We start from the raw sequence: 57,421 nt of genomic DNA, 5'->3' as shown, positions 1-57,421 counted from the left end.
ACGGTCAGCGGAAACTCACCAGTGTCTCAGAGGTCACTGGGATGGAGGGTGACATCATCCAGATGCAGGAGATTTTTAAATACCAGCGAGAGGGCTACGACGCTGACGGCAGGATCGTGGGCTCGTTCCGAGCAACCGGTGTGCGCCCGAAATTGCTGACTGATCTGAAAGCGCACGGGTACGATATTCCAGCCTCTTATTTCGATCCGAACGTGGTGCTGTGATGAGCATCGAGTCTTGGGTTCTCTATTCTCTTGTTTTCGCAGCCGTCTTCCTGGTCGCGCAGTTCGGTTACCTCTATTTTTTTCGGGAACTGAAGCCGAGGCGGCGCATCAACAAACGGCTTGCAGCCATTGAGAGTGGTGCTTACCGCACCAATGAGGTCGTCGACGTCCTCAAGCACGATTTGGCCGGCCTTCCGGACTTCCTCAGGCCGTTTGGCAGGCTCATTATCCAAGCCGGGCATGGAAGCTCCCTTCGGAAGCTGGCATTCGGATATGCCGGAACGTTCGCTGTTCTATTGCTCATCCTGTCGTTCAAGCTGCAATTCGTGCTGGCCATTCCCGCAGCGGCGGGCTCGTCTGCGCTCCTCTTGTATCTCTTTCTGAAGCGGGCGCGTGGAAAGAGACTCCAGAAGTTCGCGGAGCAGCTCCCGGATGTGATCGACGTGATCGTGCGCAGCCTGAAGGCCGGCCATCCGTTTACCGTTTCCTTAGGGCTGGTTGCGCGCGAGATGCCTGATCCTTCCGGCACCGAGTTCGGCCTGGTGAGTGACGAAATCGCATACGGACGGGACATCCAGACCGCGTTGTCCAATCTGTACGACCGCGTGGGGCTAGAAGATCTTCGCTTCCTGACGACCTCGGTGACAGTCCAGAGTCAAACCGGTGGCAATCTGGCGGAAATTCTCGCTCGGCTGTCCAAACTGATGCGTGACCGCTTCAAGATGCGCCGCAGGGTGCGTGCGCTAACGGCAGAAGGGCGTTTTTCTGCTCTTGCGCTTACTGCGCTTCCGGCTGTCATATTGGGCATGATGAATGTGATCGCGCCTGCGGTCTACGGATCAGTCTGGGGCAATCAAACCTGGACCTACATGCTTGTGGTTGCGGGCGGCCTTATAGCCCTCGGCAACGTGGTCATGTGGAAGATGGTGAACTTCAAGGTTTGATTCTCATGCTTGCGCAATCGCCAGAAACGACTTTGTTGCTGATATCCGCTGCAATTTTCACGTCGGTTGCCGGCGTTGTCTATTATTTAGGTGCTGTGTTCTCTCAGCGGGCGACGGCGCGCCAGCGCCTAAGCGCCGGTAGTGACGCTGCCGTGGCGGGAGGTCCGCCGGGCTTCATCGATACCCTCAAGGACAAGATCAACATCGACTTCCTGGCCGACCAGCAGACACGGAGCAGGCAGCGTTTTGAATTGCTCCAGGCGGGCTTTTTCGGCAGAGACGCAGTCCGGACTTACAACCTTGTTCGGTTTGGTCTTGTTCTCCTCGTGCCGGTCCTTGCTTATATCATCATCATGACCAGGCTGCACACGTTGTCGAACCCGGCGAAAATCGCCGTGGTGATCGTATCGATGGTGCTCGCCTATTACCTGCCCGGGTATTACATCAAGCGTAGAATAGGTCATCTGCAGACTGAGTATCGATATGCCTTCCCGGACTTTCTCGACCTGCTGATGGTCTGTGTTGAGGCTGGTCTAAGTCTCGAGGCCGCTCTCGAGCGGGTCGCTCGGGACATCGGGGCGGCAAATCGCGAGATCGCAATCAACCTGGCCATCATGGGAGCCGAGATTCGGGCTGGGAGGAGCACCGTCGATGGGTTCAGGGGCTTCGCCGAACGGCTTGGGCTCGACGAAGCGAGATCTCTCGCGGTTTTGCTGAAGCAATCTTTGGAATTGGGAACTGATATCAGCCAAGCTCTGAGAACGTTCAGCGACGAAATGCGGGACAAGAGACTGACACGGGCGGAAGAAAAGGCGAACCAGTTGCCGGTAAAGTTAACTTTTCCCATGATGCTCTTTATTTTTCCGACAATTCTCATGGTGGCTGTTGGGCCGGCCTTAATCAGTTTGCTAGGCTCGTTGAGCGGGATCTTGGGAAAATAAGGTCCACGATGCGTCGAACTCTCGTTAAAGCCCGTGCTGCGCCCGAGAATCCGTTGACGTAACATTCCTCTCGATACTGCCTTGGCAACTCCGGTTCCTTCGGCAGCTAGCCAGCTTAGCGGAGCCGTGGCCCGAAGCAAGGATGTCCGACGTCCGCGCCGATGACTGGAGCGGCGGACGATTGCGCGCTACCACTGGGTAGATAAATCCGTGATCGGGAAAACCGGTCCTGTGTCACGTTTTTGCAACATGTGCTCGAACTTGGCACCGGCGCGCCGTTGTCGCTCTCGACTTCAGAGACGAAACGCAGGAGAAACAGGAGCCATATGCTGAGAAGGCGTCCAAGCTGCCGTCGAGATCCTGCTACGCCGGCGCTTGGGTCGTCGGTATGACTCAGCTGTGGTTCGATACCAGCCGAATTTTCCTGGCGGATATGACTTTGTCGATTCGGAGTGTAACCTTGTGAGTTGGCAGCTTGTTCTCGCGCTTCCACTTGTTGCTGTTCTGGCCGGCTGCCAGTCCCTCGCGGAGACGAGCGTGCCCTCGGCAGAGGCTTTCGTTGCCACCAACGAGCCGCGCGATCTCGGCCGCGCACACTTCGAGCGCGCCGATTACGCACTCGCCGAGAGGAATTTCCGGACTGCGGTCGAGCGGAACCCGGCTGACCTGACATCCTGGATCGGCCTCGCGGCGAGCTACGACCACTTAGGGCGATTTGATCTCGCGGATCGTGCATATGAGCAAGCCATTAAGCTTTCGGGTGAGTCGTTCGAGATTCTGAACAATCGCGGCTTCTCCTACATGCTGCGCGGAGATGTTCGAAGAGCGGCAGTCATGTTGCGACGCGCGAAGGCGTTGAACCCAGCCGATCCGATTGTGGCCAATAACCTTACACTCCTGTCGCAAAGCCGCACCTGAGCTGCGAGCCGGGGAGACAATCTGCGCGTACGCAAGGGGTTGCACGCTCCAAGCTTCGTTATACACTGTGTAGAGTTGCGCATTGTCTGGTGGGATTCAGACGGACGCACTGCGTGCGCAAACAGCAGCGTGGTTCTAATGCGTTGCTGAGCCGAGCGGTGCCGAGGGGCGTGGTTGGTGAGACTTTCGGCAGTTCCCTGTTGTGTCTGGTTGGCGGCGCTTTCCCTGGCCGCCGAAACCCAACCCGTTCACGCAAGTGACAGGGTCGGGCTTACGCCCTACATCGGCGAGACGATCCAGCAGTTCGAAGCGCGAAAGCGACGGCTTCAAGGCGGGCTCGCGGCTGAGAGTAGTGGCGTGCTCACCATTGCGGGTGACGACCGGGGGCACTTCTATGTGGAGCCTACGATCGGCCGGCAAAGCCTACGGATGCTTGTCGATACCGGAGCGAGCATCGTTGCCCTGTCTCATGAGGACGCCGAACGCATTTCGCTTCCAGCCACAAGCCGCGAGTATACCCAGAAAATCATGACGGCGAACGGGGTGGTGCAGGCCGCTCCTGTTACGATTCCCGAAATTCGACTTGGCAATATGATTGTACGCGATGTCGACGCGGTGATCTTTCCACCGGGCCGCCTGACGACCAGCCTTCTGGGCATGACGTTCCTGGGGCGCCTCAATACGTTCGAAATGTCGAGTGGCCGCCTCGTCTTGGGCCAGTAAGAGCGGCTCCCGACGTCTGACCGAACGGGCAAGGCCGTGCCGATCTTGGCATGTTAACTTCTCTCTGCTGAATCTCTGCCAGGATGCTTTAAGCGAGCCAGACGTCCTATCTCTCCCGCAACAGTAGCTGATATGTTCTCTCTTTCGGCCTTTGGCATCGAGGCGCTCATCCTCGCTACCCTCATCGCCGTACTAGCCTACATCATCGTCGATGACATGCGGAACTTTCGAATCCGCAATGATGTCGTGCTTGTATTACTCGCTCTCTTTGCCGTATTCGCGCTCGTGCGCGGTGATTGGGCCTGGCTCGGCGGGCACCTCGCCTTTGGCGCCGTGATGTTCGCGTTGCTCCTGGGGATGTATGCGCTCGGATGGATGGGGGGCGGAGACGTGAAGCTCCTCGCCGTAGCCTTCCTCTGGCTCGGAATGGACCATTCGAGCGGCTTCGCGATGTTCCTGGCGCTGTTTACAATGCTCTACGTCGTTGCGGTGAAGTTCCTGCCTTTGCCGATCCCCAAGAAGAGTGTCTCGGGCAAGACGAGGATCCCGTACGGGCCCGCCATTGCCTGCGCATGGATCACCACCCTGGCGGTGTCTTGAGGAAGAAGGCGCACCGATTGGAACAGACTTTGCGGTTCATGAATTGACCGCGAGCAATCCTCGGAGGCCTCGGTGATGAGACAATCCCAGTTTGATGCGCTTCTGGGCGCTGCAGCTTTCTCTGCCGCGGCAGCGGGCGCGGCCCTGGCGCAGAGCGAGAGCCCGGATGAGGCCCGGCCCGGTGTGCAGCGTCTGGATTACTCACCGACGGTCGTGGTGACAGAGGATCCGGCAACGACGGGCAGCGTCACAAGTCGGGCACCCGCGGTTGTGGTGCCTGTGCCAAGGGCCGCTCCGGAGGCGGATGCGCGGCGTGGATGCGACACGGAGAGATAAGATTTCGGACAGTCAGAGGCGCGGGTTCATCGGTGCTGAGGGCTTCTTGGCCGAGAGGCAGGAGAGGGTTGTCGCGTGCTAGGCGTGGGGCGTGATGCTAGCGCGGTCTTGTAAAACGCACCGCCGACACCCCTCACCCGGCTGCTGCGCAGCCGACCTCTCCCACAAGGGGAGAGGTGATGTTGGCGCTGCCGCTGCGAAAGTCGAAGAACTGACTCTCTGCCTTGGTCAGGCGAACGGCGCGGGATCATCCGGAATTGGTGAGCCATCAGGCAACAGGAGATCGCGCTTGCTGTTTCATCCACGCTGAGGCTCGCGGCCTGGAGGGTGGACTCTCACCTCCCAGATCTCCGGCGTCTCTGTTAGAGGATCCCCGATGTGCTGGGCTCTCGTGTTGCGAGGGTAGGACTCACACCTGAGACTTTTCTCGCGTACTCTTCCAAGCAGAGCGAAACTTGATGGTGACGAGCAAGCGACTGTCCCTGCCCCCGTTATAAATCCTGCAGAGGCTCGAAGCTCCGACAGAGGCAGTGTACTGCTCCGTGTGATCAAGGAGATCACACGGAGCAGTACCGAAGTATCCTAAGGATTGGGGTAGAGCTGCACAATAGCGTGAAGCTTCCCGCTTCCGTCGTTTGCCTTGATGAGTCCCAGGAATTCGCCAAACACGGTTTTCTTATCGACTGGGTCGTCTGGCTTGGTTACGGGCTCAGTCATGAAAAACTTTACGTAGCGATTGGACCGTCTTGGCGGTGTCGCGTTGCCTGTGTTCCCATCGCAGTTCACCACCGCTGCGTAGAATATGCGGCGGCTGGGTTTGTAGCTGGCGAACTTAGAAACTGGTTTGCCCTGCACTTTGTCTGTGAGGGGAGAGCACATAGGACTGTCGGCGGGATTATCCAACGGGTAAGGGAACTCTCCGGTGACTCTCTTAACCATTCCTGGAGCATTGCGGATCTGAGCAGAGGTCATTGGCACCTCCTCGGCCGCACTGGTAATGCCTAGCTCGGCTAGGTACACGTCATATCGGGTTTTCGCCTTCGTTAGGGCCGCATAGAGGGTCGGCTTAGTGCTGCTGAGCGTCGCTTCGTAGTTCGCTCCGTAGTTTGCCTTCAGGTATCCGTCCTTGTCCCAAATGCCATTTCCCTGAAAACCATTCGGATCGCCAATCAGGTTTGAGTCTCGAGGAAAGCCGCCGGGAGGGCCGTGAACTACATGCGGGAGCTCACATTGGTTTGAAGTGTTCCCCTTAGTAATATTGGGCGCGGGAGGAAATTGGTGCAAATCCTTGTTACTGTTCGAGTAAATGGAAAATCTGACGTTCAGGCCGTCGTATACTGCGCTGGTCGACTGACCAGGATCGACTTTGACGTTGTTGGTAAAACAGAAATTGGGCGTCTCGGAAGCGAGAAACCTCGCGGTATCGCTCCCGTTCGGATTCGGCAGGTTGGGATCATCCACAACTGCGAAGTCACCGTTCACGCCAGGTCGACTTTTCAGCTTAAACTGCGTCCCGATAGCGACCTCGTCCCAACGGGTCGGCTGACTGTCGCAGATGCGGAGGGGTGTCACTTCGCAGGCAACATATCCCGTTCCGGCGGTGGCCCGAGCGCGAGTCTGCATGGCAGTGTCACCGCCAACGACACCTATCAAGAAGGCTCTGCTCGTTCCTACGTTCGTAATCGCTTGGACCCACCCGGCCTTTGCAGCTTCTGGACCCTCCCCTTCGGGCAAGTAGGGGCCTGCTTTCAGTTCGGCATAGTTCTCGGTGTAGACGAGATCGAAAAGGGAGCCGCCGGAATTCGCGAATTTTGAACTGTTGACGACCTTAGCTGCTTCCGCATTTGCTCGCACAATGGAATCGGCTTTGCCGTCCAATTGTGCAGCTGCTGCGAGAGCAGCCGCGTCGGCCATGTCCTGCAGCTCGGTATGCATCCCCCCAAGCCTTCCGAGGTCCGTTGAGAGGGCATAGATGCCAAGGATCACTGGGACAGTCAGAGTGGCCCAAATGAGGACCGCTCCGCCGTCGTCCTTCAGAAACTTACGAGCACGCGAGAATGGCCCTGGAAATTCAGGCATTTTTACACCCCCCGCAGGCGTTTCGGCCAGATGTAGCGTCTACCTCAGCGCCGAGCAATTAGACAAGTGCCCAATTGTTGTTAAACGTACCCTATTGCTGTATAAGCGCGAGTATGCTTCGCTATGCCGAAAACTGCAAGTCGCCGCTCCAGAGTGGATGTGCCAAACTCAAAGTTGATGTGACACATAATCTTCCCTCTTTTGCCGCCATGCTCGAAGACGCCGGTCGCGCCTAAGGTATAGCATGAGAAACCGTTCGTTTTGGCGTAGATTTCGTAGGGACTCGTCGGGCGCATTGCTGGTCGAGATCTCCGTTGTCTTTCCTATGATCCTGCTGCTTACATTTGGAACTGTTGAGGCTGGACTATTTTTATTCCAATCAAATGCCGCATCGAAGGCGACACAACTTGGTGCCCGCTGGGCCGTGGTCAACTCGCCGATTTCGACCACTGTTGCCGCTGCCATGAACAGCACGGGCGCTTGGAATGGCGGCACTCTCGGGAAAAATTGCGTTGATCTGAACGGTGGCTGCCCACAGGTCTTTACCCGTGTGACCTGTACGAGCGGCGGATCGGGCTGCACCGACGCCCTTATGAACCTCATGTTGACCGAAATGACGCGGGCGCTGCCTGATCTCAAGGCGGGAGAGGTCAAGATCACTTATGAGTCTTACCCTGTTGGGCGACAGTTAGGATTTGCGGGTCGTCCCGGTGGACTTCCAGTCGACGTCATCGTCGAAATCCGGTGCAGGACGTACCGATTCCCCGTCCTTTCGAGCTGGTTCCAGTGGGCGCTGCCACCGATCGAGGCCGGCTGCCCAACCACCGACAAGGACAACAAGCCGATTCCAAGAGGGATTCCGATCCCGCCCTCTAGGACAAGGCTATCGAGTGAGTCACTTGGTCCTCCCTCCTAGGACAAGGCTGTCGAGTGAATCACCGGACCCCACCCTAATGCGGTGGTTTTCCCTTACCCGCGCCTTCGGGGTGACTTCTGCCACAAGGGGCGGCGATGTGTGACTGCCGTTGCGGAATGTGAAGAACTGCGCATAACGCTTGGCCGTTTCAAACGTTTCTGCCTCTCCGGTGAACAGCCGCCTTTTACGGCGATGTTAAATGTGCTTTAACCACCGGTGAAGAATGGGGTGGGGAACACAACGTTCTTCGAACAGAGGGGAGCGCTCCTCGGCCCGCCACTTGTACCCCGGTGGCGGGCCTTCCTGTTTTGAGCCATTCGCATTGGCCCCTCTGCGTGGTTGCCGTAAACCGGGCCGGAGGCTTGGCACGGAAGGCAGGATTCAGCGCGCATGGAGCAGGGGCTTTGGGTGCTAATACGCGTCGGCGCGCGGCGCCTGGCGCCTCTCGCTGCGGCGCTCCTCTTCGCACCGGCCGCGCCGGCGCAGGATTACGAGGTGGGGCGCGGCGGGTGGCAGCTCGAGCGGCTCGGCGACGAGTTCGTGCTCCTGCGGGCCGAGATCCTGAAGGTCGAGACTCCGGAGAAGCGGCGCCGGCAGGGGCTTGTGATTCTCACCTGCGAGGGCGGAAGCCGCCGCATCCGGTTTCAGCTCAGCGAGAATCCGCGCGCGCCCAGCACCCAGGCCTCCGCGGAGGGCCGCGCGCTCCTGCGCGCCTGGCGGAACGGGGCGGTCTCGGGCGCGCTCCATGCCCGCGCCCGCTTCTTCGAGGATGGCAGCTTCGAGCTGCAGGAGAGCGCGCCCTTCGGGGATGCGGTGGTGCGCGGCTTCGTCGATCTCCTCGAGCGCCTGCCCGGCGAGCTCGAGGTGGTGCTCTTCCAGGGGCCGGAGACCGGCCGCTTCGTGCGCGGCCAGGGGCTGCGCTTCCGCCTGGAGGAGGTCGATCCGAGCCTCGCGCAGATCTACGGCTTCGAGGGGCTCTGCACCCGCGCGCCGCCGTAAAACGCGCGGGAACGGAGCGGGGCGCTTGCGTTTTACTTCAGCAGAGCCTTCTCCGGAGACGCCCGCATGACGCGCATCCTTCTCCTCGCCGGATTCGCGGCCCTCGCGGGCCCGGCCTTCGCGCGCGGCCCCTGGACGGATCCGCCGGCCGCGCCGCCGGTGCTCGAGGCGCCGCCGCTGCCGGCGGAGCCGGAGGAAACGGGCACCGTGAGCCCCTGGCGGGAGGAGCGGCCGGTTCTCGCGCAGCCGATCGAATTGCCGCTGCGCCCGGGCTGCACGGTGTCGTCCTATGTGGTGGGTGAGGGCGCCGTGGTGCGGGTGCACCGCTGCTGAAGGTTTCGCCGCCTATCCTTCGCGCTCGGGCGGGCGGGCGAGGTCCTGCGCGAGGTTGAGCTTGAAGAGCCGCCACAGAGGCCCGGCCCAGCGGGCGGCGACGGGGCCGGCGAGCGGGCCGGGCGGCCAGCTCTCGAGCCGGGCGCGCACGAATTCCGCCACTTGGGCCGACACTTGGGCCGACGGCGCCTGCGCGCGCAGGGCCATGACCGCGGCGATCGTATCCTCCAGCCGGCCGCTGTTGACCGTGAGCAGCACCCAGCGCTCCGGCGCGCCCGGCACGTGCACAGCGATCTCGCCGGGGCCGGCGGCAAAGGCCGGATAGGGCGCGCCGTCGGGCGCGAATCGCTCGCAGGCGAGCGCCTCGCCTGCCGCGCTGGTTGCCGATTCGGGGGTGATGTCTCGGGCCGGATTTGCCATGGGGCCTCGCAAAAGGGGCGAGGCGCATTCTCCCTCAGGACGCAATATCGAAGCTTAACATCCCTTGTGCGCTACTTTGCCACACGAATTCCTAACTTGCGTCAACAACCTTTTGGTAATTTTAGGCTAGATAGATACGGCGTTCGGCTAGGCCAGAAGGCCGAGCTTTGCCTCACATACGTCGATTTTTACGGAGAGAACGGCCGAGACGTTCAAGGCCGACACAACAGGAACAAACTTTAGGCATCCTGTTGAATGATCGTTTTCAGCCATCCTCTAGGAGCGGGGACATCGCGCCATGCTGCCGGGACATTTGAGCACCGTGACTGACAGAACTTCCATCAAGGCGGATTTCGCCGATCGCCTCAAAGCCGCCATCGAGCGCAAGGGCTGGACGATGAGCCAGACCGCCCGCCGGACCTCGGCCTATCTCGACGAATCCGAGAAGTTCGGCCGGGCCCATGTCTGGCACTACGTGCAGGGCCGCTCGCTGCCGAAATCCCGCTATCTCGAGGCCATGAGCCGCGCGCTCGAGGTGGAGCCGAGCGAGCTCCTGCCCGGCGAGGCCGGCGAGGCGCTCTCCCAGGCCCGCCAGGCCGCCGAGCACGCCACCGCCGCGGAAGGGCCGGTGAGCCTCCAGAAAGAGAGCGTGCTGCACGTGCGCGATTACGGCGACGGCACGGCGCTGCTCGAGATCTCCGAGCGCGTGCCGTGGGCCACCGCCATCGCCGTGCTGCAGCTCCTGAAGAACGGGCCGGGCGGCGAGTGACGCTCCCCGGCGTGACCGGCGGGGCTTCTCGGGCGTGCGGAATGGTCAGGCATGCCGCCTCCCTCGATCTTTCGCTCCTGCTTGATCGGCACGCCTCGCGCGGAGGCCTCCACAGGCTGGGACCGACCGTCCGTCGGCAAAATCCTGCGCCGCCCAATGCTGGCGGCCCAACGCGAGGATGTTCCTCGCGGCGTTGACGTCCGCGTGCGCAGTGTAGCCGCACAGCGGGCACGCGAAGCGGTCGCGGCTGACGCGTCCATGCTCCAGGTGTTTGGTCGATGCGTCATCCTTCGGGTGCTTCCCGCACTCCGAGCATCTCTGGGACGTGTAGCCGGCCGGAACCTCGATGCACTCTCCGCCGAGCCAGACCGCCTTATACTTCGTGAACCGCCGGATCATGCCGGGCGAGACGTCGAGGATGGCGCGGTTGAGCCCGGCTTTCTGCGCGACGTTCGTCCCGGGACTCTCGAGGGTGCCCCGCGCCGAGGCGGTCATGTTGGTGACGTTCAGCTTCTCGAAGGCAATGTGGGTGTGAGCATTGGCCAGTCGGCGCGAGATCTGATGCGCCGCGTTCCGGCGCCGGCGGGCGAGCCTGGCCTCGAAGCGGGCGAGTGTCCGCCGGGCTTTCAGCCGGTTGCGCGAGCCCTTCTGCTTGCGCGCCAGGCTCTTGTGCAGCCTCGCGCGACGGCGCATCTCCTCGGGTGAGAGGCGTGGCATGGGCAGGATCAGCCCCTCGGACGTGACCGCGCCGGTGGCGACGTTGAGGTCGACCCCGCCCTCGCGCCTCGGACGGACCACGGGAGCGGCGACCTCAAGCTCGCAGGCGATGGAGGCGTACCAGTGATCGCCCTCGCGCGAGACTGTCAGGGATTTCGGCGTGCCTTTCACCGTGCGGTGGGCTGCCATCCTGACGTTGCCGAGCTTTGGCAGCTTGATCCTATGGCGCGAGACGGTGAATCCTTGCGGGAAGCGGCAGGAATCGTTCTCGAACTTCTTGCGGGGCTTGGGATATTTGGCGATGCCTTTGAAGAAATTCTCGAAGGCCTGGTTGAGGTCGATCAGCGCCTGCTGGAGGCACTGGCTTGGCGCTTCCGTGACGAACGGGAACTCGGTCTTGAGAGCCTTCAGGTCGTGGGCGGCGGCGTGGTAGCCGACGGGGCGGCCTCGGCGCGAGAAGGTGCGGCGCTGCTCGAGGGCGAGATTGTAGACGAGCCGGCACAGGCCGACCGTCTTCGCGAGCAGGACCCACTGCTGATCGGTCGGGTAGAGGCGAAACTTGTACGCCTTGTGCACCAGCATCACGCGAACGTAACAAGAACACCTAAACTTGCCAATACAATGGGCGCGCCTTGTATCCCCGACCTCAAGGTCGGAGTCTTACGGCGCAATCTGATAAGCCCCCAACGTCTTGGTGCAGGGACGCGGCCGCGCTAGAGAGGCCTGACTCGACAGCGCGAGATTCGAGATGCCCACAGCGCCGGGCGCCCGCCGCGGCGCCTTTTGTTTGGCCGCGCTCCTGAGCGTCGCCCCGGCGGCCGCGCAGGACGCGCCGCTGCCGCTTGTGTCTCCGCCCGAACCGCGCGCGCCGGAAGGGCCGGCGCCGCTGCCGCCCCGGCGCCCGGCGGCGGAGCGCGCGACGCCCGCTGCGGTGGTCGTGAGGGCCAAGGCGGCAGGTGCGGCGGAAGCGGCGGCTGCGCGGGACGGCGATTCCCTCTTTGCGAAAAGCGCCATGGCGTGGCGGCCGGTCCTCGCGGATGCGCCGGCGGCGGATGCACGGCGGCGGAAGAGCGCGCGCTTCGGCCGGGTGCCGGCGGTGGATCTGCTTTTCGAGACCGGGCGCTTCGCGCCGGCGGTGATGCTTCATCCGTTCACATTGTGGCGCGGCCTGAAGGCGGCAGAGCCTGGGGGCGAGGCCGGGGAGGACCCGGATCCGTTCGCGGTGGCGCTGCCGCCCCTGCGCTCGGGCGCCCTGCGGGCCGGGCTGATCCAGGAAACCCCGACGGAGCCGGGCTTCCCGCGCATCGCGCAAGGGAGCGTGCACTGGGCGCTCGAGCCCCCGGAGGCCCTGCGCCCCGGTGCGGCGCCCGCCGTGCGGGTGTCGCTCGCGATCCCCGAGGCGGGGCTGACGGGAGAGCTGCGGATCGGGCGGAGTTTGAGCGGAGAGGGCGGCGTCACGGTTGCCCTGACGCTCGCCGGGCCGGGCGCCGCGGCGCTGCAGATGCAGGACGCCCCGCGCCTGCGCCGGAGCGGTGCCCGGGAAGGCGAGCCGCTCCTCGGGCGGCTGGTGCAAACCACCGACCGGCATTTCGTGTTCGAGCTCTCGGGGGAGCCGGTGGACCGGGAGAACAACCGGCGGCGGCTGCTGGGGCCGCCTTGGATCGACATTATTCTGAAGGCGGAAGCGCAGGGCGCCGCGCCAGAGCAGGTGCTGTCGATCGAGAAGGGCGCCTTGGGCAACGCGCTGCTGGCGCGGGTTCTGGGGATGTAGCTCGTCACCTCTCTCCTTGTGGGGGAAGTCGCGCGCATTAGCGCGCGGGTGAGGGGTATTGGCGCTCCACTTTATACGTTAGCGCTGCCACTCTTTGCTTGGGGGCTTGGCGCGGCCACCCTCACCCGGCTGCCCCGCAGCCGACCTCTCCCATCGAGGGAGAGGTGAGAACGCCGTAGAACAATCTTCCTGCGAACCTGGAAAAGCTCAAGCTTGCCAAGCCTTTGACGCGCGCTTGACGCATCGTCCCACCGCGCTTGCTGTTAACCACCACCGTCGCATTCTAACGAAACGCGTCAATCACGGCATATTCCTATATGCACCCACCGCTAACACCTCGTTGACCATCACCAGCCCAGCTGTCTAAAGGATTTGCCAAAGCGTTATTTCATTGACACTAAGGCAAAGGAGCTGGGCCATGGAACGCATCGAGGGAGTTCTCCCGGCCGTCGAGATCGAGCGGGTTCCGACTGACGCCGCCGAGGCGATCGTTGTCGCACAGGCCGCGCCCGCGCCGGCTCCGCGCGCCGGCCAGGCCCAGGCGCCCGCCGTCGTCCCGAATGCCGAGCCGGCCGCCGGCCAGCCGCAGGGCGAGCCGGTCTTCGTCGTCAACGCGCGCACGAACCGCGCGGTGCGCCTGCCCGAAGGCGCCTCCCTCGAGGACATCCGCTTCGAGGGCGACGACATCGTCCTCGTCCAGCCGAACGGCTTCCGCATCGTCCTCGACGGCGGCGTCGATTTCGTGCCCGAGCTCTGGCTCGGCGACATCAAGGTTCCGCAGCAGACGCTGCTCGCCGCCTTCGACGCCGCCGGCATCCAGCCCGGCGCCGGCCCCTCTGGCGCCCAGATGCCCGGCTCCGGCGGCAACTTCACCGTCCCGCCCGGCGGCATCGGCGACCCCTTCGACATCACGGACCTGCTGCCGCCGACGGCGCTGAGCTTCCCGGAACTCGAGCGGCGGGAGCTGCTAGAAGGCGGACGGCGTGCGCTGGCGCCGGAGGTGCAGGCGGAGCCGGCACCGCAGCCGCAGCCGCGGCCCGATAATCCTGTCGAAATCCGGGATTTGACGCCGCAGCTCAGCGGCGGCGAGGCGACGGTGCGCGAGGCCAACCTGGCGGACGGCTCGGCGCCGGACGCGGCGGCGCTGACGCAGACGGGCTTCTTCACGATCTCGACGCCGGACGGGCTTGCCGACCTGACGGTCGGCGGCAAGGCGGTGATCAGCGGCGGCGTGTTCACGCCGACGTCGGTCGACACGCAATACGGCCGCCTGACGTTCACGGGCTTCGACGCGGCGACCGGGCGCGTGAGCTATTCGTACGAGCTCGTCAGCCCCGCGAATGTCGACGCCAGCGAGGTGTTCGACAATATCGCGGTGACGCTCACGGACATCGACGGCGACACCGCGACGGATGTGCTGTCGATCCGCGTGATCGACGATGCGCCGGATGCGCGGGATGACGTTGACGAGGTTGCAGCGGGCGACCTCGGGCCGGCGACCGGTAACGTGATCACCGGCATGGATGGCGCCGCGGGAGATGCGAACACCACGGATGGCGTCAAGGACGCGCAGGGCGCGGATGGCGCGAGCGTCACGCTGATCCAGGCGATCGGCGGTGCTGCCATTCCGGTTTCAGCCGTGGGTGCGACGGTGATCGACGGCCAGTACGGCCGGCTGACCATCTCCGCAAACGGCGAGTACAGCTACACCCGCAATCCGGGCACGCCGGGCGGGGTGAGCGATGTCTTTACATACACACTCACGGACGGCGATGGCGATTCAGACACCGCGACGCTGACGATCTCGATCGGCGACGGGGCGCCGACCGTTCAGGTCCCGCAGGCGGGGGCGCCCGGGACGCAAGTGCACGAGGCGGGCCTGCCGGCGCGTGAGATCGACGGGGTGAGCGAGCCCGCGGGGTCGAACGCAGCCGCGGACTCGGAGACGACCGCCGGGACGATCACGCTGACCTCGCCGGACGGCTTGAAGTCGGTGACGATCGGCGGCGTGGTGATCACGGCGGCGCAGCTTCAGGCCGCGACGGCCGCCGCGCCGATCACGGTGGCGGGGCTCTATGGGACGCTGCTGGTCACGGGCTTTGCCGCCGAGACGGGTCAGATCCGCTACACCTACACGCTGACCGACAACACCAACGAGACGCTCGGGCAGACCTCCGAGAGCTTCGCGGTCGTGGTAACGGATCTCGACGGCGACAGCACGACGCCCGCGAACCTGGTGATCACGATCGTCGACGACGTGCCGAGGGCGGGGAACGACACGGACTCCGTTGCGGCGGGTCAGTTCGGCCCCGAGACCGGCAACGTGATCACCGGCGTGGGGACGACGAGCGGCGATGCCGGCCGGGACACGCTGGGCGCGGACGGGGCCACGGTGGTCGGGGTTGCCAAGGGCAACACTGGCACGACGTCCGACACGGACGTCGGGGTGGCGATCGACGGCCAATACGGCAAGCTGACGCTCAATGCGGACGGCTCCTACAGCTACACCCGCAATCCGGGCACGCCGGGCAACGTGCAGGACGTCTTCACCTACACGCTGCAGGATGGGGACGGCGACGCGCGGACCGCGACGCTGACGATCTCGATCGGCAATGACGTGCCCAAGATCGAGCTGCCGAAGCCGAACTCGGCGGATGCCGGGACGCAGGTCTTCGAAGCCGGCCTGCCGGCGCGCACGGGCGAGAGCGCAGGCTCGGACGCGGCCTCAAACAGCGAGGTGACGAGCGGCACGATCGGGTTCACCTCGCAGGATGGGTTGAGCGGGATCACGGTTGGGGGGCAGCAGCTCGTCGGGGCGACGTTCCCCGTAGTGCTGACGGATGCCACGGGCACGCTGACAATCACGGGGTACACCTACGACCCGACGACACGGGCGGGCGTGATCAACTACACCTACACGCTGCTCGACAACACGGATGCCAATCTCAAGCCGTCGGTGTCCTTTGCCGTGGTGGTGACGGACGCGGACAACCAAGCGACCAGCGCCGACCTGGTGATCGCGATCGTCGACGATGCACCGGATGCGAAGGATGACGTGGATTCCGTCGCGGCCGGGAAGTTCGGGGCCGACTTTGCGGCGACCGGCAACGTGATCACCGGCGTGGATGGCGCAACCGGGGATGCGAACACCACGGACGGCGTCAGGGACACGCAGGGCGCCGACTCGGCGAGTGTGACGGCGATCCGCAGCGACAAGGTAGCGGGTCAGCCGACGGCGTCGGTGACGGCTGCGGGTGTGACGGTCGACGGCCAATATGGCCAGCTCACGATCCATGCGGACGGCTCCTACAGCTACGTGCGCAAGGAGGGCACGCCGGGCGGGGTGAGCGATGACTTCACCTACACGCTGACGGACGGCGACGGTGACTCAGACACCGCGACGCTGACGATCGAGATCGGCAACGACGTGCCGACCATCGAGCTTCCCAAGCCGAATGCTGCGGAGTCCGGGACTCAAGTCTCCGAGGCCGGCCTGCCGGCGCGCGGTGGTGAGAGTGAAGGCTCCGACGCGCCGTCCGACGCGGAAATCACGAGCGGGACGATCACGTTCACGTCGCTCGACGGCGTGAGCGCGGTCAAAGTGGCGGGCGTGACGGTGTCGACGGGCGGTCTTCCGCTGACGGTCTCCACCGATGCGACGGGCACCCTGGTGGTGACGGGCTACAGCTTCGACGCGGTCACCGGCGCCGGCTCGATCAGCTACACCTACACCTTGAAGGACAACACTTCCGGCGACGCGACCTCGGTGACGTTCCCGGTCGAGGTGACGGATGCCGATGGGCAGCCGGCCAACGCCAATCTGGTGATCTCCATCGTCGACGACGTGCCGACGGCACGGGACGACGCGGCCAAGACGGTTGCCGAGGATGGGGTTGCGATCGACGGCAATGTGCTGGCGAACGATACCCAGGGGGCGGACGGCGCGACGCTGACGCATGTCAACATCGGCGCCGGCTTCGTCGCGATCACGACAGGCGTGGCGCTCGGCGGCGGCGTCTATCAGCACGCGAATGCGGCCGGCACCTACACGTTCAAGGCGGACGGAAGCTGGACATTCGACCCGAACCCGAACCTGAACAACGCCACCGGCCTCGATGCGAGCTTCCGGTATCGGATCACGGACGGCGACGACGACTTCTCGGAGGCGAGGCAGCCGATCACAGTGTCGGACGGAGCGGCGCCGCAGAATCCCGCGCCGGTGACGCTCGAGGTCAACGAGGCGGCCCTGCCGATCGGTTCGGATCCGGATTCGACCGCGGAGGTCGATGACGCCCCGGGCCTGTCGTTCACGGCCGGTTCCGACGACCTGGTGTCGTTCCGCTTCGCGGGCCTGACAGGTCTGGTGACGGATCTGAACGGTGACGGCAACCAGGACATCTGGTGGGTGCGGGTCTCCGACACGCAGATCAACGGCTATCTCGATGTGGGCCACACGCAGCTGGCGGTGACGCTCGATCTGACTGCGCCTGCGAGGATTGCCGCGGGGGCGACCGACATCGCGACGGTGACGGTGACGCTGTCCGACAGCCTGCCACATGCTACTGCACAGCAGGCTCAAATCAGCACGATCGGCAGCGTGGTGGTCGAGGCCACCGATACCGACGGCGACATCGCGCGCGGCACCGTGACGGTGAACGTGCAGGACGACGTGCCGACCGTGACGGGTGTGGCGGTGTCGGGGAATGTGGCTCTCGACGAGACCGATGCGGTGCCCGCGGGCTTCCCGATCAGCGTGACGAGCACGGCGGCGGTGCTGACCTACACGGGTGCGTTCGGCGCCGACGGGGCGGCGGCCACGAATGCGACGACTTGGACGCTATCGCTGACGGGCGACGGCACGACAACGCTCAAGACGGCGATCGGCGACTTCGCGATCAGGCTGGTGGCGACGGACGCGACGACCATCACCGGCCAGTATAATGACGGCACGGGTGCCAAGACGGCGTTCACGGTGACGATCGGGGCGGACGGCAAGCTGACGGTGACGCAGCATGTGCCGCTCGAGCACAACGTCGACGGCCGCACGCCGGCCGAACACGACGACACGCTCGACCTCGCCGGCCTGATCACCGCGACGGTGACGCTGACGGACGCCGACGGCGACACCGCCACGGGCCGCGCCGAGATCGGCGGCCAGGTGGTGTTCCATGACGACGGTCCGTCGGTGACGGCGAAGGCGGGTGCCGTGGTGTCGGTCGTTCACGACGAGACGGCGGGCATTCAGGGCGTCGAGGCCAGCAATCCGATCCCGTCGCATGACACGGCGGATGCACCGCCTGCAGGGTTGGCGACGGCGATCGGCGCCCTGCCGACGATCGGGTTCGCGGTGTCCGCCGGCACAGTTGCGGACCTGTTCAGCACCCAGGCAGGCGCCGACGGCCAGCAGGGGGCGACGGTCTATACCTTGGTGACGGCGGCCGGCGCCGGGTTCACGGGTGAGCTCTCGGGCCTCAGGACCTCGGCGGGCGATCTCGAGATCAAGCTGTATTCGGATCCGAACAACGCCTCGCTGGTCTGGGGCATGGCGGGCGGCGACCTCGCCAGCGGGACCAAGGTGTTTGCAATCTACATCGACCCGACGACCGGGAAGCTGTGGACGGCGCAGTTCCAGGCGATCGAGCACGGCACGGCGGGTGACACGCCAGAGGCGCATGACGAGGGGGCGAGCGGGGCTCTGTCGAGCCTGCTCCACGTCAAGGCGACGGTGACGGACAACGACGGCGACACGGCGTCTGCGGTATCGGACGCCGGGGCCATGCAGGTCTCGTTCCAGGACGATGGGATTGGTGTCACGGTCGGAGCGGCAGGTGGCCAGGGCCCTGGGGTTCCGGCGCTGGTGCTCGACGAGTCGATCGGTCCGGATTCTTCGGACCCGAACGCGGCGCAGGACGATGTCGCTGGCGTGACGGGGCCGTCGTTGCTGAAGCAGGCGGATCCCGCGAAGGCGATCGGCATCACATCGACGGCGGCCAATCCGGGCGCGATCAAGGGTCTGTTCGCGGTCTCGACGCAGGTCGGCACGGACGGCGTGGCGAGCACGGTGAAGAGCTACGCGCTGGTCCTGTCGGCAGCGACGGTGGCAACGACGCTTGTGGTCACGGACGTGGCCGGGACGCCTCTGGCGGGGCTCACGGCGGCGCAGCGGACGATCACACTGTCGGTTGCGGCGGATGGTTCGATCCTCGGGACGCTGCCGGACGGCACGGTCGCGCTGCGGATCACGCTGACGAATGCGACCGGTTCGGATCCGAGTGATCCGAGCCCGATCCTGACGGTCGAGCAGTATCTGCCGATCGAGCACGGCGACATTACGAGCTTCGACGAGGGCGCGCTGCTGACGCTTCTCGGGGGCGGTACGCTGGGCGTGAAGCTGTCCGTGACGGTGACGGACGGCGATGGCGACACGGCCACGGACAGCCACACGGTGATCCTGGCCGACGGCCAGAGCTCGGCGATCGTCATCCAGGATGACGGTCCGCAGATACCGGCCGTGACGGCGAGCACCACTGCGAAGGTCGTGCACGACGAGACGGCGGATGTGCAGGCCGACACGGATATTGCCGGCAGTGCGACGGCGTTCGGCGGCAACACGGTCGCGGGTCTGTTCGCGGGTGTTGCGGGCGGGGACGACCCGCATGTGTCGGGCACGGGCGCGATCGGCTATGCCAAGAGCACGGGCTCGTTGGTGAGCGTCGGGGTGGTCGATTACGGCTCCGACGGACAAGGCGGGGCGCCGATTTATGGTCTGAAGCTGTCGTCCTCGGGCGTGTTCTCGGGCGTGTCGACGACGGAAGGCACACAGATCTTCCTGTATCTCGAGAACGGCCTGGTGGTGGGTCGCGTCGGCGACGAGAAGGGTGCCACGGACACGGCGAACCCGGCCGGGACGATTGCCTTTGCGATCGCGCTCGACCCGGCAACGGGCGATGCCTATGTCGCGCAGTACCTGTCGCTTCTGCACGGCAACACGGCGAGCCACGACGAGGGGGTCTCGCTGGCCTCGGGGGCACTGCTCGTGACGGTGACGGTCACGGATGGGGACGGCGACACGGCGACGGCTGGCACGCCGGTCGGCAATCTGATCACCTTCAAGGATGACGGGCCGTCGGCGTTCACCCCGACAGGTGCGGTCATCGAGAACAAAGCTGGAAGTGTGATCAGCGGCGATCTCAACTTCGCAGAGAACGCAGGCAGTGACGGTGCTCGGGGCGTCACGTTCAACTTGTCCTTAAATGGACAGCAGCTTCTCGACACCGAAGGAAACCCGGTCCTCTTCAACGGGCAGCCAGTGAGCCTTTTCTACCTCGAGACGTCACCGGGTGTCTTCGATACTACACAGATTGTCGCGAAGGCTGCGGGAGAGACTGCCTTCACAGCGTCACTCAACGGGGACACATATACGATTCACACCAACGGAGAGCTTTCCAACGGGTCCAACTTGACGCTGAATGATTTCATTGTGATCAAGGGCGGAAACAACACGGCTGATGCATTTAATGCGCGAGTTGGAGACCAAGATCTTCTGGTAACTGGAACCTCCAATTTCGGCGCTGCCAACCCGTCATTGAGTTCCGTGAATACCAGTGATGGACGCTTCGGGGTTGGAAATGGGCAATCGATCGGCGCGTCCGATGCAATACGGTTCGACCTGGTCACCGCTCTCACGTCGAGCCCCGGCCAGCCGTCAGGTTACTCCTACACCGGCCACTATGAGGCCATCGCCTTCCGACAGGAGGTCAACTGGGTGAATGGGGGACGAACGGCACGACTCACTATCACGGCATTCAACGCGGATAACGATCAAACGTTCTTCAAGGATTCGAATGAAACCAAAGACACGATAACCCACGTGCGTATCTACAACGCGAGCGGTGTTCTCGTCGGCGAGAGGACGATCGACGGGAATATTACGGGAACTAGCGGGAGTAACAGCTTTTCGATCAATGTGGATTTCGTCGATCTGCCCGATGGGGGAAGGTCAGTCACATTGACCGGCATCCCAGCGGGCTTCAGCTACGAGGTACAGACGTCAGATCCTTTCAGCGCCTTACAGGTTGTTGGAGGAGGTGACGGGAAGGACTTCAGGGACTTCACGCTGGGCGGGTTCACCGTTACTTCGACGAGTTCGCTCGACCCGTTCGACATCTCTCTTCCAATCATCGGAACCGACGGTGATGGAGATACCGTCACATCGACGCTTCCGATCACGTTTGAACCGGATAATATAACTCAGTCCGGAACAGCGGCAGCGGACTCTTTCGAGAGTTCCCTAGACGGCACGGTAGCGGTCCATGATGTCCTCATGGGCCTCGGAGGGAACGACACCCTCACTGGCTTGGGCGGAGACGACATCCTGCTTGGCGGCACCGGGTCGGACAGCCTCGCGGGAGGCGACGGAAACGACACAGCGAGCTACGCAACGTCGACAGCCGGTGTGAACGTCAACCTCGAAGACTCGTTGCCGGAAACGGGTGGCGATGCAGCAGGAGACGTTCTCTCCGGCATCAAGAACCTGATTGGCTCGTCCCACGCGGATCGGCTCGAAGGCAACCAACTCGCCAACCTCTTAGAGGGTGGTGCCGGCAACGACACGCTCATTGGCGGAGCGGGCGCAGACACGCTCGTGGGCGGCGCCGGTTCGGATACCTTCACGCTGACCGATCTCACTGCACAAGACCTGATCGCCGACTACGGGACAGGAGACACGATCGACCTCACGGCACTCTTCGATAAGCCGGCGGACGCGCCGATCGGGGATTACGTGCACTACGACGCCAACACCGGCATCCTGAGCGTCGACGTGAACGGCGCATCGGGAGGCGCGAACTTCCAGGCGGTTGCGGTCGTGGATACAAGTCCGGATGCGGGTGTCCAGGTTGCGCCGAGCCTGAGTGTCATCACTGACGATGGCACCACGACAGCGCCGGCGACCGTGCATCCCATGTAATCACTCTCCGCAATGGCGCGGCGCACGTCGCGCCATTGCAACACTTTGCTTCCATGATCGATTCAACGTTGCTCTTTCCTTGACATTCCCGCTCCGTCATGTCGGGTTGCATCTACAAACATTCAGAAGGGAATTCGCGGATGCTGAAGCATCTCGTGGTCGCGGCGGGCTTACTAGCTGCTCTCGCAACGGCAAGCAGCGGTGTCCGAGCGGCGGATCTCGGCGGCGTGGTGCCGGCGCCAATCCCGGCGGCCTATTGCCCGGCGGTCGGGCATTCCAGCATCGCGAGCCTGCCGACCCTCGGCGCCATGCAGGCGGAGGTCGGGGCGCGCTATTCCACGGCCGTCATCGAATCCGAGAACCCGCGCGTGATCTTCAACCGCGCGCCGCGGCTCGAATGGGCCTACTCGGCGCGCGCCACCTGCGGGATCGCGCTGGGTTACCTCTCCACGGGCGAAGTCAACGTGGAGCGGCTGCGGAAATGCGAATGCGATTACGCCCGCATGGGCGATGATGTCGTGGTCCGGGCGCTCTACTGAGCGCCCGGCCTGTTTCTTGTGACTTTCATGCATCAGGGGCAGAGCTTCTCCCCCATGGTAGGTATTCTTTTACCTCGGATGGTTGAGGTCATTCGGTCGCACTGATAATCAGCCAAAAGGCTGGACGACGCTTTGGGGGCAAGCAGGATGAGATCTCACGGGATCCGACGCAGGGTCGGCCGCCTTCTCGGCACCACTGCGCTCGGCTTGACGCTCGCGCTTTCCGGGGGCGCGGCCCCCGCACTCACGCTGCGCGAGGCGGTCGGCATCACGATCGAATCGAATCCGCAGATCGGACAGGCCATCGAGAACCGCGAGGCGATCGAATTCGAGCTGCGGCAGGCGCGCGGGCTCTATCTGCCCCGGGTCGATTTCCAGGCGTCCGCCGGGGCGCGACGACTCGATCGCCCGATCGGCCAACTCACCGCGCTCGAGCGGCGCGAGGATAGTTTCGCCCCGGCCGAGGCCGGCCTCACGGTGACCTGGCGCCTGTTCGACGGCTACTTCCGCGACGCCGAGGTCGAACGGCAGGCCTCGCGCGTCGACGGCGCCTCGTTCCGCGTCCTCGAGCGTTCGGAGTTCCTCGCCCTCGAAGTCGCGCGCGAATATTTCGAGATCATCCTTCAGGAGCGCATCGTCCGCCTCGCTGACCAGAATCTCGGCTTCCTCGAAGGCATTCTCGGCCGCATCCGCGAAAACGTGCAGAGCGGCTCGCTCACCGAGGCCGATCTCCAGCAGGGCGAGGAGCGCATCTTCGCGGCGCGCGCCCGCACGATCGAAGCCCGGCAGGATCTCGCTGCCGCGCGGATCCGCTTCCTGCAGCTCGTCGGCAAGAATCTCACGAAGCCCGTGAATCCGCCGGCGATGGCGGCCCGCCTCCCACGCTCGGTCGACACGGCACTCGGGCTCGCCGTTCAGGGCAATCCGCGGCTCAAGATCGCGAATGCGGATATCGACGCGGCGCATGCTCTCGTGAAGCAGGCCCGTTCCCGTAATCTCCCGGAGTTCTTCCTCGAAGGCAACGCTCGCGTCGGTCACGACATCGACGGCGTCGAGAATCGCACGAACGACGTTCTGGGTCGCGGTGTCATGCGCTGGAATCTCTATAACGGCGGTATCGACCAGGCAAACATCCAGGAACAGACCCGCCGCGTCGCCGAATCTCAGTTCTTCCGCGATCAGGTGCTGCGCGAGATCCGCGAGGCGGTGCGCCTGTCCTTCGATCGCCGCATCCGCCAGCTCGAGCTCACGGATGCGCTCGGCGAGCAGGTGGCGGCGGCAACCCGCGTCGTCAACGCCTATAACGAGCAGTTCCAGGTCGGCCGCCGCTCGCTGCTCGACGTGCTCGACGCTCAGAACACCCGCTACAACGGTCAGGTCCTGCTCGAGACGTCGCGCATCGGCGCGCGCTTCGCGGAGTATCGCATCATGGCTGCGACGGGCCAGCTCGTAGCAGCGCTCGGGCTCACGCCGCCGAGCCAAGCGGAGGCCTATGCGCGCGCCCGCGCGGATGTGCCGCCGCGCGCCGAAGCAGAAACGTTGCCGCGTTATTCACCATCCCGTGGTAAACCGTGGCTCCCCGAAGGTGCCATTCAATAAACGGGAAGCATCACTCCTGCATGAATGGCGTTCGACGGTGACCCAATCTCATCGCACCGCCGAACTGCCGCAGGAGCGGCCTCGCCCGTGAACGCGTTCTTCAGCCGCCCCGCCGCTCCTCAGGCTCTGGATGGCGAGGCCGCCGACAACCCGCTTCCGTTAGGACAAGCCGCGCCTGCCGACGCTCCGATGCCGGAGCCGCGCGCGCCCGACCTGCTCATGCTCTCTCTGGAGCGGCTCGCGGTTCATTTCGGGCGCACGACGTCACCGATCGTGATGACGGCCGGCCTTCCGCTGGGTGAGGACGGATTGTCTCCCGATCTTTTCATCCGCGCAGCGGAGCGGATCGGGCTGCGCAGCACCTGGCGGCATGGAGCTTCCGACGAGATCACGAGCGCCGACCTGCCGGCCATCGCATGGCGGAAGGACGGCACGCCCGTCATCGTGGAAACGCGTCATGACGATCGCAGCTTCACGATCTTCCGTCCCGATCGTGGCGATACCACCCGCGTCAGCGCGCAGGACGCGGCCGTGCTCCTCTCACCCGAGATGATCACAGTCGCGCCGAACCTCGCGCCGCCGGAATCCGCCGAGCATGCGGGTCATGCGCCGAAACACTGGCTCTGGGCGGCCGCCAGCCTGTTCTGGCACTCTTACGCCTACATCATCCTCGCGACGGTGTTCATCAACATCCTGGCGCTGGCGTCGCCGCTCTTCACGATGAACATCTACGACCGCGTGCTCCCCAACAAGGCGCTGTCGACACTGTGGGTGCTCGCGACCGGCGTGCTCATCGCCTTCCTGTTCGATTTCCTCCTGAGGCTCGCCCGGGCCTCGCTCATCGATCAGGTCAGCCGCCGGCTCGATCTCAAGATCTCGAGCATGCTCGTCGAGCGCGTGCTGAACACGCGGCTCTCCGGACGCAACGTCACCACCGGGGTGATGACGCAGCGTCTCAACGAATACGAGTTCGTCCGCGAGTTCATGACGTCGAACACGACTGTGTTCTTCATCGATCTCGTGTTCAGCGTGCTCTTCCTCGTCGTCATCGCCTATATCTCGCCGCTGATGGTGCTGGCGCCGCTGTTTGCGATCTCCATCATGGTCGGCGTCGGCCTCCTGGTGCAGCGGGCGATCGGCGCCGCGCTCCTGCAGACGAGCTACACCACCGCGCACCGGCAATCGCTGCTCGTCGAGATCCTCGGCAATCTCGAGACCGTGAAGAGCCTGCGCGGGGAGGGGAGCCTGCTCCGCCGCTGGGACACGATCACCCGCGAGGCTTCCAACGCCAACGAGCGGATCAAGTCCTGGTCGTCCTTCGCGACGAACTTCGCCTATTTCATCCAGATGATGGTGACGGTGATCACCGTCATGCTCGGCGCCTATCTCTTCGACAGCGCCAGCATCACGGCCGGCGGCATCATCGCGGTCACGATGCTGGCCTCGCGCGCCGTCTCGCCCATGGGGCAGATCGCGATGACCTTGGCGCGGGTGCGCCAAGCCTTCAACTCGCTGAAGACGCTCGACACGATCATGGCCCTGCCGGACGAGCGGAGCGATCGCCGCCTCCTCGTCACGCGCAGCGTTCAGGCCGGGCATGTCGAGTTCCGGGATGCCGTCTTCGCCTATCAGGAGAATGCGCGGCTGGCGCTGAACGGCCTCAACCTGAAGATCGCGCCCGGCGAGCGTGTTGCGGTGCTCGGCAAGGTGGGTGCGGGCAAGACCACGCTCGGCCGCCTGCTCGTGCGCCTCTACGAGCTCACGAAGGGCGAGATCCTGATCGACGGCGTCGATATCCGCCACTACCACCCGCACGAAATCCGCCGCGCAATCAATTTCATTGGGCAGGAATCGGATCTCTTCCACGGGACCCTGCGCGAGAACCTGCTGCTGGCGCGCCCGGAGGCGACGGACGAGGAACTGCTCTGCGCCGCGAAGCTTGCCGGCGTCGACGAGTTCATCGCTTCCAATCCGGCGGGCTACGAGATGCAGGTGGGCGAGCGCGGCGCCGCTCTCTCGTCCGGGCAGCGCCAGATGGTCGGCCTCGCGCGGGCGTTCCTTTCGGGCGGCAAGGTGCTGTTTCTCGACGATCCGACGAGCTCGATGGATATGGCGACGGAACGCCTCTTCGTCGCCCGCCTCAAGGCCTCGCTCACGCCCGGCATGACGATGATCGTCACGACACACCGCCACGCGATGCTGTCGCTCGTCGATCGTGTCTTGGTGGTCGATTCCGGCCGGGTGGTTGCCGATGGGCCGACCGACGTCGTACTGAAGCGCCTTGCAGAGAACAATCCGCAGGCGGCGAACCGGGCGTCGGCGGCAGCATAGGGCGAAGTGATTCATCCTGAGGCGGAGGCCTGGATCGCTTCACTGCGTTGGCAATGACGAAGTGGACGTGAGAACGGGAAAAGCACTGCCTGAAACGGAAGTTGGCTGCAGACCCACTTCCGTCATTGCGGCCGAAGGCGAAGCAGTCCAAGAAGCGGGCGCCGACGTCTGGATGTCGTCGTTTCCCCTGCGATAACCGAGTGAAGTCAGCGCAACGGGCTCACGTTGCGCACGACGCAGAGGATGTGGCCGTTGCGGTCCGTGCGTGTCACCAGTGCTGCGTTCAGCACGCCGGTGCGTTTCCTGAGGCCGAATTCCAGCACGAAATCGATTGCGAGCGCCGGCGCTGTCGGTTCCGTAAGACGCTCGAGAAGACGGGGGAGGGGGACGGGGAGATGCAGGTGAACGGGCCCGGCTCTCGCCGGCGCGCCATCATCGCCGTGTCCGAGCGCGAGAAACGGCTGATTGTGGGCGATGATCCGCTTCCGCTCATCGAGAACCAGGGCCGGGACGGGAATGGCCTGGGTGATGCCGGTCGCAAGCGCAACCGGGTCGGTCGCGCGAAGCCGCTCCTGTTCCAGGAGGAGCCATTGCATCGCGGCACAGCGGAGCACGGAGGCGCTGTTCCCATCAGGCGATTGCGCGAGCACCCCGCCGAGGTAGCGGTTGAGCCGCACGCCGAGCTGGCGCGCCGCGCGTTCGAGCACGGTCCAGAAGATCGGCTCGAGCGAGAAGGCACGCCGTTTTCCATCGATGCGGACGACGCGGAAATGCCGGTTCGGCCCATTTCCGTCATCCGCCTCGGGACGCTGCGCCGCGACCATGGCGGTCACCGCTCCCGGAGGGCCTCCTGTCGTGCCCGGTGAATGGGTTTCAGGAGATAGGTCAGGACGCTCTTCTCGCCTGTGATGATGTCGACGTCGCAGACCATTCCCGGAATGATCGGAAAGGTCTTCCCGCGCGCTGTCAGATGCGATTCCTCCGTGCGCACGATTACCGAGTAGAAGGCTTCCTTCTGGTTCGGGTCGTAGAGGCTGTCGGCGGAAATCTGCTCCACGACGCCGTTCAGGCCGCCGTACTGGAAGAAGTCGTAAGCCGTGACTTTCACGAGCGCGCGCTGTCCCGGCGTGATGAAGGCGATGTCCTGCGGCCGGACCTTTGCCTCGACGAGCAGCTTGTCCTCGATGGGCACGATCTCGACGACGCGATCGCCCGCATTCACGAACGCGCCAAGCGTGGTGACGGGGATGGCGTTCACGATTCCGTCGACGGGCGAGCGGATATCGGTGCGCAGCACACGGTCCGTCGCGCCGCGCTGGGTCTCGAGGAGGACCGAATATTCCGAGCGTTTCGTCGTCAGCTCCGCGGTCGCTTCGCGCTGGAACTGCAGTTCCTGCTCTTCGTATTGAAGGTGAGCTTCCCGGAGGGCCGATTCCACTTTCGCTGCGGTTTCCTTTGCGGCGGCGATCTGCCCCTTGAGGTCGACGACCTGCCGCTGCGCGCGGATGAGTTCCGTCTGGGCGACGAGGTTGCGGCTCGCCATCGGCGCCAGAATCCCGAGCTCCTTTTCTGCAAGCTTCAACCCTTCCGAAAAGCGGGTGAGGCTCGCCTGCGTCTCGTTCAACTCGCGCTGCCGCTGCTCGATGCGCTGCGTGAACACGTCGAGGCGCTTCTGCTGGTTGTCCCGGCGGATCTCCAGCAAGCGGCGCTCGCTCTCGCAGATCTCGGGAGCAACCGTCGCGATCTCCTGGGGGCAGGTGAGATCGGCCTGGCGTCCTTCGGCTTCGATCTCCAGCCGTGCAATCTGCGTGCGCAACGCGCGCGCCTGCGCGTCGACCTCACCGGCCTTTGCTGCGTTCGGCGTGTCGTCGAGGCGAATGAGCAGGTCTCCGCGCGAGACCCGCTGACCGAGGCGCACCGCGATCTCCTGGACGACCCCGGCCTCGGAACTCTGCACGACCTGAATCCGCGACGAGGTGATGACCCGTCCGGATCCTCGCGTGACCTCTTCGAGGCGGGCGATCGCAGCCCACGACACGAGGAAAAACAGCAGCGCGGAGATGCCTGCGACAATAGCGCTCGCCATGCGCGGCGCTCTTTCCCCACGTCCCATACCAGCCGCCCCCAACAACACGTCACATCTTGTTTTGACGATGCATCATAGCAGAGGCGCGAACATTTGACCCTCTGCTTACGCGCCGCACTCTCACGCATTCCGTCCCTGGATAACGTTACCGAAGCGTATTAAACGAACAGACAAATCAGATAAGATTGTCGACTGTCGCGTAAAATAACGCGAAGGATCAATCGACGGGATTTTAAGTAACGGCGTAGTTGAACTGCAATCCGCGGCCAGGAGTATTCGGATCGCAAAGGAGCACGATCCGAATGCCTGGCAGTACCCGTCATCGGAAATCCCTCGGCCTCACGGCGGCTGCCGCCATGGCCACGGCCTTGGCCTTGGGGCCGGTCCAGGCATCACCGCTGCTGCCGGTCGGATGTTCCGTCCAGCTTGCTCCGAGAAGCGTGTCGAGCGACGGCACCGCGGCATGGCCGGTCACTTGGCTCGCCCGAAGACCGGCCTCGCCGCATTGCTGGCCCCTCGGCATGGCCCTTGTCGCCACTCGCCTTCTGAACGACGCGGATCTCGATCCGGCTTCCACGGGCAGCTTGCCCGCCGGCCCGCTCGAGACGGCCGGTGCGCGCCTCCATCGGGCGGCGCTAACCGCAGCCCCGGTTCCCGAGCGTGATCGCATCGCTCCCGCGATGCTCTTCGGGACCGTTGCGGTTCCCGTCTCCACCTCCGTCCATGCGTCCCGCTGGCGGTCCATCCTCGCCGAGGAGGCCGACCGAAGCCTCCTCGGGGAGTGCCGCGGCGGGGCGCTGTGTCGGAATGTCACATTCCGGCGGCTGGCGTCCATTGCAGCAGCGGTTCGCGGGGAGCCCGTCGAAGAGCGTATTCGGAAGATCAACCGGGTCGTGAACTCTTCGATCGACTATCGGACGGACCTCGAGCTCTACGGGCAGGGAGACCACTGGGCGTCTTTTCGTGAAACGATTCTCGCCGGGAAGGGTGATTGCGAGGATATCGCCCTCGTAAAGATGTGGCTGCTGCGCGCCGCCGGCGTGCCGCAGGGAGCCATGCAACTCGTGCTGGCACGGGATTTGCGGCGGCAGCTGGATCATGCCTTCCTCTCCGTCCAGACGGAGTCCGGTGTGCTCGTGCTCGATAACCTGACGGACGAGATCGAGCCGGAGCGGCTCGCCAGCAGGCGCTACCAGCCCATGGTCTCGCTCGGCGCTGCAGGAACCTGGATCCACGGCTATCGTGGTCGCCAAGGTTGAGCTTCCGCGTTCGATCGCTTCTTATTGGTCTCGGGTGAGTGCAAGAATTTCCAAGACTTGGATGAGGGTTGAGTTTCGATCGATTCTACTTGGAGAATTCCCTAGCGGCACCTTGCGCAGGGCACCCGTCCGGGAGTATCTACAAAACGCGGAAGTCTCGCGAGAGGCGATAGGGGGCTGCATCAATGGCGATTCTGCTGGTCGAAGACGACGAGTTCGTCTGTGACGTCGCAGTCGCAACTCTGGCCAAGCACGGGTTGAGCGTGACCTGCGTCCCGTCCGGCGAAGCTGCGGTTTCGCTGATCGGATCGGGGGAGACCTTCGACCTCCTGATCACCGATATCCAGTTGCCTGGGCGCTATGACGGCTATGCGACAGCGGTCGAGTTTCGCAAGCTTTGGCCGAACATGCCGGTGATCTACATCACGGCGTCGCACCGTCAGCAGAACCCGGTGGTCGGAAGCGTGTATCTGCGCAAGCCCATCAAGCCTGCGCTCCTGATGTCGATCGTCGGCGCCTTCCTGCCGGTCAAGGTCAAGACCGAGTTCCAGCCACTGGCCGCCCCTAGCGAGTGGTTGGGCCAACCGAACTACCTGCACTGAAGCGCTCCAGGCAGGGCTCTGCCTAGCCGCCTGTTACACACCAAGCCAGTTTGCTTGCAGAAACGCACGCAACGCGTGCAAAGATGGACGCGACCGCTTGCGCCCCTTATCTCAGGCCGTGAGAGCATCAAGGAGGCATCATGGCCGCGACGGAGCAGGGCGCGATCGATCTTTACTACTGGCCGACCCCGAACGGATGGAAGATCACCATCATGCTCGAGGAGTGTGGCCTCCCCTACACGATTCACCCCATCAACATCGGGAAGGGTGATCAGTTCAAGCCGGAATTCCTGGCGATCTCGCCCAACAACAAGATGCCTGCGATCGTCGACCCGGACGGGCCGGGCGGGGAACCGATCTCGGTCTTCGAATCCGGAGCGATCCTGCAATATCTCGGCCGCAAGACGGGCAAGTTCTACCCGTCCGACGAGCGCCGGCGCGTCGAGGTCGAGCAGTGGCTGTTCTGGCAGATGGGCGGTTTCGGGCCGATGCTCGGGCAGACCCATCATTTCCGGATCTATGCGCCCGAGCAGGTGCCTTATGCGGTCCAACGCTATACCAATGAAACGAACCGGCTCTATGGCGTTCTCGACAAGCGTCTGGCCGACCGGGAGTTCGTGGCCGGCGACTATTCCATCGCGGATATGGCGATCATGCCGTGGGCGAAGCTCTGGGAGCGGCAGGGGCAGAATATCGAGGACTTCCCGAACGTGAAGCGCTGGCTCGAGGCGCTCCTTGCCCGGCCGGCTGTGAAGCGGGGCCTCGACGTGAACGCCGCGGACCGGGCGGCAACGAACCTGAGGGATCCGGCGGTGCAGGCCGTTCTCTTCGGACAGCGGGCCCGATCCTGAGGCCTGTCCGGAGGATCGCAATTTCGCATCGTGCGGGAAAGTGGGCCCGTATTTCCGCACGATGCGCTGCCCAAGGACCAAAGCACCGGATCCAAAAGTGGAACCCACTCTTGAGTCCGATGCCATAGCCCGCCGGAGCATGGCGGGATTTCGGCAATTCGCTTGAGACGGGAAGGGGGCGCCGCTATAAGCGCGGCGCTTCCCCTCAGAATTGTCACGAACCGGAGTTCTCATGCCTCTCGAGCGCACGTTTTCCATCATCAAGCCCGACGCCACCGCCCGCAACATCACGGGCGCCATCAACGCGGTGATCGAGGGGGCTGGCCTGCGGATCATCGCGCAAAAGCGTATCCTCATGACGCGTGCGGAGGCAGAGACCTTCTACGCAGTGCATCGGGAACGCCCCTTCTTCGATGAACTCGTCGAGTTCATGATCTCCGGCCCTGTCGTCGTGCAGGTGCTCGAAGGCGAGAACGCAATCGTGCGCTATCGGGAAATCATGGGCGCCACCAACCCCGAGAACGCGGCCCCCGGCACGATCCGCAAGCAGTTTGCCAAATCCGTCGGAGAGAACTCCGTCCACGGCTCCGACAGCGCCGACAACGCGCGCACCGAGATCGCGCAGTTCTTCTCAGGAAACGAGATCGTCGGCTAAACCGGTTGCCCTCGGAGGGCGGAGCTCCGGAGTGGCGCAGCCGCTCCTGCCCGCCCGTCGAGATCCTCTGTCAGCTCCTCGAATGACCGTCTGGTAACCACGACCGCAAAATGCATTGGAATCCGGGTGCGGGCCGTGAAAGCACGCGCGTGACCCCCTTGAACCAACCGCCCAGGTTGCGAGTTTAAAGCGTGACAGTTCTGCTGCCGGGGTTGCCATGTCTTCGATCACCCGCGCCGCCTTGGCGGCGGCCAGCCTTTTCGCTTCCGTGAATCTCGCTCTCGCGGCTGCGTCGTCGGTCCCGACCGATTATCAGCCCGACCCTGCGCTGCAACGTGCAAGCCGGGGCGAGCTCGAGACTCGGGTGCGGAAGGCTTGCGTCATCGTCCAGGCGCGTGAGCTCGGCGTCTCGGAATCCTCGCTGTCGCGCCCCTGCGGGTGCTACGCATCGCGAACGCTCACGTCCTTCACGCCCGGAGAGCTTCAGTCCTATCGGGATACCGGAGTGTTCAATCAATCGGCGCAGGCGAAAGCCTATGCGGCGCTGTCGGCGTGCGGGGTCAGGAGCTGAGCCCTATCCGGAAGTGCTGGGCGTCTCGGACCACGAGTCAAAGGGAGGCGATGCGATCTCTCCCTCGCAGGACCAGCCACTCTCGAACTTGACCCTGTCCTCGACCAAGCGAGCGCGCCCCGACGCGACAAGGGCGAGGGCAGTCGGATAGAGCCGGTGCTCCCGAGCGAGCACTCTCGCGGCCAGCGACTCCTCGGTGTCGTCCGAAATCACCGGCACACAGGCCTGCGCGATGATCGGACCGGCGTCGAGTTCCGGGATCACGAAATGCACCGTGCAGCCATGCAGGAGGACGCCGGCCTCGAGCGCCTGCCTGTGGGTATGAATCCCACGGAACAGCGGCAGCAGCGATGGGTGGATGTTGAGGAGGCGGCCCGCCCAGCGCGTCACGAACCACGAGGTCAGCACGCGCATGAAGCCCGCGAGGCATACCAGCTCGATCCCTCGGGCATTCAGGGCTTCGTCGAGTGCCCGCTCGAAGCTCTCCCGATCCGGATGAGCGCGGTGATCGATGGCAATGGCCTCGATCCCTTCGGCCCGCGCATGCTGGAGTCCCCCGGCATCCGGCCGGTTCGACGCGACGAGCACGATGTCTGCCGGGTAACCGGGCCTGCGGGAGGCCTCGATCAGCGACATCATGTTCGAGCCGCGGCCCGACACCAGGACGGCGGTGCGGATGCGACCCGTCACAGTGCGAGGCGCCCGGAAAACCGCACCGGCGGGCCGGAGCTCCGCTCGACCAGCCGGCCGAGGCGGACTGGAACCACGCCCGCCGCTGCGAGCCTCGTCTCCAGCGCGTCTGCTTCCGTCTGGTCAACGACGACCACCATGCCGATGCCGCAGTTGAACGTCCGCAGCATCTCGGATTCGGAAACCCGGCCGGCCTCCGCCAGCCAGCGGAACACGGGCAACACGGGGACTGCGTCGAGGAGAATCTCGGCAGCAAGGTTCTCGGACAGGACCCGTGGAATGTTGTCGGGAAATCCGCCGCCCGTGATATGCGCCAGCGCCCGGATTCCGGATCCTTCGCGCAGCACCGACAGGAGCGGGCGCACATAGAGACGTGTCGGCTCGAGCAGAGCCTCTCCGAGACTCCGGCCGGGCGCAAAGGGAGCCGGATCGGCCCAGGCCAGCCCGCTGGCTCCGACGATCCGGCGTACCAGCGAGAAGCCGTTGGAATGGGCGCCCGAGGACGGCAATCCGAAGAGGATGTCTCCGGCAGCGCCTCCGCGCGGCAGGAGCGTTCCGCGTTCCGCCGCTCCGACCGCAAAACCCGCGAGATCGAAGTCCTCTCCCGCATAGAGCCCGGGCATCTCGGCCGTCTCGCCTCCGATCAGGGCGCAGCCTGCCTCCTGGCAGCCGGCCGTGATCCCGCGCACGAGCGCCACGCCCGTTTCCGGCTGCAACCGTCCCGTCGCGAAATAGTCCAGGAAGAAGAGCGGCTCCGCACCCTGCACGACGATGTCGTTGACGCACATCGCGACGAGATCGATCCCGATCGTCTCGAAGCGGCGTGTCTCGATGGCGATCTTTACCTTGGTTCCGACCCCGTCATTGGCAGCGACGAGAATGGGATCGCGAAACCCCGCGGCCTTGAGGTCGAACAAGCCCCCAAACCCACCGATCTCGGCGTCGGCCCCGGGGCGTCGCGTCGCGCGGACCAAAGGCTTGAGGGCTTCCACCATCGCGTTGCCCGCGTCGATGTCGACGCCGGCCTCGGCATAGGTGAAACCGGTGGGCGGTTTGCTCATGACGGATCTCCGGTGCCGGGCCGGAGTAAGACGGGTGGAGGGCCGACGCAAGCCACCCGCTCTCGAGGAGACCTCGACCCTCGCCAGCGCGGATGGGCCTCTTTAGAATGAAGAGAGGGACGACAGCAGCGCATGACGATACCGAACCTGATCACGATCGGACGCCTGATCATCGTTCCGCTCGTGATCGTTATGATCTTGCAGGAGCGCTGGGGCCTCGCCTTCGCGCTCTTCGTCATTGCCGGAGTCTCGGACGGGATCGACGGGTTCATTGCGCGGCGCTTCGACATGCGCAGCGAGCTCGGATCCTATATCGACCCGCTCGCCGACAAGGCGCTGCTCGTTTCGATCTACGTCACTCTGTCGATCATCGGCGTGCTGCCGGGCTGGCTCGCCATCGTCGTGGTGTCACGTGACGTGATGATCCTCGCCGCCGTCGTTCTGTCCTGGCTCATGGCGAGGCCGCTGCAGATCCGGCCTCTGACGATCAGCAAGATCAACACGTTCGCACAGCTCGGTTTCGCTGCCCTGGTCCTGGCGGCGAGCGCCTTCCGGATCGAGATCGGCTTGCTCGAGGACGTCGGCATGGTGGTCGTCGCAGTGCTGACGGTCGCGTCCGCAGGCGCCTATATGGGGATGTGGCTGCGGCACATGGGGGACAAGTGACTTCGGCGTAGTGCTCGGCTACGGTAGCGCCGCCACCCTCACCCGGCTGCTGCGCAGCCGACCTCTCCCATCGAGGAAGAGGCGATGTGTGGCGTCACCCTCTTCACCTCTCCCCTGGCGGGAGAGGTCGGACGCGAAGCGTCCGGGTGAGGAGGGAAACACAAACCATCAAAGATGAAACACCCCGAGTGAAGGCAGTGAATGACGGTCCAGCGGCAGGCGGCGTTCTGGGGTCTGGCACTCGCTGTGACAGTGCTCGCCCTGTTCGTATTGCGTGACATTCTCCTGCCGTTCGTCGCCGGCTTCGCGCTTGCCTATCTGCTGGATCCTCTCGCGGACCGATTGGAGCGCATGGGGATCGGGCGCTTCGGGGCGACCATTCTCATCCTCGTCCTGTTCGTCCTGCTGTTCATCCTGGCGCTCGTTCTGGTCGTGCCGCTCGTCGCGCACCAGCTCTCGGCCTTCGTTGATCGCCTGCCCGCCACCGTTGCGCGTCTTCAACAACTCATCGTCCAGCAGGGCGGGCCGCTGCTGGAGCGCTGGGGCGGGCAAGACACGCTCCAGGATATTCAGCGTTCGGTCGGCGATCTCGTCGGGCAAGGGGTGGCGTGGTTCGGCGGGTTTCTGCAGTCGCTCTGGTCCGGCGGTCAGGCGCTCCTCGGCGTGTTCTCGCTGCTTGTCGTCACGCCGGTGGTGGCCTTCTATCTGCTGATCGACTGGGATCACATGATCGAAACGATCGACTCCTGGCTGCCGCGGCAATATCGCGACACGATCCGCGGCATCGCGCGCGACATCGACCTCGCTCTGGCGGGTTTCGTCCGCGGCCAGGCAACGGTGTGCCTCGTCCTCGGAACATTCTACGCGGTCGGCCTCAGCATGATCGGGCTGAACTTCGGAATTCTGATCGGAATGACCGCCGGCATTCTCAGCTTCATCCCCTATGTGGGATCGCTGACCGGGCTGATCCTGTCCGTCGGTGTCGCGATCGTGCAGTTCTGGCCGGACTGGGTGTGGATCCTCGCGACATTGGCCGTCTTCGTCGCCGGCCAGTTCATCGAGGGAAACATCCTGTCTCCGAAGCTCGTGGGCGCTTCGGTGGGCTTGCACCCTGTCTGGCTCATGTTCGCGCTGCTCGCCTTCGGCTCTCTGTTCGGTTTCGTTGGGCTGCTTCTCGCAGTACCGCTCGCGGCGGCCGTCGGAGTGGTGCTTCGATATGCCCTGAGGAGCTATCTCGCGAGCCGTCTGTATCGTGGTGGGGGCGGCACGGCTGCCTTGCCGAGGTCTGAGAACGATGCGTGACACGCCGAAGCAGCTCGCGTTCGACCTCCCGCTCGCGCCTCGTTTCGACCGGGAGGATTTCCTGGTCAGCCCATCGAACGAGCAGGCCTACGGGATGATCGAGCGATGGCCGGATTGGCCCGATACGGTTCTCGTCCTCCAGGGGCCGCGCGGTAGCGGCAAGAGCCATCTCGGGGCCATCTGGGCGGCCGAGTCCAAGGCATGGACCGTCGATTCCTTCGAGGTGACGCCCGGCCGCGTCTCGCACCTCGTCTCGAATGGTGCGATCCTGGTCGAGGATCCGGACCGGTCGGACCGAGACGAGGCGGCGCTGTTCCACCTTCTGAATCATGCGCGCGAGCGACGCACCTTCGTGCTCATGACGGCGTCGTCTCCGCCGGACCAGTGGAACCTCCGGACCCCGGACCTCCTTTCCCGGTTGCGGCTTGCCCCGAGCGTCCTGATAGAGCCGCCGGACGACGCGCTGCTGCGGGCCGTCCTGGTCAAGCTTTTCGTGGACCGGCAACTCGTGGTCGACACCACGGTGGTGGATTACATTGCGCTCAGGATCGAGCGCTCTCTGGCGCGTGCCGCCGAGATCGTCGTGGCGCTCGACCGCGAGGCCCTGAGTCGCGGCCGACGCATCTCCCGGCCGATGGCGGCGGCGGTTCTCGAGACAGTGGAAGAGGAGGGTGAAGGATCGTGATGGACGAACCGAGTCGCCGTGAGACGGCCGCCCCCGACATCGTTTCGGAGCGGCCCAGAAAATCGCGGTCGGCCACGAAGACCGGTGCCGAATCCATGCGCGCCCGCATCAAGGAAACGACCGTCGGGATCACGGGTCTCGAAGTCGTCACCGAGCTGCCGGACCCACGCCCCTCTCCGGATATCGAGCTCGACGGAGCGGCGCTCCGCGGCTTCCCGCAGCGCTTCGTCAACCGGGAATTGTCCTGGCTTCAGTTCAACCGTCGCGTGCTCGAGGAGGCGTCGAACCGCAATCACCCTCTCCTGGAGCAGCTCAGATTTCTTTCGATCTCGGCAAACAACCTCGACGAATTCTTCATGGTTCGCGTCGCGGGCCTGAAAGGACAGGTCAAGTCCGGGGTCGCGACAACCTCACAGGACGGTCTCACGCCACTCGAGCAACTTGCCAAGATCGCGGCGGAAGTCTCGAGCCTCGCCTCCGATCAGCAACGCCGCTGGCGCGAATTGAAGGAGGACCTTCTGCAGGAAGGGATCGTCCTCGTCGACGATGGCGGCCTCACCCGGGCCGAGGCGGCCTGGCTCGAGGATTACTTCCTTCATTATATCTTCCCGGTCCTGACGCCGCTCGCCATCGATCCGGCTCATCCGTTCCCGTTCATTCCGAATCTCGGCGCATCGCTCGCTCTGAAGCTTGCAAGGCAAAGCGACGGAAGGCTGCTGAAGGCCCTCATTCGGTTGCCGAACAAGGTCGATCGATTCATCCGCCTGCCGGATTTCGCCGAAACCGGGGCGATGCGGTTCATTGCGCTGGAACAGGTCATCCTGCGCTACACCAGCCGCCTGTTTCCCGGATACGACGTGCAGGGCCAAGGCGGATTCCGGGTCCTCCGTGACAGCGACATCGAGGTCGAGGAAGAAGCCGAAGACCTAGTGCGTCTGTTCGAGACGGCCCTCAAGCAGCGCCGGCGGGGCACCGTCATCCGGCTCGAGGTCGAAGCGTCGATGGCGGAGGAACTGCGCTCATTCGTGGCGGAGGAACTGGAGATTTCTCCCGAGGAGGTCTTCGTCGTCGAGGGAATGCTGGCCTTGAACGAGCTGTCGCAACTCGTTGCGCTCGAACGGCCGGATCTCAAGTTCAAGCCCTACAATCCGCGTTTTCCGGAGAGGATTCGCGAGCAAGGCGGCGATTGCTTCGCCGCCATCCGTCAGAAGGACATCATCGTCCACCATCCTTACGAATCCTTCGACGCGGTGGTGCAGTTCCTGCGCCAGGCGGCAAGCGACCCGAACGTGGTGGCGATCAAGCAGACGCTCTACCGGACATCATCCGATTCCCCGATCGTCGCTGCGCTCGCGGAAGCCGCGGAGGCCGGAAAGTCGGTGACCGCGCTCGTTGAGCTGAAAGCGCGATTCGATGAGGAAGCCAATATCCGCTGGGCCCGCAATCTCGAGCGAGCCGGCGCGCAGGTCGTGTTCGGCTTCATCGAGCTGAAGACGCACGCGAAGCTGTCGCTGGTCGTGCGGCGCGAGGCCGGGCAGCTCATCACCTATTGTCATGCCGGGACGGGAAACTACCACCCCGTGACCGCGCGCATCTATACCGATCTGTCGTTCTTTACCGCAGACCCGGTGATCGGGCGTGATGTCGGGCGGATCTTCAACTTCATCACCGGATATGCGGAGCCGGCGGAACTCGAGCGGATGGCCGTTTCGCCATTGACGCTGAAAAAACGCATCCTCACGCATGTCGCCGAAGAAATTGCGCACGCCAGGGCAGGGCGCCCGGCCGCGATCTGGGGCAAGTGCAATTCGCTCGTCGATCCGGAGATCATCGATGCGCTCTATGACGCCAGCGCCGCGGGCGTCCAGATCGATCTCGTGGTGCGCGGCATCTGCTGCCTCAGGCCGGGCATCAAGGGACTCTCGGAGAACATCCGCGTCAAATCGATCGTCGGCCGCTTTCTCGAACATACCCGCATCTACGCCTTCGGGAATGGGGAGGGGCTGCCGAGTCCCAAGGCCCATGTCTATATCTCCTCGGCCGACCTGATGCAGCGGAACCTCGACCGCCGGGTCGAGGCACTGCTCCCGATCCTGAACCCCACCGTCCACCAGCAGGTCCTGGATCAGATCATGCTCGCGAACCTTCTGGACAACGAGCAGAGCTGGACGTTACTCCCCTCCGGCGCAAGCCAGCGGATTTCGCCCGCTCCGGGAGAGGAACCGTTCAACGCGCACAAGTATTTCATGACGAATCCGAGTCTGTCGGGCCGTGGAAAATCCCTCAAAACTTCAAGTCCGAAGTCTCTCCCGAAACGCGGACGCCGTTAGGGTGAGCTCCCTTGGGTCGGAGGCGCGGGGCCGTCTTGCAGTCGGGCGCCCGGTGGCGATCATCGATATCGGATCGAACTCCGTCCGGCTCGTCACCTATGAGGGCCTCACACGGGCGCCCACGCCGATCTACAACGAGAAGGTCCTTTGCGGCCTCGGCCGGCATGTCCTCACGACGGGTCGCCTCGACGACGAGGCCGTCGAGCGGGCGTTGCGGGCGCTCGCCCGATTCCGGATCCTCTGCGACACGATGGGAGTCGAGGAGTTGTTCGTCCTGGCCACCGCGGCAGCGCGGGACGCCTCGAACGGGCCGGCTTTCCTCGACGCAGCCGCCGAGGCCTGTGGCTGCCCGGTGGAACTCATTTCCGGCGCCAGAGAGGCCCAGCTATCGGCTCTGGGAGTGATTTCCGGGTTCCATGCTCCGAACGGGGTCGTCGGCGATATGGGAGGCGGAAGCCTCGAGCTCGTGGAAGTTCAGGATTCCAGCATCGGGCAGGGCATTACGCTGCCCTTGGGCGGCTTGGCCCTCCAGGATCTGAGCGGGGGCTCATCCAAGAAGGCCCAGAAAATCGTGCGTGACGGGCTCGAGCGCGCGGAACATCAGATCCAGAGGCTGCGAGGGCGGACGTTCTATGCGGTCGGCGGCACCTGGCGTGCTCTCGCCAAGCTCCATCAGGCCGCGCGCGATTACCCGCTTTCGGTGATGCACGGCTACAGCATCAATCCGGAGGACGGTCTCGACTTCCTGGAACTCGTCGAACGGGTCGATGCCAAGAGCCTCAAGGACATCGACCTGGTCTCCGAAGCACGGCGGCCGCTTCTGTCCTATGGCGCGCTCGTCCTCGAGGAGATCATTCGTCTCGGGCAACCCAACGAGGTTGCCGTCTCGGCACTCGGAGTCCGCGAGGGGCTCCTCTACGATTGCCTCGATGCAGAACTGCGGGCCCGCGATCCGCTCATTGCCGCGGCGTCGGAACTCAACCTCCTGAGGTCCCGCTCTCCCCAGCATGGAGAGGAATTGCGAACCTGGACGGACGCTTTCGTTCAGAGTCTCGGTCTCCCGGAAACAGAAACCGAATACCGCCTGCGCCATGCTGCATGCCTTCTTGCCGATGTCGGCTGGAGAGCTCATCCGGACTACCGAGGCGAACAGAGCCTGAACATGATCGCCTATGCGGCCTTCGTAGCGATCGATCACCCGGGGCGTGCCTATCTCGCGCTGTCGATCTTCTTCCGCCATGAAGGACTAGCCCCGGAAAAGGCGAGCCAGCGCCTCAAGGAGCTTGCGGGGCCTCGCTTCGTGGAGCGCGCGCGCCTCCTGGCCGCGCTCATGCGCGTCGCATACCCCGTCTCGGTCGCCATGGAGGGGGTGCTTCCGGAGACGCCGTTGCTGGTGCGCGGAAGCCAGGTGGTCCTCCAGCTCCCCAGCCACTTGGAAGATCTCGCCAACGAGAGGCTGTTCGGCCGGATTCGCCAGCTCGGGAGGCTGATCAACCTCGAGCCCCGGATCGAAGTGCGAAGCTGATCCCGACTCCCGTTATCCGGAACCTATGGTCGCGGAGCCGAGCGCTCCTGTCAGATAGCCGAACTACGGGCTCTGCTCAGGACGTCGCGAGTTCCGGAATCTCACGCAGGACGACGCGTCCGCGCTCGATCGACAGCCCGAGCTTCCCGTGCTTGAGCGCGAGGGCGCGTTCGCCGAACAGGCTTCGCCGCCATCCGTGCATGGGCCCGACATCGGCGTCGTCGCTGGCAGCCATCGCCTCGAGGTCATCCACCGTAGCGATGATCTTCGGCGCGACGCCTTCAGCTTCTGCAACCGCTTTCAGGAGAACCTTGAGGAGATCCACGATCGCACCCGTATTGGCGCGATGCCGCGGGCGCTGCGGGACCGGAATCGTCGCGGGGTCCTTGGTCAGGCCGCGCTCCACAGCCGCGAGGATATCGGAGGCGCTTCGCGATCTTTCGAACCCATTGGGAATGGAACGAAGCCGTCCGAGGGACTCTACGGTTCGCGGCGCCGAGACGGCAATGTCGACGAGGGCGTCATCCTTCATGATGCGGCCGCGTGGCACATCGCGTGCCTGCGCCTCGCGTTCGCGCCACGCGGCGATCTCCATGAGCACGCCGATCTCCCGGCTCTTCCGAACACGCCCGACAAGGCGGCGCCATGCCGTCTCGGGATCGAGCCGGTAGGTTTCCGGCGAGGCGAGAATCGCCATCTCCTCCGCGAGCCAGCTGGTTCGGCCATTGGCCTCGAGCTGAGCCGACAGCTGCTCGTAGACATTCACGAGGTGGGTCACGTCGGACAGCGCATAGGCGAGCTGGGCATCGGTCAGCGGGCGCCGGGACCAGTCCGTGAACCGGGAAGACTTGTCGATCCGCGCCTGCGCGAGATCGTGCGCGAGCTGTTCGTAGGATACCGAATCGCCATAGCCGCAGACCATCGCGGCGACCTGCGTATCGAAGAGGGGCTCCGGCAGGAGCCTTGCCATGTTCCAGATGATCTCGAGATCCTGGCGCGCCGAATGGAAAACCTTGACGGTTCTCTTGTCGGCCATGAGGGCGATGAATGGTTCGAGACTGAGCCCGGGGGCAAGCGGATCGACCAGGATGGCGCTATCGGGCCCTGCCAGCTGAATCAGGCAGAGCTTCGGATAGTAGGTCGTCTCGCGCAGGAACTCCGTATCGACGGTTACGAAGGGGTGTGCCGAAAGCTGATCGCAGGCGCGCGCCAGTGCATCGGTGGTGGTCAGGAGTTCCATGGTCGGTCTGTAAAGCATTTTCCGCCGCCGGGAATAGCGACGGAACGAGAACAATCCGACGCAGGCCGCGAATTTTTCACGACGATTCCTTGGAGGGACTTTCGAGTTCGATTGGCCCTCCGGCCTCCTTCCAGGCCGCGAAGCCCCCGCCGAGATGCGCGACGGGTTTCAGGCCCATGTCCTTCGCGGTTGCAGCCGAAAGGGCCGATCGCCATCCGCCTGCGCAGAAGAAGACGAACTGCTTATCCTGCGCAAAAACCTTCTTGTGATAGGGACTGTCCGGATCGATCCAGAATTCCAGCATCCCGCGTGGGCAATGAAAGGCCCCCGGCATGCGCCCCTCCCGCTCGAGTTCCCGCGGATCGCGCAAATCCACGAACACGGCATCGCCACTGTTGAGAAGCTGTATCGCGTCCGACGCCGGAATCGTTTCGACTTTCGCGTTTGCTTCCTCGAGCAGGGTCTTGTAGCCGCGGGTTATCGTCTGGGGCATGATCGGCCTCGCTTGTCGCCGCCCATTGCTGGGCCAGGTCGGAGCTGAAATCAACCCGGAGAAACCGCTCTGTTCAAATGGGTCGACATCGTCGCGCTCGCAGCCTTCATCGCGGCGTGGCTGAGCTATCATGTTGCCGTCGAGCGCATGCCGGCCGGCGCACGCGGGCTCAACATCCTCATGAACCGCTATCGCCTCCAGTGGATGGAGCAGATGGCGCATCGCGAGAACCGGATCGTCGATACGACGATCATGGCTTCGCTCCAGAACGGAACGGCCTTCTTCGCCTCGACCGCCCTGATCGCGATCGGCGGCGTGCTCGCGCTGCTCCAATCGACCGACGTCGTCCTGACCCTTGTCGGGGAGCTTCCGCTCGGCGAGCCGACCACGAGAGGCTCCTGGGAGATCAAGGTCATCGGTCTCGCGGTGATCTTCGTCTACGCGTTCTTCAAATTTGCCTGGTCCTACAGGCTCTTCAATTATGCGGCCATTCTGCTCGGCGCCGTACCGATTCTGCGTCCCGACAACGAAGAGAAGGTTCTGGCTGCGGCGCGGCGTGCTGCTGCAATGAACACCGTGGCTGGACGGCATTTCAACCGCGGTCAGAGGGCGTTCTTCTTCGCTCTTGCCTATCTCGGCTGGTTCATCAGCGCCTATGTGCTCCTGGGGACCACGGCCGCAGTGCTCTATGTCATGTGGCGACGTCAGTTCCTGTCCGATGCGCGCGAGGCCGTGTTGCGCGACGAAAAGACATGATACCCGGTATTATCGGGCCGAACCCGTGATCCGGATTTCCTTCGGGAGCATCGGTGTCACGTGCATGGGCTGTGAAGAGTGAGAGTTGGCGTGATCCCACCGAACGTCCAGGAACAACTCCGGGTCACGGTCCTCCGACTCGTCGCCGAGCGCGGGGCAGGCCGCACGGTGGATCCGTCGGAAATCGCCCGTATTGTCGGAGGGCCGCAGCCGGGCGGATGGGGGCCGCTGATGCAGCCGCTACGGCGCATCGCCGTCGAATTGATGAAAGCCGGCAAGATCGTGATCCTGCGGCGTGGCAAGCCCGTCGATCCGGGCAGTTTCAAAGGCGTTTATCGGCTTTCGCTTCCATCCGACGGACCCGGGAACAGCTGATCCGTGTAGCCGGCGATCCGGTACGCGATGAGCCCTACCCACTCCCTGGCGGCAAGATCGAGCCGCCGCAGGCCGTCGGATGCGGTCGCGAAGGGACGCCATCGCGCGACGTCACCCATCGTGCGGTAATCGACCGGATAGGGTGTGACCTCGAACCCGGCCTTCCGGAAGACCCCGACGGCACGGGGCATGTGCCACGCCGAGGTGACGAGAAGCCAACGTTCTCCTGCCTCCGGCCGGACGAGTTCGCGCGTGTAGAAGGCGTTCTCGCGGGTGGTGCGCGAACGCTCCTCGAACAGGATGCGCTCGGGCGAGATCCCCAGGGTGTCCGCGAACCGGGCGATCGCGGCTGCTTCGGCGATATTACCCTCGAGGATCGCTCCACTTCCGCCTGCAAACACGATCCTTGCTTCGGGATAGCGCCGCGCGAGGTCCGCCATGGCCAATACGCGCTCGCCAGCCTCGTTGATCAGGAGCTGGTCGCGGGCGAAGCTATCTTCAGCCTGCACGCTTCCTCCGAGCACGATCGCACCAGCAATCGTCCCGTCCGCGACAGGAGTGGGTGGGAAACGCTCCTCGAGCGGGACGATGACCCAGTTCGCGAGTGGCGAGAGGCCTGCTGCCAGGACGAGGAGAGCAGCGGCCGATGCAAGCGCGGCCCCCCACCACCGGACACGCTTGACCGATTGCAAGGCGATTCCGAGCAGAACGAGGCTTGGCAGGAGGTTCGAAGGCGTTGCGAAAAACCAGAGGACCTTCGAGGCTGTGAACAATTTCAGCTCCGCTTCGTCTCGGCCTCGTAGCGGGCCCTGGTTTCGGCGTTCGGCGGGTACAACCCAGGGAGCGGAGTGCCCTTTTCGACCTCTCTCATGATCCACGCCTCGAGGTGCTCCTGCTCGACCGCAGCTTTCGCGATCTCCGGGACCAGCGCAGAGGGGATCACCACTGCACCGTCGCCATCTGCGACCACGAGATCATCCGGAAACACGGCGACGCCGCCACACCCGATCGGCTCCTGCCAGCCCACGAAGGTCAATCCCGCAACCGAGGCCGGAGCCGCGACGCCGTTGCACCAGACGGGCAGCCCTGTCCCTTCGACACCCGCTCCGTCCCGCATGACGCCATCAGTCACCAGAGCGGCAACTCCCCGCTTGTGCATCCGAGCCGCGAGGATATCACCGAAGATGCCTGCCTCGAGGGCTCCCATGGCATCGACGACCGCAATGCAGCCGGGCGGCATGTCCTCGATGGCGGCCCGGGTGGAGCGAGGTGACGACCAGGATTCCGGCGTTGCGAGGTCTTCGCGCGCGGGAACGAACCGCAAGGTGAAGGCAGGACCGACCACACGCTCCGTGGCGTGGAAGAAGGGCCTCGGGCCTCTCATCCAGCAGCGCCGAAGACCCTTCTTGAGCAGCACGGTCGTGAGAGTGGCCGTCGTAACGACCCGAAGAGCATCAATGATGGCGGAATCGAAAGGCATCGGCGGCTCCGTTCAGATATCGGTTCAACTGGTTGCACGTAAGCGGTTCACATGTCGCCCTTTCGCAAAGAGCGTCCGGGCAGTCGAAATCTCTCCGCCGCCGACGGTTCCTGAAATATTGGCCGGCCTCGGGGCCTGTCGGCCACGGGAGGCGAGAGCGAGTCCTGCTCCACCATCGATGAATAGCTGCCTTGGCCAGAGACGTCATCCTGGAACGGACAAGCTGCAATGTCCGAGTCGATCAGCCTGGGCAATCCGGACAGGCAACTCGGAACAGTCCTTAGGTAATTCCCTGAGATGCATTCGTCGGGGCGTCATGTAGACACCGGTCAACGACCTGTGGGGGCTGATGCAGGCGGAAGGGCGGTCTCCGGACCGCCCTTTTTATCACGACGCGCTGCTCAAGGACCGAAGCATCGGATTGGTCCCGAAAGTGGAGTCTACTTCTGGGTCCGATGCCATAGCGTCCGGACAACCATGGCGTGTGGGGCCGAATTCCCGGTCGCGGGATGATGTCTTGACGGCGCCGCAGCTTTGACGCGGGGCTGCCGTATTCATTCGGTTGAAGCGCCCAAACGGTTACTCCGGACTCAGAAAGAGTCGTCGGCATGCAGCGCAATCCGCAGAATACAGGCAGCAAGGAACTTCTCGCGAGGATCGATCAGGTCATCGAATTGATCGACGACCTGCGTCGTGAGCGCAGCGGAGACGAGATCCGGTCGGCCCGCTTTCGGCTCGGAGCGGTTCATGCCCGAGCACGCCTCAACCGCCTCGACCGTCGCAATGGCATGCAGAAGGCCGCAGGCTGAAACAGCGCTTCTCCTCCGATGTCCCGACGCAAGGGCCGGACCCGGCGCCAGCATCCCGAGATGGCCCCGACCCGGTCCAGGCGAGAGAATGCGCGGCCTCTCGCAGAAATGTCCTTTAGAAGTAGGGTTCTCGTCCTGCGACGTCTTGATCGATCTCGTTCAATCGTTTAGTTCCTTAGCGTCCTGCGGGCGCTTACGGCACGAAGCGGCGATCCGAGGCACGGCGCGGTTGCGGTGACTTGGGGCACTCATTAAGGACGAGATGGCGTTGGCGGGACACGGGATCTTCGGATCAGGTTTCAGCGCCTCGACCAGCAAAAGCACCACAACGGTTAGGATTCGCGGATTGAACACACGGCAGCCACACTCCCCGATGGGGGGACACGGGTGCAGGGTGCGTTCAGCGACGCGCAAATCCGTGTTTTCAAGATCAGGATGACATATGGGCCGAGGCAGTGATCATCGCGACCGTAGGCGTCGTTTTGGCGACCAGCCGGGAGATCCGTGGGGAGGCGATTTCGCACCGCCGCCCTCATTCGATAGACCGCCGATGCGCCCTGCGCGCATGTCGATGGCGTCGGGACCCGAGATCCAGGCGACGGTTAAGTGGTTCAATGGAGAAAAGGGGTTCGGATTCGTCCAGCTTCTGGACGGTTCGGGCGAGGCTTTCCTCCACATTCGGGCCGTCGAGGCCGCTGGTCATCAGACCCTGGAACCAGGCACCACCCTAACGGTGCGCGTCGGGCAGGGCCAGAAGGGCGCGCAGGTCACCGAAGTTCTCAACGTCGACACGAGCACCGCGGAGCCAGAGACGCGCCGCGGTCCGCGTCCGATGGGCGACCGCGACCGTGGCGGCGGCCCTCGGTCGAGCCCAGCACCGTTCAATTCCGCTGATCTCGCCGATGCGCCCGAAGTCTCGGGCAGCGTGAAGTGGTATGACCCCGTCAAGGGCTTCGGATTCGTCGCCGTGGATGGCGAAGCCAAGGACCTGTTCGTACACCGCTCCGTCGTGGGTCGGGCGGGTCTCGGTGAACTTGCGCCCGGGCAGAACGTGATGGTCCGCATCGTCGAAGGCCGCAAGGGCAGGGAAGTCGGCGCGATCCGCGCGAGCTAGACGACGCTGGTCGTGAGGTTGCGGGGCCGGGCCGGCCCCGCAGCGCATTCTGCCGCGTCCGTGGATGAGGCCACGACGCGTGAGCCTCATTGGCGCGTTTCGAGATCGATCGCGCCGACCCTCGTTCAGCATTTGGAGAGATTTTTCCTCCCATGCTGCAGGCTCGTGGGCCTGTGCGTATCGCACGGCCCGCAAGCCATCGAGCCTCGAGGGTACGATCCATGAAATCCCAGATCTCCTTCCGCGCAGGCATGGCCGCTCTCGCGGTCACTGTGAGCCTCGCAGCCGTCAATCCGGTCCTGGCGCGGGACCGGCTTTCTCCCGGCGCTGCCGCGGCTCTCGGAGTCCTCGGCGGCCTCGCGGTCGGCGGCGCCATCGCGGCAAGCCAAGCACCCGTATACGCCGCTCCAGCTCCCGTCTATGTCGAACCGGAGCCGGTCTATGTGGCTCCGCCGCCGCCCCGCCGTCGCGTCATCGTGGAACGGCGGTGCTATGAGGAGCGCGCGGACGAGTTCATTCCCGGCTGGGGATGGCAGGAGCGCAGCCGCACGATTTGCCCCTGACTTCGTCACGGATGGTGCCGGCCCGCGTTGGGCGCCCAGAGCCGAGCTCGTAATCCGACGCGGAGAATTTGACCGGTCGAGATCTCGAGTGCGGCTCGCCGCTCTTCGATCTGCCCCTGCCAAACCGTCAGAACCGCGGTGCAGAAATGCTCGTCAGGACGGGATCATGACATAGGTGCCCGGGGCGTCGCACAGGGCAGGCAGCGGCCCGGCGCCCGGCTCCCGAGCGGCGACCCGTTCGGGGGCCTGTTTCTCAATCCATTCGAACCAGTAGGGCCACCACGTGCCGGGGTGCTCGGTCGCATCGGCAATCCAGTCTTCGAGCTCACCTGCAACCTTGCCGCCCGTCCAGAACTGGTATTTGGGCCGACTGACCGGGTTGACCACGCCCGCAATGTGACCGGATCCGGCCAGAACGTATTCCACCGGACCTCCGAACAATTTGGATCCGAGAAACACGGAACGGGCAGGGGCGATGTGATCCTCCCGGGCTGCCAGGTTGAAGACGGGAATTGTGACCTTTCCGAGATCGAGGATGACGCCATCGATCTCCATTTCGCCGCGCGCGAGCTTGTTCTCCAGATAGCAGTTGCGGAGGTAGAACGCGTGGTTGGCGGCAGGCATTCGCGTGGAATCGGAATTCCAGTACAAGAGGTCGAAGGGGAAGGGTGAGTGACCCTTCAGATACACGTTGACGACATAGGGCCAGATCAGGTCGTTCGGCCGCAGCATGTTGAAGGCATTGGCCATACGCGAGCCTTCGAGATACCCGCGCATTTTCATCGTGACCTCGGTCGCGTGGATCTGGGCTTCGTCGACAAAGACTTTCAGATCGCCTGCATGCGTGAAATCGACCTGCGTCGTGAAGAACGTCGCGCTGGCAATCCGGTCGTCATCCTGCGCGGCCATATAGGCGAGGGCGACGGCCAGGAGCGTTCCGCCCACGCAGTAACCGATGGTATTGACCTGACGTTCGCCCGTGGCCGTTTCGATCGCCTCGAGCGCCGCGAAGATCCCCTCGCGCATGTAGTGGCTGAAACTTTTTTCGGCGTGCCGCTCGTCCGGGTTCACCCAGGACATGCAGAAGACCGTAAGGCCCTGCGAGACTGCCCAGCGGATGAAGCTCTTCTCCGGATTCAGATCGAGCACGTAATATTTATTGATCCATGGTGGCACTATCAGGAGAGGGCGCTTCAACACCGTCTCGGTCGAAGGGCTGTACTGGATCAGCTCGATCAACTCGTTGCGGAAGACGACCTTGCCGGGCGTGTTTGCGAGATTGACGCCGACCTTGAAGCGGCTCGGATCGGTTTGCCGGAGCTTCAGTTCTCCACGTCCTGCCTCGATATCTTCCGCGAGCATCTTCATGCCGCGTACAAGATTGGCGCCGTTCTCCTTGATCGTCTCCCGGATGAGTTCCGGATTGGTGGCGACGAAATTGGACGGTGACAGCGCGCTCGAGATCTGCCTGACGTAAAATGCGGCCTTGTGACGGGTATGGTCATCGAGGCCATCGGCCTCGTCGACAAGCCTCTCCGCCCATTCCGTCGTGATCAGGTAGGCCTGCTTCAGGAAGTCGAAGATGGGATTCTCCGCCCATTCCGGATCCTGGAAGCGCCCGTCCTTCGGAGCGGGCTCGACGATCGGCTCGGCCGCCTCGCCATTGGCGCGCTTCAGCGTCGAGGTCCAGAGCTCGAGAAATTTCGAGCCGATCCTCGCCTGCGCCTCGATCGTCCGTTGCGGCTCGACCAGCCAGAATTCGGCAACACGGCCCAGGGTACTGACGGCTTCGGCGACCTGATCGGCAAGGCCGGGCTTGGCCTCGCGCTGCTCGAATGGACGGATGTAGGCAGCGGTCGCCTTCCCGGCCTCCTCGACGAGCTTGGCCATGTTCTGTGACAGCACGTCGAAATTGGGGACCGGCAGAGTCTCGTTCGCATCTGCCTGCGGCTTGTCCATTGGGCTGTTCCCTCCACCGGCATTGCCGATGATCTCCCTTTCCGACATTTTAGCGGTCCATCCGCTTTCGTGGCTAGAGCGAGCGCCTTCGAACCATGCCAGTCCCCTTCGGTCGATCCTTCCTCCTGCGGGGAGGGTGTGCAGTGCTCGCCGTAGTGCCGTTCCTGGGCGGGTGCTCGGGCGATGCCAATCCGGTCCGGGACATCGTGGCTGCCGTCGGAGGAGGCCCGCCGCCGGCCGAAACGCCGGATTTCGTGGCGAGCACGCGCCCGGAAAAGCTCGACTACATTCCGGTCGGGACACCGGATCGGCGCAAGACGCCGGCCCGGACGGCAGATGAGGTGAAGGCGGTCGAGTCTGAGCTCGACACGGTCCGCAGCCGGAACGAGGCTGCCGCCCAGGCAGCACGCGAGGCCGGCGCGACGCCTGCCCCGAAGCCTGCCGAAACGTCCGTGCGACGACCGGTCCCGGCGACTCAGCCCTGAAGATGCATTCCGGAATTCCGGCGGGGCTGGCGCCTTACGGCGCCGGTGTTAAACGAATGTGACGCGCCACAGAGACTGCGCCGGGGATACGCTCCATGTCCGACTTCCACCGCATCAAGAGATTGCCGCCTTACGTCTTCGAACAGGTGAACCGGATCAAGGCGGCTGCACGGGCAGGCGGCGCGGACATCATCGATCTAGGAATGGGCAATCCGGATCTCCCGGCGCCCCAGCACGTCATCGACAAGCTCGTCGAGACCGTCGGCAAGCCGCGGACGGATCGCTACTCGGCCTCCAAAGGTATCGCCGGGCTCCGGCGCGCGCAGGCCGGCTACTATGCCCGTCGCTTCGGGGTGAAGCTCAACCCGGAGACACAGGTTGTCGCGACCCTCGGCTCCAAGGAGGGCTTCGCGAACATGGCCCAGGCGATCACCGCCCCGGGTGATGTCGTCCTCGTGCCCAATCCGAGCTATCCGATCCACGCCTTCGGGTTTCTGATGGCCGGCGGAGTGATCCGGTCGGTCCCGGCGGAGCCCAGCCCTGATTTCTTTTCAGCGGCCGAACGAGCCGTCGCGCATTCCATTCCGCGCCCGATCGCCCTCGTGGTCTGCTATCCGTCGAATCCGACGGCGATGGTGGCCTCTCTGGATTTCTACAGGGACCTCGTTGCGTTCGCGAAGAAGCACGAGCTGATTCTGCTCTCGGATCTCGCCTATGCCGAGGTGTTCTTCGACGAGAAATCGCCGCCTCCGTCGGTCCTCGAAGTCCCGGGCGCCATGGACGTCGCGGTGGAATTCACGTCGATGTCGAAGACCTTCTCGATGGCCGGCTGGCGAATCGGTTTCGCGGTCGGAAACGAACGCCTCCTCGCGGCACTCGCGCGCGTGAAGTCCTATCTCGATTACGGCGCATTCACTCCGGTTCAGGTCGCTGCCACGGCCGCCCTGAACGGGCCTGACGACTGCATTCGGGAGATGCGGGCGACCTATCGCCGCCGCCGTGACGTCCTGATCGAATCGTTCGGAAAGGCCGGCTGGCATATCCCGTCGCCGTCTGCCTCCATGTTTGCCTGGGTCAAGATTCCCGAGCGCTTCCAGGGAATGGGCAGCCTCGAGTTCTCGAAGCTTCTCATCGAGAAGGCCGATGTTGCGGTCGCACCGGGAATCGGATTCGGCGAGCACGGCGATGAATACGTTCGTATCGCCATTGTCGAGAACGAGCAGCGCATCCGGCAGGCTGCCCGCAATATCAGGCGCTTCTTCGAGACGGCGGACCAGACGCTCCACAACGTGGTCCCGCTCGCCCGCGTGGGCTCCTGAGACGGCAAGCGCCAGAGCCGGGTCGGTCTCCCCCAGCCTCGTCAGAGACGAGTGGAGCACTCGAAGGGCTTCCGGCCGGTCCGGTTGGACTCTTCCCGGAAGGGGTCCGCATGGACAAGGTGGCATGCCGTCCCGTAAAGAGCCCGCGTCATCTTCGAACAGGGCTCTCTCGTGACTGAAGCGCTTCGGATCGGCGTCGCCGGCCTCGGAACTGTGGGTAGTTCGGTCGTGCGAATGATCGCGCGGCAGAACAATGTCCTGGTCGGACGTTGCGGACGTCCGGTCCGCGTGACGGCGGTGAGCGCCCGCAACCGCAGCAAGGACCGGAACCTCGATCTGTCCGCTTATGAGTGGTTCGACGATCCGGTCGACCTCGCCAGGAACGAAAACGTCGACTGCGTGGTGGAACTCCTCGGGGGCGCCGAGGGAGCTGCCCGAAGCACGGTCGAGACCGCGCTCGCGAGCGGCAAGCACGTGGTGACGGCCAACAAGGCGCTCCTTGCGCGGCACGGCCTGGACCTCGCGCGGGCGGCCGAAAGCCGCGGCCTCGCGCTTGCCTTCGAGGCTTCCGCCGCGGGCGGGATTCCGGTCGTGAAGACGCTCCGTGAGGGGCTGCCCGGCAACAGGGTCGGGCGGATCTATGGCATCCTGAACGGGACGTGCAATTACATCCTGTCCCGGATGGAGACGGAGGGGCTGACTTTTGCCGATTGCCTGGCGGAAGCCCAACGCCTCGGCTACGCAGAGGCCGATCCGACCTTCGACGTGGAAGGATTCGACACGGCGCACAAGCTCGCACTCCTGACGAGCCTCGCGTTCGGCACCCAGATCGACGCCGATGCGATCTATGTCGAGGGAATCTCGAAGATCACGCCGCTCGATCTCTCGATGGCACGCGAACTCGGCTACCGGGTGAAGCTGCTGGGCGTTGCCGAGCGGACCCGCACCGGAATCGAGCAGCGCGTGCACCCCACGATGGTTCCCCGGGATTCGGCGATCGCCCAGGTCATGGGCGTGACGAATGCGGTGACGATCGATGCCGACGCCGTGGGTGAGTTGACTCTCATCGGGCCTGGCGCCGGCGGTGAGGCCACGGCCTCGGCGGTCGTGGCGGATGTCGCCGATGTCGCCGCCGGACAGGTCTCGCCGTCCTTCGGCCGGCCGATCGATCAGCTCGAAGTGGCGACCCGCGCGCCGATGCAGCGGCACGAGGGCGGCTATTATATCCGCTTCACGGTCCATGACCGGCCAGGCGTCGCGGCCGGCGTCGCGACCCGGATGGCCCAGGCGGATATCTCGATCGAGAGCATTCTCCAGAAGCGTTCGGAGCTGGCGGCCAGCCAGGATCCGCACGGCCGGTCCGGCGCGCCCGTTCCGCTCGTCCTCATTACCTACGCCGCCTCCGAATCCGCCATCCGGTCCGCCGTGGAGCAGATCATCGGGGATGGCCTCACGGTCGAGCCGCCCCAAGTCATCCGCATCGAGCGCGAGTAGGACGGCCCAGGGAGCAGTTTCCACTCTCCTGCAACGTGCTACGGACGTATACTATGGTCCTGATCTCCCGATCGGACCCATGATCGGTGAGGCGGCCGTCCGGCCGCATGTCCAATACGGAGAAGCCCCGCCCATGTCGCATGGCATCACGGTTCAGCCCGGCCTGATCATCGAACGCATCCTGACTCTCGAACTGGTCCGGGTCACCGAACGGGCAGCCGTCGCCTCCGCGCGCCTGCGCGGACGAGGCAGCGAGAAGGCCGCTGATCAGGCAGCGGTCGACGCCATGCGGCGGGAGCTCAATAAGCTCCCCATCGATGGGACGGTCGTGATCGGCGAGGGCGAGCGGGACGAAGCGCCGATGCTGTTCATCGGCGAACGGGTCGGCAACCGGCAGGGGCCCAAGGTTGATATCGCCGTGGATCCGCTCGAAGGGACGACCCTCTGCGCGAAGGACATGCCGGGCTCGATCGCGGTGATGGCGATGGCGGAGGCCGGCACGCTTCTGGCGGCACCGGACGTCTACATGCACAAGATCGCGGTCGGACCGGGATACCCGGACGGTGTCGTCGACCTGGATGCGTCACCCGAGGACAACATCCAGTCCCTCGCCAAGGCGAAGGGCGTGAAGCCGTCCGAGATCACCGCCCTCGTCCTTGATCGTCCGCGGCACACGGATCTGATTGCCGCGATTCGGAAAACGGGCGCAGGCGTTCGCCTAATTTCCGATGGCGATGTGGCCGGCGTGATTTTCACGACAAACCCCAGAGAGACGGGAATTGATATTTATCTCGGGATCGGCGCGGCTCCCGAAGGTGTCCTCGCGGCCGGTGCGCTGCGTTGCATCGGAGGGCAGATGCAGGCTCGCCTGATCCTCGATACGGAGGAGAAGCGGAGACGCGCAGCCCAGATGGGCGTCACCGATCCGGAGCGCAAATACGACATGACCGACCTCGCCCGGGGCGACGTCATCGTAGCGGCGACCGGCGTGACGGACGGTGCGCTCCTGAAAGGTGTGAAATTCGGACCGACGGTGATCGAGACCGAGACCATCGTCTATCGCTCCGCGACCGGAACGGTGCGTCGCATTCACGGTGAGCATCGCGAGCTCGCGAAGTTCCATCTCGACTGATCGCCACGCATCGGAGGGCGCCGTCGAGGCGCCCTCCGTGCATGTGAGCGTCAACTACGCGAGTGCAGGCGTCATGGGGCGCTCTGCGCGGCGGATGCCGATGAACTGCGCCTCCGCGAAACCTGCCACCACGACCGCCTGAAGGATCACGAACGCCGTTCCGAGGCTCGTTGGAGAGACCCACCCCGCCAGGAGCAGGATGGCGCTGTCGACGACCCACATCACGTTCGCGGCAATGACGGCCCATACGGCCCACCGCGACGCGGACGCGACCGGGCGCGTGCCGAGCCAGGCGACTGCCGCTGCATAGGGGACGAGGATGAGGCCTGTCATGCGCAGCAGCATCTCCGGTAATCCCAACGGCGCGGCGAGGAGTCCCGCGCCGCCGAGGGACAGAAGTCCCATGGCGCCACTCGCCACGGCGTCGCCGAGAAGGGCATAGCGCAGGAACGGAGAAGGGTGGATTTTCGGCATCGATCATCTCCTTGATGGTGTGAGATCGCGTGGAGGATGACGGGAGTGCCGGTGCAGGTCGATTAAGCCGGAGGTAATTGGGCCGGGGACCTCGCTCCCCTATGATGGGCTCATGTCCTCCGTATCCGTTCGACCGCTTGGCGATCATCTCCGTACTTGGCGACAACGTCGCCGCATGAGCCAGCTCGATCTCGCGCTCGAGGCCGAGATCTCGCAGAAGCACCTCAGTTTTGTGGAGAGCGGGAGATCGGTTCCCAGTCGCGAGATGGTGCTGAATCTGGCGGAGCGGTTGGACGTTCCTCTCCGCGAGCGAAACATGATGCTGCTGTCGGCCGGCTATGCACCCCTTTTCCCGGAACGCTCGCTCGACGATCCGGCCATGGCTCCCGCTCGTGCGGCGATCGATCTGGTGCTCAAGGCCCATACGCCGTTTCCCGCCCTTGCGGTCGACCGCCACTGGAACCTCGTTCTGGCGAATGCCGCATTGCCGCCGTTGCTGGCTGGCGTCTCCGATCGAAGCTTGCTGGAGCCGCCCATCAACGTGCTTCGCTTGAGCCTTCATCCGGGAGGCCTTGCACCGCTGATTGCCAACCTGGCGGAATGGCGTGCGCACCTAATGGACCGGCTTCACCGCCAGATCGAAGTCACCGCGGATCCGGTTCTCTCCAGGCTCAGGAGCGAGCTCCTGGCGTATTCATCCGACCGCGAATCAGGGCCGCACGGAAACGTGGATTCTTATGCAGGTCTCGTGGTTCCGCTGCAGCTCCGGACCCCGCAAGGCGTGCTCTCGTTCCTCTCGACGACGACGGTCTTCGGCACGCCCATCGATGTCACGTTGTCGGAACTCGCCGTGGAGGCGTTTCTGCCCGCGGATGCTGCGACGTCGGATGCGTTGCGCGCATTGGCGACGAGCCGTGACGGAAAGGCGTGAGCTCCTCGGCGAACCCGACACACCTCACGTCAGTTGTCCTAATGAAGCCGGCTCCGCCGGACGGTAGCGGTCATGCGGGCTGAGCTGTCATCCGCCTGCCTCGGCAATAGCAGGACTGCGGTTTCACGGAGCAACGTCCTTGTCGGGTTTGCCTGCGCATACGGGGTAGGGCGGCGCCTCGCAGCACCGCTGACCACGTCGAAGAGGAGAAACAGTCACCATGGCTGTGCAATCTCGAATTCTCGACCCGGCGCTGCGCGACCGGATCATGTCGGCGGACGAGGCAGCGGCACTTATCGAGCCCGGCTCCAACGTGGGCATGAGCGGCTTCACCGGCGCAGGCTATCCGAAGGAGGTTCCATCGGCGCTCGCCCGCCGCATCCTGGCCGAGCAGGGAAGCGGTCAGCCGTTCAGGATCGGCGTCTGGACGGGCGCCTCGACGGCCCCCGAGCTCGATGGAGCCCTGGCCAAGGTGGACGGAATCGAGCTTCGATTGCCGTATCAGTCGGACCCGACCTGCCGAGAGCGGATCAATGCGGGGAGCATGGAATACATCGATATCCATCTGTCCCATGTCGCCCAATTCGTCTGGTTCGGCTTTCTCGGCCATTTGAATGTCGCCATCGTCGAGGTGGCAGCCGTACTCGACGGAGGACGGCTCATCCCGTCATCTTCCGTGGGCAACAACAAGACGTGGCTCGACGAGGCCGACAAAGTCATCCTCGAAGTCAATCACCGGCAGAACCTCGGGCTCGAGGGTATGCATGATATCTACTATGGAACCCGGTTGCCGCCCGACCGTGAGCCGATCCCGCTGTCTCATCCGAATGATCGCATCGGCAGCCCCTACCTTCTGTGCGATCCGGCCAAGATCGTAGCGATCGTCGAGACGGATCGGCCCGACCGGAACACGAAATTCGCGCAGCCCGACGAAACCTCCCGCCTGATCGCCGGGCACGTGATCGAGTTCCTCGAGCACGAGGTTCGCCGGGGTCGGGTCCCACCCTCCTTGCTGCCGCTGCAGTCCGGGGTGGGAAACGTCGCCAATGCCGTCTTCGCGGGCCTTCAGGAAGCACCGTTCGAGGGACTGACGGCCTATACCGAAGTGCTGCAGGACGGGATGCTCGACCTGATCGCGTCGGGCAAGCTGACCTCCGCCTCGGCAACCGCTCTCTCCCTCAGCTCTGAAGCAGCGGCAAGATTCGAGGCCGGAATCGAGGATTTCCGAAAAAGAATCGTCCTGCGGCCGCAGGAGATCAGCAATCACCCCGAGATCGTACGACGGCTGGGCGTGATCGCGATGAACGGCATGATCGAGTCCGATATCTACGGCAACGTGAACTCGACGCACGTCATGGGGTCGAGCATCATGAACGGGATTGGCGGCTCGGGCGATTTCGCGAGGAACGCATTCATCTCGATCTTCATGACCCCGTCGATTGCAAAGGGTGGGTCGATCTCCTGCATCGTTTCCATGGCATCGCACGTGGATCATACGGAGCACGACGTGCAGGTCATCGTGACCGAGCAGGGGCTCGCGGACTTGCGCGGTCTCGCGCCGCGGCAGCGCGCGGAACGCATCATCGCACAATGCGCTCATCCACGTTATCGACCCATGCTCGAGGATTATTTCGAACGCGCCGTGAAAGGTGCTCCGGGCCTGCACACGCCGCACCTGCTCGACGAGGCGCTCAGCTGGCACGTGCGATATCTTCGCACCGGGACGATGGAGCTGCCGCCTGCGGATTTTTGATGGAATGTGGGAGAAAGCCGCCCTTCCCGAGATCAGCTGACAACGTGCCGAGCTCGTCCTACAGTGACCAAGCAAAATGGTGAAGATCATGCCTGATCCTCGTGAGAAACCTGGCTCCGATCCGAAAGCGGACAGTCGCTTGGACAGCGCACTCGAAGATTCGTTTCCGGCGAGCGATCCCGTCTCGTTCGAACATTCCGACCACGCAGGGGCACCGCCCGGCCACAAGACGCCTGATCGGCCCCGTGATGTCGTCGACAACCCGTCCCAGAACAGGTTCGAGCTCGCGTTGGAAGACTCGGTCGCTGTCGCGTATTACAGGCGGGACGGCAATCGGCTGACCCTCCTTCACACCGAGGTGCCGCAGGAGCTTTCGGGACGCGGGATAGGCACGAGGCTCGCCGACGGTGTCTTCCAAATCCTCCGGGCCGAGGGCGTCCGTGTCGTCGCGAAGTGCCCTTTCATGGCGGCCTACGCCAGCCGGCATCCGGAGTTCAGTGGCATGCTGGAGGGTTGAGAATCGAGCCTCTGCCCTCTTCGTCATTGTGAACGCAGTAAAACAATCCGGGCGCGTGCCCGTCAAAGGGTAGATTGCTTCGCCTCTGGCTCGCAATGACGAGGTGGGCCGTGTGAT

Annotated in this window: 51 protein-coding genes (1 of these 51 cut by a window edge); 38 read left to right on the top strand and 13 right to left on the bottom strand. The window is 64.1% G+C overall.

Annotation, left to right across the window (positions count from 1 at the left end; all coding sequences use genetic code 11):
- From BN1233_RS10970 to BN1233_RS46800, 7 genes are all read left to right on the top strand, one after another.
- Positions 1 to 224, top strand: partial view of a TadA family conjugal transfer-associated ATPase gene (locus BN1233_RS10970; protein WP_082145364.1) — the 3' portion only. It extends 1,189 nt beyond the left edge of the window; only the last 224 of its 1,413 coding nucleotides appear in the window; its start codon lies beyond the left edge, outside the window; its stop codon occupies positions 222 to 224.
- Entirely contained in the window at positions 224 to 1,168 is a 945-nt protein-coding gene (locus tag BN1233_RS10965) for a type II secretion system F family protein (RefSeq protein ID WP_046863572.1), read from the top strand. The genes BN1233_RS10970 and BN1233_RS10965 overlap by 1 nt, the downstream gene beginning before the upstream one ends.
- On the top strand, positions 1,141 to 2,109 hold the full coding sequence (locus BN1233_RS10960) for a type II secretion system F family protein (protein ID WP_147707140.1): 969 nt from the start codon (positions 1,141 to 1,143) through the stop codon (positions 2,107 to 2,109). The genes BN1233_RS10965 and BN1233_RS10960 overlap by 28 nt, the downstream gene beginning before the upstream one ends.
- Positions 2,110 to 2,571: 462 nt before the next feature.
- Complete coding sequence (locus BN1233_RS10955; RefSeq protein WP_244470671.1) at positions 2,572 to 3,027, top strand: tetratricopeptide repeat protein; 456 nt, start codon at positions 2,572 to 2,574, stop codon at positions 3,025 to 3,027.
- A gap of 177 nt (positions 3,028 to 3,204) precedes the next feature.
- Positions 3,205 to 3,750, top strand: coding sequence for a retropepsin-like aspartic protease family protein (locus tag BN1233_RS10950; RefSeq protein ID WP_187144277.1), 546 nt, complete (start codon positions 3,205 to 3,207; stop codon positions 3,748 to 3,750).
- A 132-nt stretch (positions 3,751 to 3,882) separates the two neighbouring features.
- Positions 3,883 to 4,350 (top strand): A24 family peptidase, encoded by a 468-nt coding sequence (locus BN1233_RS42755; protein ID WP_048707734.1) that lies wholly within the window; start codon positions 3,883 to 3,885, stop codon positions 4,348 to 4,350.
- 75 nt (positions 4,351 to 4,425) lie between these two features.
- A complete protein-coding gene (locus BN1233_RS46800) occupies positions 4,426 to 4,686 on the top strand; it encodes a hypothetical protein (protein WP_147707138.1) in 261 nt (86 codons plus the stop codon).
- Between the two features lie 582 nt (positions 4,687 to 5,268).
- Here BN1233_RS46800 and BN1233_RS10940 read toward each other — a convergent pair.
- Positions 5,269 to 6,765 (bottom strand): pilus assembly protein TadG-related protein, encoded by a 1,497-nt coding sequence (locus tag BN1233_RS10940; RefSeq protein WP_046863570.1) that lies wholly within the window; start codon positions 6,763 to 6,765, stop codon positions 5,269 to 5,271.
- 244 nt (positions 6,766 to 7,009) lie between these two features.
- Between BN1233_RS10940 and BN1233_RS51015 the strand changes: the two genes are divergently transcribed.
- The 3 genes from BN1233_RS51015 (at position 7,010) to BN1233_RS10930 (ending at position 9,013) form a co-directional block, all read left to right on the top strand.
- On the top strand, positions 7,010 to 7,681 hold the full coding sequence (locus BN1233_RS51015; protein WP_074078285.1) for a TadE/TadG family type IV pilus assembly protein: 672 nt from the start codon (positions 7,010 to 7,012) through the stop codon (positions 7,679 to 7,681).
- 390 nt (positions 7,682 to 8,071) lie between these two features.
- Positions 8,072 to 8,680, top strand: a complete 609-nt coding sequence (locus BN1233_RS10935; RefSeq protein ID WP_046863569.1) for a hypothetical protein — start codon at positions 8,072 to 8,074, stop codon at positions 8,678 to 8,680.
- Between the two features lie 66 nt (positions 8,681 to 8,746).
- Positions 8,747 to 9,013 carry a hypothetical protein gene (locus BN1233_RS10930; RefSeq protein ID WP_046863568.1) on the top strand — a complete coding sequence of 89 codons (267 nt, stop codon included), beginning with the start codon at positions 8,747 to 8,749 and terminating at the stop codon, positions 9,011 to 9,013.
- Positions 9,014 to 9,025: 12 nt separating this feature from the next.
- Here the strand turns inward: BN1233_RS10930 and BN1233_RS10925 are convergent, their stop codons facing one another.
- A complete protein-coding gene (locus BN1233_RS10925; protein WP_046863567.1) occupies positions 9,026 to 9,433 on the bottom strand; it encodes a hypothetical protein in 408 nt (135 codons plus the stop codon).
- A 298-nt stretch (positions 9,434 to 9,731) separates the two neighbouring features.
- Here BN1233_RS10925 and BN1233_RS10920 point away from each other — a divergent pair, with 298 nt between their 5' ends.
- Complete coding sequence (locus BN1233_RS10920; protein WP_046863566.1) at positions 9,732 to 10,202, top strand: helix-turn-helix domain-containing protein; 471 nt, start codon at positions 9,732 to 9,734, stop codon at positions 10,200 to 10,202.
- 45 nt (positions 10,203 to 10,247) lie between these two features.
- On the opposite strand, the gene BN1233_RS10915 is transcribed toward BN1233_RS10920, so the two are convergent.
- Entirely contained in the window at positions 10,248 to 11,501 is a 1,254-nt protein-coding gene (locus BN1233_RS10915; RefSeq protein WP_048707730.1) for an RNA-guided endonuclease InsQ/TnpB family protein, read from the bottom strand.
- A 166-nt stretch (positions 11,502 to 11,667) separates the two neighbouring features.
- Between BN1233_RS10915 and BN1233_RS10910 the strand changes: the two genes are divergently transcribed.
- The 5 genes from BN1233_RS10910 (at position 11,668) to BN1233_RS10890 (ending at position 26,127) form a co-directional block, all read left to right on the top strand.
- Positions 11,668 to 12,690, top strand: a complete 1,023-nt coding sequence (locus BN1233_RS10910; RefSeq protein ID WP_046863565.1) for a hypothetical protein — start codon at positions 11,668 to 11,670, stop codon at positions 12,688 to 12,690.
- A gap of 418 nt (positions 12,691 to 13,108) precedes the next feature.
- A complete protein-coding gene (locus BN1233_RS10905; RefSeq protein ID WP_046863564.1) occupies positions 13,109 to 21,658 on the top strand; it encodes a DUF5801 repeats-in-toxin domain-containing protein in 8,550 nt (2,849 codons plus the stop codon).
- Between the two features lie 140 nt (positions 21,659 to 21,798).
- Positions 21,799 to 22,197, top strand: a complete 399-nt coding sequence (locus tag BN1233_RS10900) for a hypothetical protein (RefSeq protein ID WP_046863563.1) — start codon at positions 21,799 to 21,801, stop codon at positions 22,195 to 22,197.
- A 147-nt stretch (positions 22,198 to 22,344) separates the two neighbouring features.
- The gene (locus BN1233_RS10895) at positions 22,345 to 23,796 is read left to right on the top strand and encodes a TolC family outer membrane protein (protein ID WP_046863562.1); all 1,452 of its coding nucleotides are present in this window, start codon (positions 22,345 to 22,347) and stop codon (positions 23,794 to 23,796) included.
- Positions 23,797 to 23,883: 87 nt separating this feature from the next.
- On the top strand, positions 23,884 to 26,127 hold the full coding sequence (locus BN1233_RS10890; RefSeq protein ID WP_187144275.1) for a type I secretion system permease/ATPase: 2,244 nt from the start codon (positions 23,884 to 23,886) through the stop codon (positions 26,125 to 26,127).
- Between the two features lie 206 nt (positions 26,128 to 26,333).
- Here BN1233_RS10890 and BN1233_RS10885 read toward each other — a convergent pair whose 3' ends face one another.
- Positions 26,334 to 26,951, bottom strand: a complete 618-nt coding sequence (locus BN1233_RS10885) for a ribbon-helix-helix domain-containing protein (protein WP_046863561.1) — start codon at positions 26,949 to 26,951, stop codon at positions 26,334 to 26,336.
- A 5-nt stretch (positions 26,952 to 26,956) separates the two neighbouring features.
- The gene (locus BN1233_RS10880) at positions 26,957 to 28,213 is read right to left on the bottom strand and encodes an HlyD family type I secretion periplasmic adaptor subunit (RefSeq protein ID WP_244470669.1); all 1,257 of its coding nucleotides are present in this window, start codon (positions 28,211 to 28,213) and stop codon (positions 26,957 to 26,959) included.
- A gap of 302 nt (positions 28,214 to 28,515) precedes the next feature.
- Here BN1233_RS10880 and BN1233_RS42750 point away from each other — a divergent pair, with 302 nt between their 5' ends.
- The 5 genes from BN1233_RS42750 to BN1233_RS10850 all read left to right on the top strand — a co-directional run bounded on the left by BN1233_RS42750 (position 28,516) and on the right by BN1233_RS10850 (position 32,151).
- On the top strand, positions 28,516 to 29,472 hold the full coding sequence (locus BN1233_RS42750; protein WP_082145361.1) for a transglutaminase-like cysteine peptidase: 957 nt from the start codon (positions 28,516 to 28,518) through the stop codon (positions 29,470 to 29,472).
- Between the two features lie 185 nt (positions 29,473 to 29,657).
- Complete coding sequence (locus BN1233_RS10865; RefSeq protein ID WP_048707722.1) at positions 29,658 to 30,074, top strand: response regulator; 417 nt, start codon at positions 29,658 to 29,660, stop codon at positions 30,072 to 30,074.
- A 140-nt stretch (positions 30,075 to 30,214) separates the two neighbouring features.
- Positions 30,215 to 30,925, top strand: coding sequence for a glutathione S-transferase N-terminal domain-containing protein (locus BN1233_RS10860; protein WP_046863558.1), 711 nt, complete (start codon positions 30,215 to 30,217; stop codon positions 30,923 to 30,925).
- A gap of 232 nt (positions 30,926 to 31,157) precedes the next feature.
- The gene (ndk, locus tag BN1233_RS10855) at positions 31,158 to 31,580 is read left to right on the top strand and encodes a nucleoside-diphosphate kinase (RefSeq protein ID WP_046863557.1); all 423 of its coding nucleotides are present in this window, start codon (positions 31,158 to 31,160) and stop codon (positions 31,578 to 31,580) included.
- Between the two features lie 217 nt (positions 31,581 to 31,797).
- Positions 31,798 to 32,151 (top strand): hypothetical protein, encoded by a 354-nt coding sequence (locus BN1233_RS10850; RefSeq protein ID WP_046863556.1) that lies wholly within the window; start codon positions 31,798 to 31,800, stop codon positions 32,149 to 32,151.
- A 3-nt stretch (positions 32,152 to 32,154) separates the two neighbouring features.
- On the opposite strand, the gene purN is transcribed toward BN1233_RS10850, so the two are convergent.
- Together purN and purM are read right to left on the bottom strand one after the other, a co-directional pair.
- Complete coding sequence (gene purN / locus BN1233_RS10845; RefSeq protein ID WP_046863555.1) at positions 32,155 to 32,841, bottom strand: phosphoribosylglycinamide formyltransferase; 687 nt, start codon at positions 32,839 to 32,841, stop codon at positions 32,155 to 32,157.
- Entirely contained in the window at positions 32,838 to 33,902 is a 1,065-nt protein-coding gene (purM, locus tag BN1233_RS10840; RefSeq protein WP_046863554.1) for a phosphoribosylformylglycinamidine cyclo-ligase, read from the bottom strand. The genes purN and purM overlap by 4 nt, the downstream gene beginning before the upstream one ends.
- A 132-nt stretch (positions 33,903 to 34,034) precedes the next feature.
- On the opposite strand from purM, the gene BN1233_RS10835 reads away from it, so the two are divergent.
- The 5 genes from BN1233_RS10835 (at position 34,035) to ppx (ending at position 40,410) form a co-directional block, all read left to right on the top strand.
- Positions 34,035 to 34,568 (top strand): CDP-alcohol phosphatidyltransferase family protein, encoded by a 534-nt coding sequence (locus tag BN1233_RS10835; RefSeq protein ID WP_046863553.1) that lies wholly within the window; start codon positions 34,035 to 34,037, stop codon positions 34,566 to 34,568.
- Positions 34,569 to 34,769: 201 nt separating this feature from the next.
- Entirely contained in the window at positions 34,770 to 35,870 is a 1,101-nt protein-coding gene (locus tag BN1233_RS10830; protein ID WP_046863552.1) for an AI-2E family transporter, read from the top strand.
- Complete coding sequence (locus BN1233_RS10825) at positions 35,863 to 36,555, top strand: P-loop NTPase family protein (RefSeq protein ID WP_046863551.1); 693 nt, start codon at positions 35,863 to 35,865, stop codon at positions 36,553 to 36,555. The genes BN1233_RS10830 and BN1233_RS10825 overlap by 8 nt, the downstream gene beginning before the upstream one ends.
- On the top strand, positions 36,555 to 38,885 hold the full coding sequence (locus BN1233_RS10820) for an RNA degradosome polyphosphate kinase (protein ID WP_074078284.1): 2,331 nt from the start codon (positions 36,555 to 36,557) through the stop codon (positions 38,883 to 38,885). Before BN1233_RS10825 ends, BN1233_RS10820 begins: the two co-directional genes overlap by 1 nt.
- A 1-nt stretch (position 38,886) precedes the next feature.
- Positions 38,887 to 40,410 carry an exopolyphosphatase gene (gene ppx, locus BN1233_RS10815; RefSeq protein WP_046863550.1) on the top strand — a complete coding sequence of 508 codons (1,524 nt, stop codon included), beginning with the start codon at positions 38,887 to 38,889 and terminating at the stop codon, positions 40,408 to 40,410.
- Between the two features lie 76 nt (positions 40,411 to 40,486).
- Here the strand turns inward: ppx and rnd are convergent, their stop codons facing one another.
- Positions 40,487 to 41,650 carry a ribonuclease D gene (gene rnd / locus BN1233_RS10810; protein ID WP_046863549.1) on the bottom strand — a complete coding sequence of 388 codons (1,164 nt, stop codon included), beginning with the start codon at positions 41,648 to 41,650 and terminating at the stop codon, positions 40,487 to 40,489.
- Between the two features lie 76 nt (positions 41,651 to 41,726).
- A complete protein-coding gene (locus BN1233_RS10805; RefSeq protein ID WP_046863548.1) occupies positions 41,727 to 42,143 on the bottom strand; it encodes a rhodanese-like domain-containing protein in 417 nt (138 codons plus the stop codon).
- Between the two features lie 69 nt (positions 42,144 to 42,212).
- Here BN1233_RS10805 and BN1233_RS10800 point away from each other — a divergent pair, with 69 nt between their 5' ends.
- Together BN1233_RS10800 and BN1233_RS10795 are read left to right on the top strand one after the other, a co-directional pair.
- Positions 42,213 to 42,899, top strand: coding sequence for a DUF599 domain-containing protein (locus BN1233_RS10800; protein ID WP_046863547.1), 687 nt, complete (start codon positions 42,213 to 42,215; stop codon positions 42,897 to 42,899).
- A 90-nt stretch (positions 42,900 to 42,989) separates the two neighbouring features.
- Positions 42,990 to 43,274 (top strand): DUF3253 domain-containing protein, encoded by a 285-nt coding sequence (locus BN1233_RS10795; RefSeq protein WP_063776622.1) that lies wholly within the window; start codon positions 42,990 to 42,992, stop codon positions 43,272 to 43,274.
- Here BN1233_RS10795 and BN1233_RS10790 read toward each other — a convergent pair.
- Together BN1233_RS10790 and BN1233_RS10785 are read right to left on the bottom strand one after the other, a co-directional pair.
- Complete coding sequence (locus tag BN1233_RS10790; protein WP_046863546.1) at positions 43,232 to 44,047, bottom strand: YdcF family protein; 816 nt, start codon at positions 44,045 to 44,047, stop codon at positions 43,232 to 43,234. The two genes, BN1233_RS10795 and BN1233_RS10790, sit on opposite strands and share 43 nt — an antisense overlap.
- A 2-nt stretch (positions 44,048 to 44,049) precedes the next feature.
- Positions 44,050 to 44,754 (bottom strand): ribonuclease activity regulator RraA, encoded by a 705-nt coding sequence (locus BN1233_RS10785; protein WP_046863545.1) that lies wholly within the window; start codon positions 44,752 to 44,754, stop codon positions 44,050 to 44,052.
- 608 nt (positions 44,755 to 45,362) lie between these two features.
- Between BN1233_RS10785 and BN1233_RS10780 the strand changes: the two genes are divergently transcribed.
- From BN1233_RS10780 to BN1233_RS10770, 3 genes are all read left to right on the top strand, one after another.
- Entirely contained in the window at positions 45,363 to 45,563 is a 201-nt protein-coding gene (locus tag BN1233_RS10780; protein ID WP_046863544.1) for a hypothetical protein, read from the top strand.
- A 442-nt stretch (positions 45,564 to 46,005) separates the two neighbouring features.
- A complete protein-coding gene (locus tag BN1233_RS10775; protein WP_046863543.1) occupies positions 46,006 to 46,677 on the top strand; it encodes a cold-shock protein in 672 nt (223 codons plus the stop codon).
- 221 nt (positions 46,678 to 46,898) lie between these two features.
- Positions 46,899 to 47,240, top strand: a complete 342-nt coding sequence (locus BN1233_RS10770; RefSeq protein ID WP_046863542.1) for a hypothetical protein — start codon at positions 46,899 to 46,901, stop codon at positions 47,238 to 47,240.
- A gap of 153 nt (positions 47,241 to 47,393) precedes the next feature.
- On the opposite strand, the gene phaC is transcribed toward BN1233_RS10770, so the two are convergent.
- Positions 47,394 to 49,199, bottom strand: coding sequence for a class I poly(R)-hydroxyalkanoic acid synthase (gene phaC / locus BN1233_RS10765; RefSeq protein WP_046863541.1), 1,806 nt, complete (start codon positions 49,197 to 49,199; stop codon positions 47,394 to 47,396).
- Positions 49,200 to 49,342: 143 nt separating this feature from the next.
- On the opposite strand from phaC, the gene BN1233_RS10760 reads away from it, so the two are divergent.
- The 4 genes from BN1233_RS10760 to glpX all read left to right on the top strand — a co-directional run bounded on the left by BN1233_RS10760 (position 49,343) and on the right by glpX (position 53,629).
- Positions 49,343 to 49,684: a hypothetical protein gene (locus BN1233_RS10760; RefSeq protein ID WP_048707717.1), complete on the top strand. Its 342-nt coding sequence runs from the start codon at positions 49,343 to 49,345 to the stop codon at positions 49,682 to 49,684.
- A 95-nt stretch (positions 49,685 to 49,779) separates the two neighbouring features.
- The gene (locus tag BN1233_RS10755; protein ID WP_046863540.1) at positions 49,780 to 51,003 is read left to right on the top strand and encodes an LL-diaminopimelate aminotransferase; all 1,224 of its coding nucleotides are present in this window, start codon (positions 49,780 to 49,782) and stop codon (positions 51,001 to 51,003) included.
- A 171-nt stretch (positions 51,004 to 51,174) separates the two neighbouring features.
- Positions 51,175 to 52,497, top strand: coding sequence for a homoserine dehydrogenase (locus BN1233_RS10750; protein WP_046863539.1), 1,323 nt, complete (start codon positions 51,175 to 51,177; stop codon positions 52,495 to 52,497).
- Between the two features lie 133 nt (positions 52,498 to 52,630).
- Positions 52,631 to 53,629, top strand: coding sequence for a class II fructose-bisphosphatase (gene glpX, locus BN1233_RS10745; protein WP_046863538.1), 999 nt, complete (start codon positions 52,631 to 52,633; stop codon positions 53,627 to 53,629).
- Between the two features lie 54 nt (positions 53,630 to 53,683).
- Here the strand turns inward: glpX and BN1233_RS10740 are convergent, their stop codons facing one another.
- Positions 53,684 to 54,103, bottom strand: coding sequence for a hypothetical protein (locus BN1233_RS10740; RefSeq protein ID WP_046863537.1), 420 nt, complete (start codon positions 54,101 to 54,103; stop codon positions 53,684 to 53,686).
- Positions 54,104 to 54,215: 112 nt separating this feature from the next.
- On the opposite strand from BN1233_RS10740, the gene BN1233_RS10735 reads away from it, so the two are divergent.
- From BN1233_RS10735 to BN1233_RS45905, 3 genes are all read left to right on the top strand, one after another.
- Positions 54,216 to 55,034, top strand: coding sequence for a helix-turn-helix domain-containing protein (locus tag BN1233_RS10735; RefSeq protein WP_046863536.1), 819 nt, complete (start codon positions 54,216 to 54,218; stop codon positions 55,032 to 55,034).
- 220 nt (positions 55,035 to 55,254) lie between these two features.
- Positions 55,255 to 56,787: a succinyl-CoA:acetate CoA-transferase ScpC gene (locus BN1233_RS10730; protein ID WP_046863535.1), complete on the top strand. Its 1,533-nt coding sequence runs from the start codon at positions 55,255 to 55,257 to the stop codon at positions 56,785 to 56,787.
- A gap of 88 nt (positions 56,788 to 56,875) precedes the next feature.
- Positions 56,876 to 57,304: a GNAT family N-acetyltransferase gene (locus tag BN1233_RS45905; RefSeq protein ID WP_082145421.1), complete on the top strand. Its 429-nt coding sequence runs from the start codon at positions 56,876 to 56,878 to the stop codon at positions 57,302 to 57,304.
- Positions 57,305 to 57,421 lie beyond the last annotated feature (117 nt).

The organism is Microvirga massiliensis (genome assembly GCF_001006805.1).
Classification (GTDB): Bacteria; Pseudomonadota; Alphaproteobacteria; order Rhizobiales; family Beijerinckiaceae; genus Microvirga; species Microvirga massiliensis.
This window is presented reverse-complemented; position numbering and strand designations above follow the sequence as displayed.

Excerpts from the sequence above, each read along its gene's own strand:
- BN1233_RS10965 (WP_046863572.1), top strand. The coding sequence starts at position 224 with ATGAGCATCGAGTCTTGGGTTCTCTATTCTCTTGTTTTCGCAGCCGTC.
- BN1233_RS42755 (WP_048707734.1), top strand. The coding sequence starts at position 3,883 with ATGTTCTCTCTTTCGGCCTTTGGCATCGAGGCGCTCATCCTCGCTACC.
- BN1233_RS46800 (WP_147707138.1), top strand. The coding sequence starts at position 4,426 with ATGAGACAATCCCAGTTTGATGCGCTTCTGGGCGCTGCAGCTTTCTCT.
- BN1233_RS10940 (WP_046863570.1), bottom strand. The coding sequence starts at position 6,765 with ATGCCTGAATTTCCAGGGCCATTCTCGCGTGCTCGTAAGTTTCTGAAG.
- BN1233_RS51015 (WP_074078285.1), top strand. The coding sequence starts at position 7,010 with ATGAGAAACCGTTCGTTTTGGCGTAGATTTCGTAGGGACTCGTCGGGC.
- BN1233_RS10935 (WP_046863569.1), top strand. The coding sequence starts at position 8,072 with ATGGAGCAGGGGCTTTGGGTGCTAATACGCGTCGGCGCGCGGCGCCTG.
- BN1233_RS10930 (WP_046863568.1), top strand. The coding sequence starts at position 8,747 with ATGACGCGCATCCTTCTCCTCGCCGGATTCGCGGCCCTCGCGGGCCCG.
- BN1233_RS10925 (WP_046863567.1), bottom strand. The coding sequence starts at position 9,433 with ATGGCAAATCCGGCCCGAGACATCACCCCCGAATCGGCAACCAGCGCG.
- BN1233_RS10920 (WP_046863566.1), top strand. The coding sequence starts at position 9,732 with ATGCTGCCGGGACATTTGAGCACCGTGACTGACAGAACTTCCATCAAG.
- BN1233_RS10915 (WP_048707730.1), bottom strand. The coding sequence starts at position 11,501 with ATGCTGGTGCACAAGGCGTACAAGTTTCGCCTCTACCCGACCGATCAG.
- BN1233_RS10910 (WP_046863565.1), top strand. The coding sequence starts at position 11,668 with ATGCCCACAGCGCCGGGCGCCCGCCGCGGCGCCTTTTGTTTGGCCGCG.
- BN1233_RS10905 (WP_046863564.1), top strand. The coding sequence starts at position 13,109 with ATGGAACGCATCGAGGGAGTTCTCCCGGCCGTCGAGATCGAGCGGGTT.
- BN1233_RS10900 (WP_046863563.1), top strand. The coding sequence starts at position 21,799 with ATGCTGAAGCATCTCGTGGTCGCGGCGGGCTTACTAGCTGCTCTCGCA.
- BN1233_RS10895 (WP_046863562.1), top strand. The coding sequence starts at position 22,345 with ATGAGATCTCACGGGATCCGACGCAGGGTCGGCCGCCTTCTCGGCACC.
- BN1233_RS10885 (WP_046863561.1), bottom strand. The coding sequence starts at position 26,951 with ATGGTCGCGGCGCAGCGTCCCGAGGCGGATGACGGAAATGGGCCGAAC.
- BN1233_RS10880 (WP_244470669.1), bottom strand. The coding sequence starts at position 28,213 with ATGGCGAGCGCTATTGTCGCAGGCATCTCCGCGCTGCTGTTTTTCCTC.
- BN1233_RS42750 (WP_082145361.1), top strand. The coding sequence starts at position 28,516 with ATGCCTGGCAGTACCCGTCATCGGAAATCCCTCGGCCTCACGGCGGCT.
- BN1233_RS10865 (WP_048707722.1), top strand. The coding sequence starts at position 29,658 with ATGGCGATTCTGCTGGTCGAAGACGACGAGTTCGTCTGTGACGTCGCA.
- BN1233_RS10860 (WP_046863558.1), top strand. The coding sequence starts at position 30,215 with ATGGCCGCGACGGAGCAGGGCGCGATCGATCTTTACTACTGGCCGACC.
- ndk (WP_046863557.1), top strand. The coding sequence starts at position 31,158 with ATGCCTCTCGAGCGCACGTTTTCCATCATCAAGCCCGACGCCACCGCC.
- BN1233_RS10850 (WP_046863556.1), top strand. The coding sequence starts at position 31,798 with ATGTCTTCGATCACCCGCGCCGCCTTGGCGGCGGCCAGCCTTTTCGCT.
- purM (WP_046863554.1), bottom strand. The coding sequence starts at position 33,902 with ATGAGCAAACCGCCCACCGGTTTCACCTATGCCGAGGCCGGCGTCGAC.
- BN1233_RS10835 (WP_046863553.1), top strand. The coding sequence starts at position 34,035 with ATGACGATACCGAACCTGATCACGATCGGACGCCTGATCATCGTTCCG.
- BN1233_RS10830 (WP_046863552.1), top strand. The coding sequence starts at position 34,770 with ATGACGGTCCAGCGGCAGGCGGCGTTCTGGGGTCTGGCACTCGCTGTG.
- BN1233_RS10825 (WP_046863551.1), top strand. The coding sequence starts at position 35,863 with ATGCGTGACACGCCGAAGCAGCTCGCGTTCGACCTCCCGCTCGCGCCT.
- BN1233_RS10820 (WP_074078284.1), top strand. The coding sequence starts at position 36,555 with ATGGACGAACCGAGTCGCCGTGAGACGGCCGCCCCCGACATCGTTTCG.
- rnd (WP_046863549.1), bottom strand. The coding sequence starts at position 41,650 with ATGGAACTCCTGACCACCACCGATGCACTGGCGCGCGCCTGCGATCAG.
- BN1233_RS10805 (WP_046863548.1), bottom strand. The coding sequence starts at position 42,143 with ATGCCCCAGACGATAACCCGCGGCTACAAGACCCTGCTCGAGGAAGCA.
- BN1233_RS10785 (WP_046863545.1), bottom strand. The coding sequence starts at position 44,754 with ATGCCTTTCGATTCCGCCATCATTGATGCTCTTCGGGTCGTTACGACG.
- BN1233_RS10780 (WP_046863544.1), top strand. The coding sequence starts at position 45,363 with ATGCAGCGCAATCCGCAGAATACAGGCAGCAAGGAACTTCTCGCGAGG.
- BN1233_RS10775 (WP_046863543.1), top strand. The coding sequence starts at position 46,006 with ATGGGCCGAGGCAGTGATCATCGCGACCGTAGGCGTCGTTTTGGCGAC.
- BN1233_RS10770 (WP_046863542.1), top strand. The coding sequence starts at position 46,899 with ATGAAATCCCAGATCTCCTTCCGCGCAGGCATGGCCGCTCTCGCGGTC.
- phaC (WP_046863541.1), bottom strand. The coding sequence starts at position 49,199 with ATGGACAAGCCGCAGGCAGATGCGAACGAGACTCTGCCGGTCCCCAAT.
- BN1233_RS10755 (WP_046863540.1), top strand. The coding sequence starts at position 49,780 with ATGTCCGACTTCCACCGCATCAAGAGATTGCCGCCTTACGTCTTCGAA.
- glpX (WP_046863538.1), top strand. The coding sequence starts at position 52,631 with ATGTCGCATGGCATCACGGTTCAGCCCGGCCTGATCATCGAACGCATC.
- BN1233_RS10740 (WP_046863537.1), bottom strand. The coding sequence starts at position 54,103 with ATGCCGAAAATCCACCCTTCTCCGTTCCTGCGCTATGCCCTTCTCGGC.
- BN1233_RS10735 (WP_046863536.1), top strand. The coding sequence starts at position 54,216 with ATGTCCTCCGTATCCGTTCGACCGCTTGGCGATCATCTCCGTACTTGG.
- BN1233_RS10730 (WP_046863535.1), top strand. The coding sequence starts at position 55,255 with ATGGCTGTGCAATCTCGAATTCTCGACCCGGCGCTGCGCGACCGGATC.
- BN1233_RS45905 (WP_082145421.1), top strand. The coding sequence starts at position 56,876 with ATGCCTGATCCTCGTGAGAAACCTGGCTCCGATCCGAAAGCGGACAGT.